Source organism: Methylobacterium sp. HJ2 (assembly GCF_056431005.1).
In genome coordinates this window covers 221,908-275,003 of record NZ_JBWJYM010000004.1, presented here as the reverse complement: position 1 = coordinate 275,003, position 53,096 = coordinate 221,908, and the positions used below count along the sequence as shown (strand labels likewise).

The following is a 53,096-nucleotide window of genomic DNA, read 5'->3' as shown; positions in this document are numbered from 1 at the left end:
ATCGATTGCCGGAATCCCTGCCTCATCGGCGACCCTCCCCGTTCGTTCGCAAGGCAATCGATGCGGTCTCTAGGCCGCGCCCGCGAAGGCCCCGGACAGCCACAGGCCGGTCGCGAGCGGCAGGGCGAGGCCTAGGACGAGGATCGTGGCGTGACTGAGCGTGCGTAGGGCGAAGACCCCGATGACCACTGCGACCATCACGGCGAAGCTGAGCAGCGTGCCGGTCGTCACCGCCTCGGCGCGGGTCATCGGCAGCACGCGAGCCAGGACGGCCGCCGTCAGCGCCGCGATCCCGTAGCCGCCACATCCGGCCAGAACCACCCGGCCCAGCACCGCCGCGCGGTAGCGCGGGCCCGTGCGGGCGGCGCTCACGCGGCCTCCGCCCGGCCGATACGGGTAGGCGGGCAGAGCGGTGGGTTCCGATCCCGAGGGGCGCTGGGCGAGGACATGGAGCGCGAGGTAGCAACGGCCCGGCGGGCCGCGCAACCGCTATGTTTCGGAATCATTCTATTGTACGTCCAAGGGCTTAGCGGCACTTCCGGCCGGGATGAAGCGGCGGTCGCGGACGTGGGGGAGCGGGCGCGACCCCATGGGTCCGCGCGGCATCCGGCGCGCCGCGCGCGCTCGGCCCCTCCGTCGTGCACCGGAGAGGCGCGGTGAACCGACCCGCGAGGATTGCCCTCACGCGCGCCCCGGCGCATGGACGGAGGCCGCGTTCCACCAGATCATCGACGCCCGTGACAGAGATCAGCGCCTCCCCGGCCCGGCCCCCGATCCGCTTCCGCGGCCGATCCTTCATGGCGACGGTGCTCGCCCCGGTGCCGCCGGTCGAGGATTGGCTCGCCGAGCTCGACGCGCTCGCGCGCCGCGCGCCGGCCTTCTTCTCCGGCCGTCCCGTGATCCTCGACCTGACGGGCCTGAGTCTCACGCGGGACGACCTCGACGCCCTGGTGGCCGACCTCACCCGGCGCGAGATCGCGATCTTCGGCGTCGAGGGCGCGCCGCCCGGCGTGCTCGGCCCCGGCCTGCCCCCGCCGCTCTCGGGCGGGCGTGCCGGGGGCGAGATCCCGGTGCCGGACGCCGAGGTGCCGGCCGCAGCCCCGAGCCCGGCGCCGTCAACGGCCCGCTCGCTGATCCTCGACGCGCCGGTGCGCTCGGGGCAGGCGATCCTGCATCTCGAGGGCGACGTCACCGTGATGGGCGCCGTGGCCTCGGGCGCCGAGGTGATCGCGGGCGGGTCGATCCACATCTACGGCGCCCTGCGCGGGCGCGCGGTGGCGGGCGTGTCCGGCAATCCGGGCGCGCGGATCTGGTGCCGCCGCTTCGAGCCGGAGCTGGTGGCGATCGACGGGCTCTACCGCGCGGCCGACGATCTCGACCCCGCCTTCCGGGGCGCCGCGGTCGAGGTGCGGCTGGTCGACGACGCGATCAAGCTGGCACTGCTGGATCGCGGCTGAGCAGGGCCGAACGGCGCCGGATCCGATGCGAAATACGCAGTTCGGGTCCTCGCAAGACTCCGGATCGACCCGCATCGACTGTGCGTCGACCGAGGATCCCAGGATCCGCCCATGAAATGCGCACAGGATCCGAAACCTTAACCCTTCGGTAACCATAACGGCCGTCAATGATCCGGTAAGGAATCGTTGAGCCGTGACCAGCCAGACACTTCCGGACGCTCCCTCTCCCCGCCCACCCGCCTTCCGCGGGCGCGCCTTCAAGGCGCTGGCGCTGACGCCCGAGATGCCGCTCGCCGACTGGTTTGCGGGGCTCGACGCGGCGCTCAAGCGGTCGCCGACCCTGTTCGACGGCCGCGCCGTGATCCTGGATCTCGCCGCGCTGAAACCGGAGCCGGAGGCGCTGCGCGCCCTCGTCGCCGACCTGACGCAACGCCGGATCCGCATCCTCGGTCTCGAGGGTGCCGACATCGCCGAGACCGGCCTGCCGCCGCTCCTGGCGAACGGCCGCCCGGTCAGGAACCTCGACCTCCCGGCGGTCCCCGCCGAGCCGGAAGAGCCCGTCACCACATCCCTCACCATCGAGGGGTCCGTCCGCTCCGGCCAGTCGATCGTCCATCCGACGGGCGACGTCACCGTGATGGGCTCGGTCTCCTCCGGGGCCGAGATCCTGGCCGGCGGCTCCATCCACATCTACGGCGCGCTGCGCGGACGGGCCATCGCCGGCGCCGCGCGCAACCCCCGCGCCCGAATCTGTTGCCGCAAGTTCGAGCCCGAGCTTCTCGGGATCGACCGCCTCGTCCGCACGGCCGAGGACATGGGAACCCACCTGCGCGGGCGTCCCGCGCAGATCTGGCTCGATGGTGGCGCTATCCGAATGGCAAGCTTGGATTGAGGAGGAACGAGAATGGCAAAGGTTCTCGTCGTGACATCGGGCAAGGGTGGCGTCGGTAAGACGACCACCACGGCGGCCCTCGGGGCCGCCATCGCGCAGGGCGGGCAGTCCGTCTGCGTCGTCGACTTCGACGTCGGCCTGCGCAACCTCGACCTCGTGATGGGCGCCGAGCGCCGGGTCGTCTACGACCTGATCAACGTGGTCAACGGCGACGCCAAGCTGCCGCAGGCGCTGATCAAGGACAAGCGCCTCGACACCCTGCACCTGCTCCCGGCCTCGCAGACCCGCGACAAGGATGCGCTCACCGACGAGGGCGTCACCCGCGTCATGGAGGAGCTCCGCGAGAAGTTCGACTGGGTGATCTGCGACAGCCCGGCCGGCATCGAGCGCGGCGCACAGCTGGCCATGCGCCATGCCGACCTCGCCGTGGTGGTGACGAATCCCGAGGTCTCCTCGGTGCGCGACTCCGACCGGATCATCGGCCTGCTCGACTCGAAGACCGTGAAGGCCGAGAAGGGCGAGTCGATCGACAAGCACCTCATCCTCACCCGCTACGACCCGGCGCGGGCCGATCGCGGCGACATGCTGAAGACCGAGGACGTGCTCGAGATCCTCTCGATCCCGCTGCTCGCGATCATCCCGGAGAGCCAGGAGGTGCTGCGCGCCTCGAACGTGGGCTGCCCGGTGACGCTCAACAACCCGCTCTGCGCGCCTGCCCGGGCCTACGCGGACGCGGCCCGGCGCCTGCGGGGCGAGACCGTTCCGATGACCACCCCGTCGGAGCGCAAGTCCTTCCTCGACAAGCTCTTCATGCGGAGGGCGGCATGAACCTGCGCGGCATCTTCAACAAGCGCAACTCCAGCACCGTCGCCCGCGAGCGGCTGCAACTGATCCTCGCGCATGAGCGCGCGGAGACCGGGCGCCCGGACCTCGTCATCACCCTCCGCGAGGAGATCCTCGCGGTGATCGCCAAGCACGTCACGGTCGAGCGCGACAAGGTGAAGATCACCCTCGACCGCGGCGAGGGTGTCTCGACCCTCGGCGTCGACATCGAGCTGCCCCTTATCTCCGGCGCGAAGTTCGCGGCGGAGGCGGAGAAGAAGGCCGCCTGAATGGCCCGGCAGGACACGGCCTAGAGCCCGCGGATCGGCGATCCGCGGGCGTCTTCGTATTCGGGCCCGGTCCCTGGGCCGGAGCCGCGCGAGCGCCCGGGGCTCAGCCCTCGCACGGGCGGGCCCGCCGCCGGCAGTTTTCGCACCCGCCCGGAGCCCTGATCCGCCTCGCCGCGGAGGTGGCCGGCGGGAGATGCGACCCGAGCATCGGAGCGGGCGGCGCGGACGGCCGATCGCCGTTGCGGAGGGCTTCCGGGATCGCGCCGTCGCGCCGCGGCATCTCGCGCTTTTCATGATCATCGGTCTTCCGGCGGCGACGGCCGAGCTTCGCGGCAAGATGTCGTGAGACGATTATCGGCCTAGATTGTCGGAGGGCAGGCGATGGCGTGTCGCGCGTCCGATCTCCGTCCGAGACGAGCGATGCCCGCCGAACCGCGGCGTCTGCGGGTCTCGGGCGCGTTCCTTCGCAGGGGCAAGCCTCTTGCTTGCCGGGACCGGCGATCGATGCGACCCAACACCGGCTCTACTGCGATGAGGCCGAATCATGGAAACGATTGGCCGGGACCTGCGCGAGATGCAGCGCGTGCCGCTCGCCCCCTCGCACGTCGCCGCGCTGCGGGTCGCGGGACTCGAACGGCACTACCCGGCCGGGACCTTCCTGGCACGGGCGGGCGAGCCGGCCGACCGCTTCGTCTATGTCGAGGCCGGCGAGATCGAGGTCGTGAACCCGTTCACGGACGAGCGCCACCTCCCCTCCACCCTCGGGCCGACGCAGTTCATGGGCGAGATCGCCTTCCTCAACGGCGGCAACTGGTCGATGCCCATGCGGGCCGTCATCGACACCACCGTCACCGAGGTGGCGCGGCCCGCGATGCTGCGCCTGATGTCCGAGATCCCCGAGATGTCGGACATCGTCATCACGGTCCTCGCGGCACGGCGGCGGCGGCAGCTCGACACGCGCGACGGCACGTTGGTGCTCATCGGCGAGGATGACGATCGGGCCGTCCGGCGGATCGCGGAGTTCGCGAGCCGCAACCGCTTCCCCTATCGGTCCTATGCCCTCAGCAGCCCGGAGGCGGCGGCCGTCGCGGTCAGCTGCGCGATCTCGGCCGACCGGCCGGCCGTCATCTTCGGCCGGGACGTCGTGGTGACGGACCCCACGCCCGACAAGGTCGCCCAACTGCTCGGCCTCAACTACAACCTCGTCGATGACGAGACCTTCGACGTGATCATCGTGGGCGGCGGGCCGGCCGGCGTGGCGGCGGGCGTCTATGCGGGGGCCGAAGGGCTGCGCGCGCTGGTGGTCGAGGACGTCGCGATCGGCGGACAGGCCGGCACGTCGAGTCGCATCGAGAACTACATGGGCTTCCCGACCGGGATCTCCGGCGCCGATCTTGTCTGGCGCGGCGAGGTGCAGGCGATGAAGTTCGGCACCCGGTTCGCGATGCCGCGGCGGGTGGTCAAGCTTGAGCGGCTCGCCGAGGGCGGGTTCTGCGCGACCTTCGACAACGACCGGCGCGTGCGCGGGCAGGCGGTCGTCGTCGCCACCGGCGTCCAGTACCGGCGCCTGCCGATCGAGCGCCTCGAGGCCTTCGAGGGAGCGGGCATCTACTACGCGGCGACGGAGATCGAGGCCCGCTACTGCAAGAACGCCGAGACCGTGATCATCGGCGGCGGCAATTCGGCCGGACAGGCGGCGATGTTCCTCAGCCGCTCCGCCGGCCATGTCCGCCTGCTGGTGCGCGGACGCTCGCTCGCGACCTCGATGTCGAGCTACCTGTCCAGCCGGCTCGAGGCGGACCCGGCGATCTCGATCGAGTACGGGGCCGAGATCAGCGCGCTCCACGGCGACGATCGCCTCGAGGCGGTGACGATCCGGGACGTCGACGACGGAACGACGCGCCGGATCGCGACCTGCGCGGTCTTCGTCATGGTGGGGGCCGCGCCCAATACCGGCTGGCTCTCGGGCCTCGTCGAGCTCGACCACAACGGCTTCGTGCTGACCGGGGACGCGATCGGCGCGACTTCGCCCTACGCCACGTCCCAGCCCGGCATCTTCGCGGTCGGCGACGTGCGCGCCGGCTCGGTCAAGCGCGTCGCCTCCGCGGTGGGCGAAGGATCGGTCGTGATCTCGAAGGTGTGGGACGCCGTCCACGTCTGACGGAGACTACCGAGCCGGCACCGCCCCGTTGCCACGCAGCCCGCGCTCGGCGCCCCGATCAGGCCGGGCGCAGGGTCAGTCGGAAGGCCGGGGCTTGCTCGGGCTGGGTCGTCACCACGGCGAGGGGCAGCACGGGCCCCGGATCGTCGAGGCTGATCCGGAACCGCGCGACGATGCGGGCCAGCGCCAGCACCGCCTCGGTCAGCGCGAACTGCGCACCGATGCACACGCGCGGGCCGACCCCGAAGGGCAGGTAGGCGTAGCGCGGCACCGGCTCGGCGCCCGGCAGGAAGCGCCCCGGGTCGAAGGCGTCCGGATCGCGCCAGAGCTGGCGGTGGCGGTGCAGGACCCAGGGCGGGATCATCACGATGTCGCCGGGCGCGACCGCGTGGCCGGCGATCGTATCGGCCGCGATGGCGCGCCGCACGATCAGGAACGCCGGCGGGTAGAGCCGCAGGGTCTCGTCGACGACGGCTCGGGTGAGCGGTAGGCGCCCGTCGCTGGCGCAGCCGGCCGGATCGGCGAGGTCGGCGCCGCGCGCTTCCGCTGCGAGCTGATCCTGGATGCCCGGGGCGATGGCCAGCAGGTAGAGGGCCCAGAACAGGGCCACCGCCGTGGTCTCGTGGCCGGCCAGGATCATCGTCGCGACCTGGTCGCGCAACTCCGCGTAGCTGAAGGCCGCACCGGTCTCCGGGTTGCGGACGCCCAGCAGCAGGTCGAGCAGGTCGCGCGCGTTTCGCGGCGCCGCCTCGGCCGCCCGGGCCTGGATGATGCGGTCGAGGAACGGCGTCCAGCGCCGCCGGAACAGGGCGCGGGGCAGGTCGAGGGGCGCCGGAAAGCGCAGCGGGATCAGGATGTCGAGCAGGTGCGGGCGCCCGAGCCGCTCGGAATACTGCGCGATGAAGCGGCGCAGCTCGGGCCCGTGGCGCTCCATGGCGACCGAGAACATGCTGCGGCCCGCAATCTCGAGGGCGAGCCGGTGCAGGAACGGGAACAGCTCGACCGGGCCGCGCGCCGCCTCCAGCTCCAGCTCCGCCATCCCGTCGGCGATCGCCGAGGCGAGATGCGGCGCGAGTCCGTCGATCGCCTTCGGGGTGAAGGCGGGGGCGAGCGCGCGGCGCTGGTGCCGCCAGGCCGAGCCCTCGCTGATCAGCAGCCCGTCGCCGAGGATGGGGCGCAGGATCCGCACCGAGCCCGCGGTGCGGGCATAGTTCGCCTGATTGTCGACGAGGACGCGCCGGATCGCCTCCGGATCGCTGACCGTGAAGCTGGTGCGGCCGAAGATCCGGCGCTGCGTCACCAGCTCCTCGTAGACCGGGCGGGGCCAGCCGAGCAGGGCGTTCGAGCGGATCGTGCCGATATAGGCAGCGAGCGTGGGCTGGCGCTCCGGTGGCTCCCGCCGTGGCGGCACCAGCCGCGGCGCGTCGAGGAGTGCCGTACGCGCGTCCATCGCCGTCTCCGGGATCGGCCCGGCCGTCATCGCCGGGACGGGCGCTTGATGCAGGAGGGCGGCGCGGGTGTAAACACGCACGGCGTCGGGGCAGACCCCGCCCGCGACGCGGAGGTGAGCGATGGTGTGGGCGGAAGCACACGGCCTGCCCTACGCGCCCGATCCGGCGGGCCTGCGGCTCGCCGTGCGGGTCACGCCGCGCGGCGGGGGCACGGCGATCGACGGCGTCCGCGCCGACGCGGACGGCCGCCCGCTCTTGGCCGTGCGCCTCGCCGCGGCTCCAGTCGACGGGGCCGCCAACGTTGCCCTGATCCATTTCCTCGCCGAGGTGCTCGGACTGCGCCGCTCGGATATCCGGATCCTGTCCGGGAGCACGGCCCGGGTGAAGATGCTCCGTCTCGCCGGGGATCCCGACGCGCTCGCAGGGCGGCTCGCGGACCTGATCGGGGCGGCTTCACGGTGAGCCGAACGCGTGCCCGCCGGCTCGGCTAGGGGCGACGGGCGGCCTCCGCCCAGTAACGCAGGCTCACCGGGTTCACGGGCGCGCCGGCTTCGGCGTTGCGCGCCGTTACGAAGGCGAGGAAGTCATCGGCTGGCGCCGCGCCCAGCAGATCCCGCACCGCCGACAGGATGCGGGTGATGCGCAGATGATTGTGGTCATGCGCGCAGAGCCAGAAATCGGTGTCCGCGTAGAAGCGGCGCATGCGGGCGAGCGCCGCCGCGAGGCCGTCGCGCGCCCGCGGGTCGGCCCGGATCGCCTCCGCCTCGGTGGCGGTCAGGACGGGAGCACCCGGAACGGCCCGGCTCGCCTCCGGCAGGGGAAAGCACCATTGGATGAAGTCGTGCATGCCCTCGATGCGGACGTCGTCGAAGGCGAGCACGTCGGCGAGGCGCCGCCCGGCGCCGTCCGGGCCCGCGCCCGCCAAAAATGCGTGGATGCGGCCGCTCACTCGGCTTCTCCTTTGAGCGGGCGGGCGAGGAGGCGCGCGACCACGTCCTCGACGCTCGCCGCCCCCGAGACGATGGCCGCGACCGACTCGGCGATCGGCATCTCGATGCCGCGGGCGTGGGCGAGGGCGACCAGGGCGGTGGCGGTGAAGGCGCCCTCGGCGAGCCTGCCGCCGGATGCGGCCTCCGGCGAGGCCCCCGCACCGAGGCGCTCGCCGAAGGCGAAGTTGCGCGATTGCGGCGAGGAGGCGGTCAGCACAAGGTCGCCGAGACCCGACAGGCCCATCAGGGTCTCGGGCCGGCCACCGAAGGCGCGGGCGAAGCGCATCAGCTCGGCGAAGGCGCGGGCGATTAGGGCGGCGCGCGCGCTTTCGCCCAGGCCCCGTCCCGCGACGATGCCGCAGGCGATGGCGAGCACGTTCTTGCCGGCGCCGCCGATCTCGACGCCGCGCACGTCGTCGGTGTGGTAGAGCCGCAGGCCCGGACTCGAGAGCCGCTGCGCGAGGCCCGCGGCCAGCGCCGCGTCCTGTGCAGCGAGCGTCACCGCCGTCGGCAGGTTGCGGGCGACATCCGCCGCGAAGCTCGGGCCGGACAGCACCGCCACGGGCGTGCCGGGTGCCAGAACCTCCGCCGCAACCTCGCTCATGAGCGCATCGGTGCCGCGCTCGATCCCCTTGGCACAGAGGACGACCGGTGCTCCCGCCGCGAGATGGGGCGCGAACTGCGTGAGCACGGCCCGCGCCGTCTGGGCCGGCGTGACGAGGAGGACGGCGTGCGCGGGCCGGATCGCCTCCGGGTCGGCCGTCGCGCGGATTCCCGGGTGCAGCGGCACGCCCGGGAGATAGCGGGCGTTCTCGCGGGTGGCCTCAATGCGGGCGGCGGCGGCCTCGTCCCGAAGCCAGAGCGTCACCGGGTGGCGCGCCGCGACCGCGTTGGCGAGCGCGGTGCCCCAGGCGCCGCCGCCGATCACCGCGACGGATTCGGCTTCGCTCATCCCTGCTCTCCCACGACGTCGTCCCCCGAGCGCTCCGTATCCAGACGATACAGCAGGTGCGGGGCGAGCGGATGCTCCGGCGGCAGGCCGGGATGGAGGAAGCGCCCGTCCGGCCGCATGCCCAGACGCTCCATGACCCGGCGCGAGGGGTCGTTGCCGAGCGCGGTGTAGGCGATCACCGCTGTGATCCCGCAGCGCTCGGCGAGATCGCGGATCGCGGCGCGCGCCGCCCGGGTGGCGATGCCGAGGCCCCAGGCCTCCCGCGCCAGCCGCCAGCCGATCTCGACCGATTCCCCCGGCCGTTCGCCGCCCGGAAACGGCATCGGCCGCATCAGCCGCAGCGCCCCGGTGAAGCCGACGAACCGGCCTGCCCGCTCCACCGCCCAGGGCCCGAACCCGTCCGCGTCGAAGCGCCGGTCGAGGGCGCGGGCCTCGCCCACGCTCTCGGTCCGGCTGCGCAGGGCGGGGAAATACGCCATCACGGCGGGATCGGCGTTGAGCGCGGAGAAGGGCGCGTCGTCACCGCGTTGCCAGCGCCGCAGGACGAGCTCCCCGGCTTGGATGCGCTCGGGTGCCGGGGTCGCCCGGCGCTTGCCGCGCCATTGCAGAGAACGCCGGTTCAGCAGCGCGAGATCGGCCCGCCCCGCGAGCACCGCCTCGCCGAGTTCCGTCGCCGCGGCGAGGCGGTCCGCAGGCATGTTGGCCCAGGCCGGCGGGCGCACGCTCTCGCGCCACGGCCCGCCGCAGGCATGGTCGAGCAGGATGCGGGCGAAGCAATGGTCGCGCTGCACCGGCCAGTCGGGCCTGTCGCGGGCGGCCTCCGGCAGGCGACGGTCGACCAGATCGCGCCAGCGCTCGCGCGGATCGGTGGGCGGGGCGATCGGCGCGACCCGAAGATCGAGAAGGTTGCCGCGCGGCAGGACGAGGCGGCCGGACGTCCTCAAGCCGCGGCGCCGGGCGTCTCGGACGGCGACCGTTCGGCCAGAGGCGGCTCGGCGAGGGGCCAGCGGGCACGGGCCGGCACCGTCAGGTCGTCGGTGAGCCCGAGGCGCAGACGCTCCAGGCCCGCCCAGGCGATCATCGCGCCGTTGTCCCCGCAGAGCGGTATCGGCGGCGCCACGAACCGGAGCCCGGCCTCCCCGGCGAGCGCGGCCAGCGCCCGGCGGATCGGACCGTTGGCCGAGACGCCTCCGGCGGCCACGAGCGCGGTCGGGTGACCGGCGACGGCGGAGAAGGCGCGCAACGCCACCCGGGTGCGATCGACCACCACGTCGGTGATCGCGGCCTGGAAGCCGGCGCAGAGATCGGCGACGTCGCGCTCGGCCAGCGGCGCGATCCGTTCGGCCTCGATGCGCAAAGCCGTCTTCAGGCCCGACAGCGAGAAATCCGCCGTGCGCCGGCCGAGCATCGGCCGCGGCAGGGCGAAGCGCTCCGGATCGCCGGCCTCCGCCGCGCGCTCCACCTCGGGGCCGCCCGGATAGCCGAGCCCGAGGAGCTTGGCCGCCTTGTCGAAAGCTTCGCCGATGGCGTCGTCGATCGTGCCCCCAAGGCGGACATATTGTCCGACGCCCTTCACGGCGACGAGCTGGGTGTGGCCGCCGGAGGCCAGGAGCAGCAGGTAGGGAAAGGCGAGGCCGTCCGTCAGCCGGGCGGTCAGGGCGTGCGCCTCGAGGTGGTTGACGGCTAGCAGCGGCTTGCGGGTCACCAGAGCCAGGGTCTTGGCGGTGACGAGCCCGATCAGGACGCCGCCGATCAGGCCGGGCCCCGCCGCCACCGCGATCCCGTCCAGCTCGCGCAAGCCGATCTGCGCCCGCTCGAGGGCGCGGGCGACCAGGCGGTCGAGCACCTCCACGTGGGCGCGTGCCGCGATCTCCGGCACCACGCCGCCATAGGCGGCGTGCTCGGCGATCTGGCTCAGCACCTCGTTGGCGCGGATGAGGCCGCTGCCGTCCTCGGCCGCGCCCACGATGGCGGCGGCGGTCTCGTCGCAGGTCGTCTCGATGCCGAGGATGTTCATGAGCGTGCGGGTCCGGGCGGGCGTCCCTTCTATCCGGGAGGCGCCCCGCACCGCAACGCGATCAGTCGACGGCGACCATCACATCGGAGGCCTTGACCACTGCGTAGGCGTCCCCGCCGGGCGCGAGCTTCAGGGCGTCCACGGCCTCGTTGGTGATCGCGGCGGTCACCACCTGCCCGGGCGCGATCTCGATCTTCACGTGGGCGGTGGTGGCGCCCTTGTCGACGGAGACGACCTTGCCCTTGAGGACGTTGCGCGCGCTGATCTTCATGGCGTCGGATCCCTATGCCCGCGGAGCTGCGGTCGCCGCGCTTCTACCAGGGGTTCGCGCGCGGAGCGGCTCACGCTTCGGGGAGCGCCGGGAAATCCTCGCCGGGGTCGGTCTCGGGAACCGGCTTGGCACCCCAGGATGCCAGCGCGTCGTTCAGGTCGTCGAGCACGAAATGCCGGGCGCTGTCGCGGTCGTATCCGTCCGCCAGCAGCGCGTCGTACTCGGTGAGGACATGCCGCGCGTAGCTCACCAGGGTGAGCCGTGCGGCGGTCTCCGGCGCGGCCTTGCGCAGGCCGGGACTGGCCAGGGCCCGGCTCAGGATCGCGTCGGCCTCGAAGCCCGGCAGGCGCGGAGCGAGCCGCCGCAGCGCGGCGGCCAGGGCTTCGCGACGGGTCGGCTGCGCGTCGGCGCCTGGGCGGTCGCCCCGATCTCCCTGGTGCAAATTCGCCTCCGGACCTTCCCCGCGCACCCGTCACGCTGTCATAATGCGTCCCTGCCCGCGCTGTAGGAAGCCGCGGAATCGCGGAACCCCGGGGAGATCCCAGCCGATGCGCTCGACGTTTATGCGCCACACCCTGATCGTCGTCGGGCTCGTCCTGGCCACCGGCCCGGCCCTCGCCCAGCCGGGGCCCGGAGCGCCCCGGACCCTCACGACCACCGGCCAGACCAAGCCGCCGGGCGGAAGCGGATCGCCGATGCGGTCGGTCAACGAGGCCGAGATGCAGAAGGCTCAGAAGGCGGCCGCGGCGCGCGACAAGGCCTGGGACACGAAGATGCGGACGACGATGGGCTCGATCTGCCGCGGCTGCTGAGCGGCCGGCCCGGCCTCAATCCTCGGCCGGCTCGGCCATGCCATTGATGCGCGCCTTGAGCACGTTCGAGGGCTTGAACACCATGACCTGCCGCGGCTCGATCGCGACCTCGACGCCGGTCTTGGGGTTGCGGCCGACGCGCTTGCCCTTGCTGCGCACGACGAAGGAGCCGAAGGACGAGAGCTTCACCGTCTCGCCCTCGGCGAGGCAGGTGCAGATCTCGGAAAGCACGGTCTCGACGAGGGCGGCGGATTCCGTCCGCGACAGGCCGACCTGCTGGTAGACGGCCTCGCTCAGGTCAGCGCGTGTGACCGTCTTGCTCGCCATGTTCCAACCCCTCGCTCGGCTTGTCGGGAAACTGTCCCTAGGACGTATCCCTATGATCCGGCACGCTAATCGGCGCCTGACGCAGGGTCAACCGCGGGCGGGTCGTTTTGAGGGCAGATTGTCGTTGACCGTGCCTACCACCGGATCAGGGCGGCACCCCAGCTGAAACCGCCGCCGATCGCCTCGATCATCACCAGGTCGTTCCGCTTGATCCGGCCGTCCTTGCGGGCGACGTCGAGGGCCAGGGGGATCGAGGCGGCGGAGGTGTTGCCGTGACGGTCCACGGTCAGCACGATCTTGTCCCGGGCGATGCCGATCTTGTCGGCCGACGCCTCGATGATCCGGCGGTTCGCCTGATGAGGCACGAACCAGTCGAGGTCCTGCGCCGTGGCGCCCGCGCGCTCGAGGGCATCCACGATCACGTCCGTGACGGAGCCGACGGCGAAGCGGAAGACCTCGCGGCCCTCCATGCGCAGGTGACCGGTGGTCCCGGTGGAGCCCGGTCCGCCGTCGACGTAGAGCTTCTCCCGGTGGCGCCCGTCGGAGCGCAGGCTCGCCGAGAGCACACCGCGGCCGCCGGCCTCGGCCTCTTCCTGCGCTTCGAGCACGATCGCGCCCGCGCCGTCGCCGAACAGCACGCAGGTGGTGCGGTCCTCCCAGTCCACGATGCGCGAGAAGGTTTCGGCGCCGACGACAAGAGCCCGCCGCGCCGCGCCGGTCGACAGGAACTTGTCGGCGGTGGAGACCGCGAAGACGAAGCCGGCGCAGACCGCCTGCAGGTCGAAGGCCGCCCCCTGCCGGATCTCGAGGCCGGCCTGGATCTGGGTGGCGGTCGACGGGAAGGTGTGATCCGGGGTCGAGGTGGCGCAGATCACGAGGTCGATATCCGCCCCCGTGAGGCCGGCGTCGTCGAGGGCCGCGCGCGCGGCGCGCGTGCCGAGCACCGAGGTGGTCTCGCTCGCATCCGCGAGGTAGCGCTGGGTGATGCCGGTGCGCTGAACGATCCAGGCGTCGGAGGTATCGACCCGCTCGGCAAGCTCCGCGTTCGTGACCACCCGGGCGGGCAGGCAGGAGCCGGTGCCGACGACGACGGAACGCAGGCTGGTCATCGCTTTCCTTCCCGGAATCCCGCTGTCCACTGGCGATCCCGGCCTCAGACGCGCGCCATCGTGGTGGGCGTCTCGTCCAGCATGTCGCGGATCGTGCGGATCAGGTCGTGACGGGCCATGTCGTGGGCGAGGTCGATCGCCGCCGCGAAGCCCTGGGCGTTCTCGGAGCCGTGGCTCTTGATGACGATGCCCTCGAGCCCGAGGAACACGCCGCCGTTGGCCCGGCTCGGATTCATCTTGTCCCGCAGCGCCCGGAAGGCCTGTCGGGCGAACAGCGCGCCGATCTTGGCCGCGAGGGTGCGGGTCATGGCGCTGCGCAGGTAGCTGCCGATCTGCTTGGCGGTGCCCTCGGCGGTCTTGAGGGCGATGTTGCCGGTGAAGCCCTCGGTCACGACCACGTCGACGGTCCCGCGCCCGAGATCGGTGCCCTCCACGAAGCCGTGATAGGCGAAGGTCGGCGTGTCGTGCTCGCGCAGGAGCCGTGCGGCCTCCTTCACGGCCTCGTTGCCCTTCATCTCCTCGGTGCCGACGTTGAGGAGGCCGACGGTGGGTCGATCGAGATCGAGGACGATGCGGGCCATCGCCGAGCCCATCACCGCCATCTCGACGAGATGCTCGGCATCCGTGCCGATGGTGGCGCCCACATCCAGCACCACGCTCTCGCCACGCAGCGTCGGCCACAGGCAGGCGATGGCCGGGCGCTCGATGCCCGTCATGGTCTTCAGGCAGATCTTCGACATCGCCATCAGCGCGCCGGTATTGCCGGCCGAGACGGCGGCGTCGGCGTGACCGTCGCGCACCGCCTGCACGGCCTGCCACATGGACGACTTGCCCCGCCCCTGGCGCACCGCCTGGCTCGGCTTGTCGTCCATCGCGATCGCCATCGTGGTGTGGCGGATCTCGACGGCGCCCTTCAGGCGCGGCTCGGCCTCGACCAGCGGCCCCACGACCGCCTCGTCGCCGAACATCAGGAAACGGGTCTCCGGATGTCGTTCGCGGGCGATCGCGGCCCCCGGCACGACGGTCGACGGCCCGTGGTCGCCGCCCATGGCGTCGAGCGAGATGCACACGCGTTCTGACATGATCCTGGGTGTCGCGGGCTCTGGGACGTCGTCGGAAGGGGGCGGGTGCCCCACCATTCTGGCGATACGAAGACGAGGGGAGCGGCAACGCCTGGCCGCGTCGTCGCTCCTGCGATGGATTCCGGCCGGTCCCGGCGCGGGCCGGCGCAGGGAGCGGTGCCCGGCGCGGCGGAAAATAGCGATCCCATCCGGGCGGGCAACGGATTTCTGACCGGCGCCGCGCAGTCGCCGGGTCGACCGGCGGCGGGCCGATGCGGCTCCGGCTGCCTCGCCCGTCTCTCCTCGCCCGTCTCTCCTCGCCCGTCAGCCCTCGCCGTCGCGCAGGCGGCGCAGCGCGTCGAAGGGCTTCACGTCGTCCCCGGCCTGGACCGGCTCGAAGGCGATGCCGGGCTTGCGCGGATAGGGATCGAGCCCGAGGGCGAGGAACTCCCCGGTGAGCGCCCCGAAATCGATGCGCCCGCCGACGATCGGATCGGGCACCTCGACATCCTCGGCATCCGTGCCGGCGAGTCGATCGGTGTCCGTGAACGCGATCTCCACCGGCTCGACGACCTTGGACTCGAAGGGCTCCAGGCTCACGGTGCAGATCTGCGTCACCGTCGCCTCGACCGTGCCGGTGACGAGCAGGCGGCTCGTCGGCCCCGCGAGGTCAAACCGCCCGACGAGATCGCGGATCCCCGGGATCTTGAAGTCGCGGGCGAGCGCGTCGCACTCGGCCTGCGTCGCCTCGACCACGACGCCGTCCCGCCCGCGCGGGATCCGATCGACGTTGACGACCCGCGAGAGCGGGCCGGGCTGGTCCGTGCGCGTCATGCGCGGTCTCCTTGCGTGATGGCCCCGGGCCCGGCGGCGAAACCGTCCGGGTCGGGGAAGTCGGGTCCCCGTCCGAGCAGGGCGTCGAGATCGTCGCCGTCGAGGGCGTCGGCCGCCGCGAGCACGTAGGCGGCGAGCCCCGCGGCCTCCGCGGCGTCGTGGGCGGCGCCGTCCTGCCCGAGGACGTTGCGGGCCAGCACCTCGCGCAGAGCCGCCGCGTCGCGCGCGTCCAGCGCGGCGTCGTAGCCGGCGGCGCGCCCGTAGAACGCGGCGCCGAGCTTCTTCATGCGCTTGGGGACGCCGAAATCGCCGACGCCGAGTTCGCGCACCGCCGCGTCGAGCTGCAGGAAGACCGCGTTGACGAGATCCTGCGCCACGTCCGCCGCAGGGGGCGGCAGCCGGTTGAGCCGGCGCAACACCAGGATGACGTGGAGGCTCAGGCACTCGAAGCGGCCCTCCACCGTGTCCGGCACGCCGAGCCGGGCGTAGAGGGGCGCGGCGCGCGAGGCGGTGTTGATGCGTCCGTGGAGCTGCGCGATCGAGCGACGCCGTGCGTCCTCGCGCCGGAAGAAGCGGGCGATCACGGCGTGGCTCTCCGCGATGGGCCGGGACGCCGGGGCGTCCCGCGCCGCGATCCGAGCCGAATGGTCTGTCCCCGGCGCTGTGGCCGAGCTTGCCTTGTCAAAGCCATAACCCCGCGGTACGGCAACCCCCGGTCAAGGTGCAAGCGCCGCGGGCGATGCCCGTGGAAAACAACAGCCGCGGGATACCGCCGTCACGCGCGGCCGGGGCGCAGGCACCGCAGGAACGACCGGTCACAATGTTTGTCCCTGGGGGGCCGATGCCGCGCCGTCTCGTCTCGTCTCTGGCGCGTGTCGCCCTCCTCGGCACCCTCGGTGTCGCCCTCTCGGGCTGCATCGGCGAGGAACTGCGTCACGGCTACCAGATCGACCAAGCCGCCCTCGCCACCATCAAGCCCGGCATGAGCGCCGAGCAGGTGCTGCAGACCCTGGGCTCGCCGTCCACGGTCTCCACGGTCGGCAACAAATCCTGGTACTACATCTCGCAGAACACCACCCGCACGGTGATGTTCCTCGGCGAGCGCGTCGAGGACCAGAAGGTCACGGCGGTGTACTTCACCCCGGCCTTCAAGGTCGAGCGCGTGGCCCTGTACGGGCTGCAGGATGGTCAGGTCTTCGACTTCATCCAGCGCACCACGCCGACGAGCGGCCAGGACCGGGCCTTCCTCAGCCAGCTCTTCCGCGGCCTGACCCGCTACGAGCCGTTCGGCAGCGGCGCGGGCTCCAGCGTCGTCCCGGGCGCCAACCGCGGTCTCTGATCGGGCTTGAGCGCGCGGACGATCTCCGCGGGCTCGCCGAACATCAGGTCCGGCTCGGCTGCGGCGAGCGCGTCGGGCCGGGTGTAGCCCCAGGCCACCGCCCCGAAGGCGCAGCCCGCCGCCCGGGCAGCCTCGAGGTCGCGCAGCTCGTCGCCGATACAGAGCGTCGCCGCGGCCGGGATTCCGGTCCGGTCGATCAGGGCCGTGAGCCGGCGCGCCTTGCCGAAGAGCGAGGCCCCGCAGGCGTAGTGGTCGATGAGGCCGGCGCGTTCCGGCCCGAGCACGCGCTCGACGTTCGAGCGGGTATTGGAGCTGAGGAGCGCCACGACCGGCCCCGCGGCCGCGAGATCCGCCAGCATCGCCGGGATGCCCGGAAACAGCCGCAGCGCATCGATGTCGCGGGCGGCGAGCCCGTGCATGTGCCGGGCGATGGCCGGCAGCTTCCAGCGCGGCACGCCGAGATGCCGGATGATCGCGGCGGCGCCCTGCCCGCGCAGGAAGTCGGTCTCCTCCGGAGCGACGCGGCGGAAGCCGTAGCGGTCGGCGACCCCGTTGAGGACGCCGCAGAACCACGCGAAGCTGTCGGCCAGCGTCCCGTCGAAGTCGAGGACGACGAGGCGATACCCGTCCGCCCGCACCGGATCAGGAGCGCAGGTTGGCGAGGGGCACGTCCAGGCGCATCACCAAGCCGTCCGGAGCCCAGTCGTGCTCGAGCACGCCGTCGAGCTGGCCCGCGACGCTGCGCTCGGCCAGCACCGTGCCGAAGCCCTTCCGCGTCGGCGACGCCGTCACGGCCGGTCCCCCGGCCTCGGTCCAGGTCAGGCGATAGCGCCCGTCCTCGCTGCGCCCGTCGAGGGTGACGGTTCCGGTCGTGGTCGAGAGCCCACCGTATTTCACCGCGTTGGTGGCCTGCTCGTGCATGATCAGCGCCAGCGAGGTCGCGCTGCGCTCGCCGATCGCGGCGTCGTCCCCGGTGATCGCCACACGGTCGCGGCCGCGGTCGCGATAGGCCGCCATGATCAGACGCATCAGCCCGAGCACGGTCTGGCCCGAGACGCTCGGCGCGCTCTCGGGCGAATGCGGGCGCACGTATTCGTGGGCCTGGGCGAGCGCCCCGAGACGCTCCCGGAAGGCGTCGGCGAAGCCGCGGGCGCTCGGGTCGCTCCGGCCGGTCAGCGCCGCGATGCCGCCGACGACGGCGAAGATGTTCTTGATGCGATGGGAGAGCTCGCGGATCAGGAGATCGCGCGCCTCCTCGGCCCGCTTGCTCTCGCGCAGGTCGCGCGTCACCGTCGCGTAGCCGGCTTCGGCACCCGTGGCGTCGCGCACGGTGAAGACCGTGTAGAGCACCGGAATCTCGGCGCCCGTCCCGGCATGCCGGAGCGCCAGCTCGCCCTCCCACCAGCCGTCGCGGCGGAGGGCCGGCAGTACCGTTTCCTCGAACAGCGCGCGCGCGCGTGGCGCGAAGCACTCGGGCATGGTCGGGGCGCCGGCCGGGTCGGCCAGCCCCAGGAGGGTGCGGGCGGCGCCGTTGAGGTGAACGATGCGGCCGTCGCGGTCGGTGAGGCCGATGAAGTCCTTCGAGGCCTCGACGATGGCCGCGAGCTGGCGCGCCTCGCTCTCGGCCCGCTTGAGATCGTCGATGTCGGTGCAGGTGCCGAACCAGCGCTCGATCCGCCCCTCCGCATCGCGGATCGGCATGGCGCGTCCGAGCGTCCAGCGATAGGCGCCCGTGTGGTGGCGCAGCCGGTACTCGATCTCGTAGGGCTCGCCGGTCGCCAGGGAGAGGCGCCAGCGCGCCCAGGCGCGCTCTTGATCCTCGGGGTGGAAGACCCCGTTCCAGCCCTCGCCATCGGTCGAGCCGTAGGGGACGCCGGTGAACGTGTACCAGCGGTCGTTGTAATAGTCGTGGAACCCGTCCGGCAGGGTGGTCCAGACCATCTGGGGCATCGCCTCGGTCATCACGCGGAAGCGGCGCTCGTTGGCGGCCAGTTCGGATTCCCGCGCCGCGATCTCCGAGAGCGAGCGCCGATGCTCGAGCAGCGTCGAGACCTGGTTGGCCAGGGTGCGCAGGGTCGCGATCTGGCCCTCGGTGAGGCCGTCGGGCCGCGTCACCGTGTCGAGCACGCAGAGCGCGCCGAGGGCGACGCCCCCCTTCGAGACGATGACCGCGCCCGCATAGAAGCGGAAATGCTCGGGGCCGGTGACGATCGGGTTCTCGGCGGTGCGGGGATCGGCCGTCAGGTCGGGAATAACCAGCACGTCGCCGGCCTGGATGGCATGGGCGCAGATCGAACGGTCGAGCGGCATGGTGCGGACGCCGAGCCCGACCTCGGCCTTGAACCATTGCCGGGTCAGCTCGACGAAGCTGACCAGCGCCACGGGGGCAGCGCAGGCGAAGGCCGCCACCTGGGCGAGGTCGTCGTAAGCAGGCTCGGGCGCGGTGTCGAGGATGCCAAGATCGACGAGCGCGTCCATCCGCTTCCGGTCGTCGGTGCCGCCAGACCGGCAGAGACCGGATACGGTCGCGGCGGGGCGCGCGGGATCAGGCACGGGAGGGGAGAGCGGCTCCGTCATCGTCAGACCACATAGGTGCGCGCGGGCACGCCGAACAGGGACGCGGCCCTGCACGCCGACATCCGGAGGATCGGCGTCCCGTTCATCACCAGTATTCGAGACTGAATGATGGCGAGACGATAGCCGGATCCGCGGCTGCCCACAGCCGCGGATCCGCCGTGTCGGTCAGGCCGCCTTCGACTGGGCGAGGGTGGGATAATCGACGTAGCCCTCCGGCCCCTGGCTGTACCAGGTCCGGAAATCGTCCTTGTTCAGGGGCGCGTCGGCGGCGATGCGCTCCGGCAGGTCCGGGTTGGCGATGTAGGTCCGCCCGAACGCGATGGCGTCGGCCTCGCCGGCATCGAGCGCCGCCTGGGCACTGCGGCCGTCGTAATCCGAGTTCAGGATCAGCGGACCGCGGAAGCGCTCGCGCATCACGGGTGCGACCGGAGGATGGTCGGCCTTGCCGAAGGTGCCGTTCGGGCCGGGCTCGCGCATCTCCAGGAAGGCGATGCCGATCGCATCGAGGGCAGCGGCGGCCGCGCCGAACAGCGCGTTCGGATCCGAATCGTTGACGCCCTGGATCTCCCCGTTCGGTGAGAGGCGCACGCCGGTGCGGTCCTTGCCCGCGACCGCGGCGACCGCCTCGGTGACCTCGCGCAGCAGGCGGACGCGGTTCTCGATCGAGCCGCCGTAGGCATCGGTGCGGAAGTTCGAATTGTCGCGCAGAAATTCGTCGATGAGGTAGCCGTTGGCCGCGTGGATCTGCACGCCGTCGAACCCGGCCGCCATCGCATTGCGGGTGGCGCGCTCGTAATCGGCGATCAGGCGCGGGATCTCGCCGGTCTCGAGCGCGCGCGCCTCGGCATAGGGCTTCTTGCCGGCGTAGGTGTGGGCCTGGTCCGGCGCGGTCGTGGCCGAGGCCGAGACCGGCTTCTCGCCGCCGAGGAAATCCGGATGGACGAGGCGTCCCATGTGCCAGATCTGGCAGACGATGCGACCGCCCGCGTCGTGCACCGCCTTCACCACCGGCTTCCAGGCCTCGACCTGCTCGTCCGACCAGATGCCGGGGGCGAAGGGCCAACCGAGACCCTCCTGGCTGATGCCGGTGGCTTCCGTAAGGATCAGGCCCGCGCCGGCGCGCTGGGCATAGTACTCGGCCATCATCGGCGTCGGCACGTGGTCCTTGGTGGCGCGTCCGCGCGTCAGCGGCGCCATGAAGATGCGGTTCGGCGCCTCGATGGCGCCGATGCGGATCGGATCGAACAGTGACGGCATGATTGTCCCGTGGTCGTGGCGATGGGCGGGCCGGATGCGGCCCGCGCGGTAACCCCGGGGCTTAGGTGGTCCGTGGATCCCGTCGCGCCAGCGCCGGTACCCGGGGGGCGCGGCCGAGGGTGTGCGCGGACGCACATCCGATCAGACGGGACGGGCCGGGATCTCGGAGGATCCCGGCCCGCGCGACGCGATGGTCCTGAGTCTTTGGCTTCGGTTCAGGTCTCAGACGTGGGCGAGCACGGCCAGCAGCAGCAGGGCGATGATGTTGGTGATCTTGATTGCCGGGTTCACGGCGGGGCCGGCCGTGTCCTTGTAGGGGTCGCCGACGGTGTCGCCGGTCACCGCCGCCTTGTGGGCGTCCGAGCCCTTGCCGCCGTGGTGGCCGTCCTCGATGTACTTCTTGGCGTTGTCCCAGGCGCCGCCCCCGGAGGTCATCGAGACCGCGACGTAGAGGCCGGTGATGATCACGCCGAGCAGCGAGGCGCCGACCGTGGCGAAGGCTTGGTTCTTCCCCGCGATCAGCTGGATCACGAAGAACAGCACGATCGGCGTCAGCACCGGCAGCAGCGAGGGCACGATCATCTCGCGGATCGCCGCACGGGTGAGCATGTCGACCGCCCGGCCGTAATCGGGCCGGTCGGTCCCCTTCATGATGCCGGGCTTCTCGCGGAACTGGCGCCGCACCTCCTCGACCACCGCGCCGGCCGCGCGCCCGACCGCCGTCATGGCGATGCCGGCGAAGAGGAACGGGATCAGGCCGCCGAGGAGCAGGCCGACCACGACGTAGGGGTTCGAGAGCGAGAAATCGACGGTGACGCCCTTGAAGAACCGGTACTGCGTGTCGCTGGCATTGGCGATGAAGTAGTTCAGGTCGGAGGTGTAGGCGGCAAACAGCACCAGGGCGCCGAGTCCGGCCGAGCCGATGGCGTAGCCCTTGGTCACCGCCTTCGTGGTGTTGCCCACCGCGTCCAGCGCGTCGGTCGACTTGCGCACGTCGGCGGGCAGGCCCGCCATCTCGGCGATGCCGCCCGCGTTGTCGGTGACCGGCCCGAAGGCGTCGAGGGCCACGACGAAGCCGGCGAGCGCCAGCATGGCGGTGACCGCGATGGCGATGCCGAACAGGCCGGCCAGGGCGTAGGTCGAGATGATGCCCGCCACGATCACGATCGCCGGGAGCGCCGTCGATTCGAGAGAGATCGCCAGCCCCTGGATCACGTTGGTGCCGTGGCCGGTGACCGAGGCGGTGGCGATCGACTTCACGGGGCGGAAGTTGGTGCCGGTGTAGTACTCGGTGATCACCACGATGAGCGCGGTGATCGCGAGCCCGATCACGGCGCAGCCGAACAGGCCGGCCGAGGTGAAGGTCAGGCCGGTCGCCGTCCGGAACTCGGCCGCGAAGCCGCCGAACACCGCGTAGTTCACCGCCGCGATCGCCCCGATCGAGAGCACGCCCGCCGTGAGCAGACCCTTGTAGAGCGCGCCCATGATCGACTGGTTGGCCCCGAGACGGACCGCGTAGGTGCCGGCGATCGAGGTGAGGATGCAGGCCGAGCCGATGGCCAGCGGGTAGATCATCATCGCTTCGAGGATGTTGCGGCCCCCGACGTCGGTCTGCCCGGCGAAGAAGATCGCCGCGAGCACCATCGTGGCCACAATGGTCACCGCGTAGGTCTCGAACAGGTCGGCCGCCATGCCGGCGCAGTCGCCGACGTTGTCGCCCACGTTGTCGGCGATGGTGGCGGGGTTGCGCGGATCGTCCTCGGGAATCCCGGCCTCGACCTTGCCGACGAGATCGCCGCCGACATCGGCGCCCTTGGTGAAGATGCCGCCGCCGAGGCGGGCGAAGATCGAGATCAGCGAGGCGCCGAAGCCGAGGGCCACCAGCGCGTCGATCACCTCGCGGCTCGCAGGCGCGAGGCCGGCATAGCGGGTGAGGTAGGCGTAGTAGAGGGCGACGCCGAGAAGCGCGAGGCCGGCCACCAGCATGCCGGTGACCGCGCCCGACTTGAAGGCCACCTCCAGGCCGCCGCCCAGCGAGGTCGAGGCCGCCTGCGCGGTGCGGACGTTGGCCCGGACCGAGACGTTCATGCCGATGAAGCCGGCCGCCCCCGAGAGCACCGCGCCGATCAGGAAGCCCACCGCCACCTTGAGGCCGAGGAAGTAGGCGAGCAGGGCGAACAGCACGATGCCGACGATGCCGATGGTCGCGTATTGCCGCCGCAGATAGGCTTGGGCTCCCTCGCTGATCGCGCCCGCGATCTCCTGCATCCGTTGTGTGCCGGCGTCGCGTTTCATGACGTCGTTGATCGTGACGATGCCGTAGGCGACGGCACAGAGCCCGCCCAGGATGATCAGCAGCAATGCGGTCATTCGTGCGTCCTTGGCTTTATTTGGCCTGGCGTTGGCTTTTCAGTGCCGAGCTTGACCCGCGCGGGGTCATGGGACGTCGCGCTCGGACAAGGGCATTTCCTCCCAGAAGTGCGGACCTTGCTTGCCAAACTTCGCGGTCAAGAGCAAACGGGACTTTGGGCTGGCAACACTTCGTTTTGCTGCGATGCAGCGAAGCCGGCCAAGCTTCGGCCCTCCCGCGATGCGGTTGCAGCGCCGCATGACTGTGCTCGCGCGGGCCGGTGCCGCTCAGAAGTGGCTGAACGAGCCGGCGGAGAAGCGGCGGCCCTGGCCCTCCGGCGTCAGGAAAAGCGGGGCGCCCGCGCCCGCCGCGACCGTGCCGATCGGGTGGAGCGGCACGCCCGCCGCCGCCGCGTCCTCCCGAAACGCCGCCAGCTCGGAGGCGGCGACCGTGCACAGGATCTCGTAATCGTCGCCGCCGGTCAGCGCCACGTCCAGAAGGCGGGGATCGGCGGCGATCGCGGCGGAGGCTGCGGGCGAGAGGGGCACGGCGCCGATCATCACCTCCGCCGAACGCGGCCCTTCCGGCCCCGATCCGTCCGCCAGCATCTTGGCCAGATCGCCCGCGAGCCCGTCCGACACGTCCATCGAGGCGGTGGCGTAGCGGCGCAGGACCGGCGCCAGGGCGAGGCGGGGCCGCGGGTGGAGATACCGGTCCGCCAGCACGGACCGGTGCGCCGGATCGAGGGCCCGCGCCCAGGCGGCCTCCGGTTCGAGCCGGAGCCGCAGCCCGAGCGCCGCGTCGCCGATCGTGCCGCTGACGCAGATGCGGTCGCCGATGCGGGCGCCGTGCCGCCGCACGATGCCGCCGGCGGGCAATTCGCCGAGCGCCGTGATGCTGATCAGGGTCGGTCCGGCGGCGCGCACGGTGTCGCCGCCCAGCAGCGGGCAGCCATGCTCGGCCGCCGCCCGCCCAAGCCCGCGCGCGAAGCCGGCGAGCCAATCCTCGGTCCAACCGTCGGCGAGGGCGAGGGTGAGCAGGAAGCCGCGGGGCCGGGCGCCCTTGGCGGCGATGTCGGAGAGGTTCACCCCGAGGGCCTTCACGGCGACGGATTCGGGTGGATCGTCGGGGAAGTAGTGGACGCCCGCCACCACCGCGTCGACCGTGAGGACGAGGTCGTGGCCGGGCGCGGGCGTCAGGGCGGCGGCGTCGTCCCGCAGGCCGTCCGCGCCCTCTCCCGCCAGCGGCGCGAAGTAGCGCGCGATCAGCCCCTCTTCCGAGAGGCGTGCGGATTCCGTCCCGCTCACCCGCGCTTCGAGGCGGCGAGCTCGTCCGCCCGGTTCTGGCGCGCAACCCGATCGAGGACGGCGTTGACGAGGCCCGGCTCGTCGCCGGTGTAGAAGCTGTGCGCCACGTCGACGTATTGCGAGATCGCCGCGCGCGCCGGCACGTCGCGCCGGAACATCAGCTCGTAGGTGCCCGCTCTCAGGATCGCCCGCAGGACGGTCTCGATCCGCCGCAGCGGCCAGCCCTGGGTCAGGGCTTGGTCGATCTGCGGATCGATGGCGCGCTGCTCCTCGACCACGCCGCGCAGGAGGTCCCGGAAGAAGGCCGGCTCGGCGGGGGGATGGGCGATGCCGTCGATCTCGCGGCCGATCCAGTGGGCCTCGAACTCGGCCACCGCGTCGAGGACGCCCTTGCCCGAGATGTCCATGTCGTAGAGGGCCTGCACCACGGCAAGCCGCGCGCCGCTGCGCGCCTCGAGTTTGCTCACGAGGATCAGTCTCCTTCGGCGGCGCGCTTGAGCGCGAGCACGGCGAGCGCCGCCTCGGCCGCGCCGCCGCCCTTGTTCATCTCGGAGACGCGGGCCCGGGCGAAGGCCTGGGCCTCGTTCTCCACGGTGAGGATGCCGTTGCCGAGGGGCAGCGCCCGATCGACCGAGAGGTCCATCAGGGCCCGCGCGCTCTCGCCCGCGACGATGTCGTAATGCCCGGTCTCGCCGCGGATGACGCAGCCGAGCGCCACCACGGCGTCGTAGGGACGGCCGTGCCGCTCGGCGGCGTCGAGCAGGATCGCGGCCGTGCCGGGAATCTCGAGGGCGCCCGGCACCGTCACCACGACCGCCTCGGCGCCGGCGGCCCGGATCGCGGCCTCGGCGCCGGCGAGGAGTTCATCGGCGAGGGCGTCGTAGAAACGCGCCTCGATCACGAGGATGCGGGCGCCTGGAATCTGGATGGGGGCTGATGCCGCCCGGCTGTGTGCGACCATGAAGCGTGACCCGAAACCGTTGTGGCAGGGGATCGTCCGCGCGCCGTCGCCGGCCGCTCGTCGCGGATGATGTGTTCGGGGCCGCGAGCGTTAGACCGAAGCGGGCGCCGCCACAAGCGCTCCGGGGGAACGGGAGCGCCGCGCTTCCGGCCACGCTCTCATCCGCGCTTGCGGCGACAGGCCCGAGGGATGCATGTACGGCGCCGGTACTCGGGCCATCCGGGCCCAGGGAGAGCAGCGTGCCCGAATTCGACCTCGCGATCCGGGGCGGCACCGTGGTGACCGCGAGCGATACGCTGCGCGCCGATATCGGCATCCGCGACGGGCGCATCGCCGCCGTCGCCGACGGGATCGCCGACGCGGCCCGCAGCATCGACGCGAGCGGACTCCTGGTGCTGCCGGGCGGCATCGACAGCCACGTCCATATCGCCCAGCCGTCCGGGCCCGGCATCGTGATGGCGGACGATTTCGCCTCCGCGACGCGGGCGGCGGCCGCAGGCGGCAACACCTGCGTGATGCCCTTCGCCCTCCAGCCCCGCGGCGAGAGCCTGCGCGCCACCGTGGACGCCTACCGGGCTCTGGCCGAGGGCCAGTGCCACGTCGACGCCGCGATCCACCTCATCGTCTCGGACCCGAGCGAGAGCGTGCTCGGCCAGGAACTCCCGGCGCTGGTGGCGGACGGCTACACCTCGTTCAAGGTCTTCATGACCTACGACGACCTCGTGCTGAACGACCGCCAGCTCCTCGACGTCTTCGGGGTGGCGCGGCGCGAGGGCGCCCGCGTGATGGTCCATGCCGAGGGCTACGACACCATCCGGTATCTCAGCGAGCGCCTGGAGCGGGCGGGCGAGACCCGGCCCTACGGCCACGCCCTGTCCCGCCCGCAGGTGGTGGAGCGCGAGGCGGCCCATCGCGCGATCAGCCATTCGGAGCTGATCGACGTGCCGATCGTGATCGTCCACGTGTCGGGCAACGAGGCGATGGAGCAGATCGCCTGGGCGCAGTCGCGCGGCCTCCGGATCCACGCCGAGACCTGCCCGCAATACCTGACGCTCACCGCCGAGGACATGAAGGGGATCGGTTTCGACGATCCGATGGCGGGCGCGAAATACGTCTGCTCGCCGCCGCCGCGCGATGTGGCGAGCCAGGAGGCGCTCTGGTCCGGGCTGCGGCGCGGGGTGTTCGACCTCGTCTCGTCCGACCATTGCCCGTTCCGCTACGACGATCCGGCCGGCAAGCTCAACCCGCGCGGGCGCACCTCCTTCCGCTGGATCCCGAACGGCATGCCGGGCATCGAGACGCGGCTGCCGGTGCTGTTCTCGGAGGGCGTCTCGAAGGGGCGGATCTCGCTGAACCAGTTCGTGGCGCTGACGGCCACCAACCACGCCAAGCTCTACGGTCTCTACCCGCACAAGGGCTCGATCGGGCCGGGCTTCGACGCCGACCTGACCCTCTGGGACCCCAACCGGCGCGAGACGATCCGGCAGGCCGAGCTCCATCACGGCTCCGACTACACGCCCTGGGAAGGCTTCGCGGTGACGGGCTGGCCGGTGATGACGATCGCGCGCGGGCGGGTGGTCGCCGAGGAGGGGCGGATCCTGTCGGAGCCGGGCTTCGGCCACATCGTCGACCGTGCCCCGAAGCCCGGCCTCGCCGCCGCGGGCTGAGCGGCGCCCGAGCGCGGGCGCCGGCCGGTTGGCCGATCGGGCGCGGAGATGCCATAAGGGGCAGGATCCCGCGCCGCACCGGACAGGCAGGATGCACTCGGCCCCGACGATCGTGAGCGCGCGCGCCGCAGCCCTGCGGGCACCGGCAGTGCCGCCGCTGTCGCCATGAACGCGCCCGTCAAGCCGCCGTCGGAGCCGGCAGCGTCGCCGCCATCCGTCCGCGGCCCGCTCGCGCGCACCCGCGCCGTCTGGAAGCGGATCGCGCGGGCCATCGGCGACATCCTGCCGAAGGGTCTCTACGCGCGCTCGCTGATCATCATCATCGCGCCCGTGGTGCTGCTCCAATCGGTAATCGCCTACACCTTCATGGAGCGGCACTGGCAGCTCGTGACCAAGCGGCTGTCCTCGGCGGTGACCTCGGACGTCGCGGCCCTGATCGACATCTACGAGAGCTACCCGCAGGACAAGGACGCCGAGATCCTGTCGCGGATCGCGGGCGAGCGCCTCAGCCTCGACCTCGACATCCTGAGGGGAGCCAAGCTTCCCACCTCCGGGCCGCGGCCGTTCTTCTCGATCCTCGACGAGGCGCTCTCCGACGAGATCAAGCGCCAGATCGGGCGCCCGTTCTGGATCGACACCGTCGGCCGCTCGAACCTGATCGAGATCCGGGTCGAGATCCCGGACGGGGTGATGCGGATCACCGCGCGGCGCAGCCAGGCCTACGCCTCGAACTCGCACATCTTCCTGGTTTGGATGACCGGCTCCTCGATGGTGCTGCTCGGCGTCGCGATCCTGTTCCTGCGCAATCAGATCAAGCCGATCCTGCGCCTCGCCGCCGTGGCCGAGGGGTTCGGCAAGGGCCGCGAGATCGAGTTCCGACCGCGCGGGGCCCGCGAGGTGCGCCAAGCCGGCCACGCCTTCATAGAGATGAAGCGGCGCATCGAGCGGGCGATGGAGCAGCGCACCACGATGCTCAACGGCGTGAGCCACGACCTGCGCACCATCATCACCCGCTTCCGGCTGTCCCTCGCGCTCGTCGACCAGACGCCGGAGATCGACGATCTCAGCCGGGACGTCGACGAGATGAGCCGCATGCTGGAGGGCTACCTCGCCTTCGCGCGGGGCGATTCGGCCGAGGCCGCCGCGCCCACGGACATGCGCGCCCTGCTGGAGGACCTGCGCACCGATGCGGAGCGCCTCGGCGCCCACGTGACCGATGTCGATCTCGCGGGGGCGCCGCAGGTGACCGTGCGCCCGGACGCCTTCCGGCGCTGCCTGTTCAACCTCGCGGCGAACGCCGCCCGCTACGGCGAGACGGTGGCGATCTCGGGCCGTCGCGAGGCGCGCAGCTTCCTGGTCTCGATCGACGACGACGGGCCCGGCATCCCGGCGGAAAGCCGCGAGGAGGTGTTCAAGCCCTTCGTGCGGCTCGACGACGCGCGCCAGGACGCGGGCGGCTCGGGGCTCGGCCTCGCCATCGCCCGCGACATCGCGCGGGCGCACGGAGGCGACGTCACGCTGCACGACAGCCCGCTCGGCGGCCTGCGGGCGACGGTGCGGGTGCCGGCCTGAGCGCCCGGGGCGACAGCGGCGTCGAAAATCGGTCCTGCAAAAACATGGCGTCGGGGGTGTCCCCTTGCCGCCGGGCCGATGCTATGCACAAGGCTGCCTATCCGCGACGGGCCCACGGGTCCCCGCCCCATCTGAGAGCCGTCATGAACCCGCTCGTCCCGCTCTTCATCCTGATCTGCCTGCCGCTGACCGCGATCGGCCTCGTGCTCTACACCGACACGGGCATCGAGCCGACGCTGGTCACCGCCTCGATCAAGACCTTCGTGATCCTCGGCGCCATCGCGGCCGCGCTCTCCTTCGGCGCGAGCCGTTTGGCCGAGCGCTCCAAGCACTGACGCCCCACCCCGGCGCAGGATGACGGCGGCCCGGTGCTTGCGCCCGGGCTGCGACGGGACCCGTGGGAGGACGCATGCTCCAGATCGTTCCGGCCTTCGGCCGCATCGGCGAGGAGAACGCCTTCGCGGTGCTCGCCCGCGCCAACGCCCTCGTGGCCGAGGGCCGCGACATCGTGAACCTCGGCATCGGCCAACCCGACATGCCGACGCCGCCCCACATCGTGGAGGCCGGCATCAAGGCCCTGCGCGACGGCCATCACGGCTACACCCCGGCGGTGGGCATCCCGCCGCTGCGCGAGGCCGTGGCCCGCGACATCCTGCGGCGCCACCGCGTCGAGGTCTCGCCCGATTCCGTTCTGGTCGTGCCGGGCGGCAAGGTCACCATGTTCATGGCGATCCTGATGTTCGGCGAGCCGGGTGCCGAGATCCTGTACCCGGACCCGGGATTTCCGATCTACCGCTCGATGATCGAGTTCACCGGTGCGACGCCGGTGCCGGTGCCGATCCGGGAGGAGAACGGCTTCGCCATCTCGGCGGAGGAGATCCTGGGGCTGATCACGCCGCGCACCCGCCTGCTCATCGTGAACTCGCCGGCCAATCCGACCGGCGGCGTGACGCCGAAGGCGGAGATCGACGCGCTGGTGGCGGGGCTTGCCCGCCACCCGGACGTCGCGCTGCTCTCCGACGAGATCTACGGCACGATGACGTATGACGGTGCGGCGCATCACTCGCTGCTGGCCTATCCGGAGATCCGCGACCGGCTGATCTACCTCGACGGTGCCTCGAAGACCTACGCCATGACGGGCTGGCGGCTCGGCTGGTCGGTCTGGCCGAAGCCGCTTTACGACGCGGCGCGCAAGCTCGCGGTGAACGCCCATTCCTGTGTCAACGCCGCGACCCAATATGCCGGCATCGCGGCGCTCGACGGCCCGCAGGATTGCGTGGCCGCGATGGTGGCCGAGTTCGACCGCCGCCGCGAGATCGTCGTGGCGGGGCTCAACGCCGTGCCGAACGTCACCTGCATGGCTCCGAAGGGCGCCTTCTACGCCTTCCCGAACATCGCCCGCACGGGCTGGAAGGCCAAGCCGTTGGCCGCCGCGCTCCTCGAGAAGGCGGGCGTCGCGGTGATCGGCGGCCCGGATTTCGGCGTGCACGGCGAGGGCTACATCCGCCTGTCCTACGCCAACTCCGCCGAGAACATCCGCCGCGCCCTGGAACGCATGCGCGTCTTCCTCGCCGAGACCGCGCCGGCCTGACGCGCCGTCAGGCCGGCGACCGCCGATCAGGCGGCGAGATCCCGCTCGACGCGGGCGGTTGCGTCCTCCGGCACGTCCAAAGCCTCGGCCAGCATCTTCAGGAACTGGCGCTCCTGCAGGGTGTCGGGATCGATGGCGAGACGGGCCGCGGCGTAGATCCGGGCGGCGGCGTCTGGGTCGTTCACCGCATCGGCGATCTCGTCGATCTCGGCGGGGCTTTCCAGCTCCCGCGCGAGCCAGGCGCGGCCGTCGCGGTCGATGCCGGCGCCGTCCACCGCGTCGTCCAGGCGCTTGCGCTCCCCGGCATCGATCGAGCCGTCGGCGAGCGTCGCCGCCACCATGACCCGCAGCATCAGCCGGGCCTCATCCTCCCCGATCGCGTGGAAGTCCGGCCCCGCCGCCTTGGCATCGGCCGCGAGCGGCGCCTCGCTTTCGCGCCGGGCCCGCAGGGCGAGGCTCGCGATGAGCGCCAAGCCGCCGAGGGCCGCGCCGGCCGCGAGACCGCCGCGCCGGGCGCCCACCAGGGCATCGACCATCCGTCTCGTATCCGCCATGACCTGTACGCTCCGTGTCGGGTTCGATTCCGACCGGCAACGGCGCTGGGGCGGCGACGGTTCAACCGGGATGCCCCCGTGCCGGACCGATTCGGATCCGGCCGGGGGCGGTCGCGGCGCTCAGGCCTCGACGTCCTCGTCGTCGTCCTCGTCGATATCGACCAGGAACACGATGTCGGCCTCGTCCTCTTCCTCGCCCTCTGTGGCGTCGGCGTGCTTCGGATCGTCCTCGAAGTCACCGCTGCCATCGTCCTCGGCCAGGGCGTCCTCGAAGATCTCGATCTCGTCCTCGGTGGCCGGACGGACCTTGAGCTCGGAGGTGCCGTTCCAGAGCGGCGTGCCGGCGGTCGTCATCTCGCGGATGTCCGACTTGAAGCCGTCGCAGGTGAAGAGATCGCGGGCGGTCTCCTCGTCGCCGTTGATGACCGCCACGGCTGTGCCGTCAATCTCGAGGGTGAACATGGCCGGCATCCTTCTGTGACCCGCTTCGCGGAGGCCCTGCTGCGAGGCGGCCTCCGCTGCGCCGATGCTGTAGGGGGTCGCGCGCGGGGCGCCAACCCCGCCCGGCCCCGCGATGGTGCGATGCGGGCAGATTCCGCGCCGGCCGCCCGGGCTGGGGCCGGGCGGCGCCGGCAGGCGCGGCTCAGACGCCGCCGCCGGCCCGCGAGATCGCGCGCTTGACCACGCCCTGGACCTCGCGATTCGACAGGAACAGGTCGTGGTTGATCAGGCCGCCGCCGTAATCGGAGGCGTCGGCGACGCGCACGCCCAGCGCCTCGAGCCGCCCCCGGTCCGCCGCGCCCGCCCGGACCACGCCGCCCGCGATCGTGCTCGAGAGTTCGAGCGCCCGGTCGTTGGTGGAGGAGATCACCGTGATCTTGCTGATGTCGGGGCCCAATCGCTGCACGCCGTTGGTGAACAGGTCGATGTCGATGTCGGGGGCGGCGAGCACCACGGCGCCGATGCGCGCCATCGCGGCCTCGCCGGCCTCGGCGCGCAGCATGCGCAGGGTCTCCAGCGTCAGAAGCGTGCCCATCGAGTGGGCCACGATGTTGATGCGGCCTCCGCTCGGCGTGGTGGTGAGCGTCTTCAGGAGATCCTCGAAGGCGTCGCGCGACCACAGGGCGCTCTCGCGGTCGTAGCCGTAATCGAAGGTCGCCGCGGCCGAGGGCCAGGTGAACAGGCCGGACACCCCGCGGAACCGGATCCCGTCCGAGAGCCGGGCCGCGCTCACCGCCGCCGATTCGAAGGTCTCGCGGTAGCCGTGCACGTAGATCAGCACGTCGCGCCCGAGGGCGGCCTGGGCGAAGGCGTCGGTGGCGCCCGCGCCGGTCTCGACCTTCGGCACCGCGCCGATGGTCCAGTCGCCGGTGATCACCGCCGAGACCTTGCCGATCAGCGACCGGTCGGGGGGCGACAGGCGCACTTCGGCGAAGCTCAGCCCGCGACCCCGGTCGGCGCTGAAATAGGGCGCGCGCGGCGGCGAGCCGACGGGCTTGCGGGTCGTCGCCACGAGGAGGACCGGCATCACGTCGAGGGCCGACTGCTTCTCGGGAAGCGCCGCGCCGTCCCCGACGAGGCCGTCGGCCACGCAGGCGCCGAGGGCGGGCGCCAGAGCGGCGACCCCGCCGAGCGCTCCGAGCCGGACCAACGAGCGTCGAGTGAGGGGCTGGCGCAGCATGATCCGGTATCGCGTCCGAGGCAGGTCCCGGGAGAGCATCCCCCGCCGACCCGTCAGGCTGTGGCCCAGGATCGTGACCGTGGCGGGGCACGAGCGTGGCCGTTCGGGTGTGGATTGCGGGATGCGCGGCTGCTGTGCCGCCGCGGGCACGGGCCGCGGCGCCCCTCGACGAACGCCGCCGGTCCGGTCATGAAAGGCGCATGGCGCCTCCCCCCATCGACATCGACGCACTCCGCGAGCGGCTGATCGCCGGCGAGCGGGCGGCCCTCGCCCGCGCCATCACGCTGGCGGAGTCGAAGCGACCGGACCACCGCGCCCTCGCCCGCGACCTGATCGACGCGGTGCTGCCCTGGACCGGCAAGGCGATCCGGGTCGGGATCACCGGCGTGCCGGGGGTCGGCAAGTCGACGACGATCGACGCGCTGGGGTCGAACCTCACGGCCGCGGGCCACAAGGTGGCGGTGCTCGCCGTCGATCCGTCTTCGACCCGCACCGGCGGCTCGATTCTCGGCGACAAGACCCGGATGGCGCGCCTCGCCCTCGATCCGGCCGCCTTCATCCGGCCCTCGCCCTCCTCCGGCACCCTCGGGGGCGTCGCCGCCAAGACCCGCGAGACCATGCTGCTCTGCGAGGCCGCGGGCTTCGATGTGATTCTGGTGGAGACGGTCGGCGTCGGCCAGTCCGAGACCGCGGTGGCCGACCTCACCGACTTCTTCCTCGTGCTGATGCTGCCCGGCGCCGGCGACGAGCTGCAGGGCATCAAGAAGGGCATTCTCGAACTCGCCGACATGATCGCGGTGAACAAGGCCGATTCCGGCGAGGCCGAGCAGCGCGCCAACGCGGCCGCCTCCGAGTACCGGGCGGCACTCCACATCCTCACCCCCGCCTCGGCCACTTGGACGCCGCCGGTCGTGACGATCTCGGGCTTCCACAACCTGCGCCTCGATGCGCTCTGGGAGAAGGTCGTCGACCATCGCGCCCGCCTCGGCGCCACGGGCGAGATCGCCGCCAAGCGCCGCGAGCAGGACGTGAAATGGATGTGGGCGCTGGTGCACGAGCGCCTGCACCAGCGCCTCGTCGGCTCGCCCGAGGTGCGCCGGGCGACGGCTGAGGCCGAGGCCGGCGTCGCGCGCGGCGAATCCTCGCCCGCTGCCGGGGCCGCGGCGATCGCGGAGCTGATCGGATTGTGAACCCGATCCTGGTGACGGGCTTCGGCCCCTTCCCGGGCATGCCCGCGAACCCGAGCGCGGCGCTCGCCCGCGCGGTCGGGCGAGCCTTGAAACGGCGCTACGGCGAGGCGGCGCGGGTGCTGGTGCTGCCGACCGCCTACAGGTCGATCCCCGAATTGCTCGTCCCGGCCCTCGAGTCGCGGCCCGCCGCAATCCTGCTGCTCGGCGTCGCCTCGCGCGCCGCGCGGATCCGGGTGGAGAGCCGGGCCCGCAACCGCGCCAGCCGGCTCTACCCGGATGCGACCGGGCGACCGGCCGCACGGCTCACTCTCGATCCCGACGCGCCGGCATCGCGCCGGAGCGCGCACGCCGGCGCAGCGCTCGCGGCCCTGCGCCGGCACGGCGTCGCCGCGCGCGCCTCGAACGAGGCCGGGCGCTATCTCTGCAACGCGAGCTACTTCGCCGCGCTGGGTAGCGACGTCCCGGCGCTGTTCGTCCACATCCCGCCAATCTCCCGCACCGAGCGGCCGCTGCGGGCCGGCCGCCGGGCCCCCCGGCAGGCGACGGCCGCAGCGCTCGCCGAGATCGCCCGGCGGATGGCCGTCGGCGCCAGAAGGCGGCAATCCTCATCGCAGTGACGGGGCCGCGACGCGCGAAAAGTCTCGGCCGCGCGGGGCCAAACCCGCTCTCGGGCGTTCTTGGGACGACGGACGGCGCCTGGACCTCCCTGTCGGATGCCGGCGCGCCGCCTCAAGGATGGGAGAGACCACCATGGTAGATACGGATCGCATCGTCGGCGGGGCCAAGGAACTCGGTGGCAAGGTCCAGGGCGCGGCGGGCGACTTCGTCGGCTCGAACCGCGACTCGGTCGAGGGCCGCTTCCGCGAGGCCCAGGGCACCGCCCAGAACCTCTACGGTCAGGCCAAGGACACCCTGCGCGACGTGGCCGACAACGCCGGCGACTACGCCCGCGACGCCTATGACCGCAGCGGCGACTACCTGCGCGACGGGCGGCACGCCGTCGGCTCGCGCGTCGAGGAGAATCCCCTGATCGCCCTCGTTCTGGCGGGCGCCGTGGGCTACGGCCTCGCCCTGCTCCTGCACGGCCGCCGCTGAGCCGGCCGCGGACGGACGCCCCCGCACGGGGCGTCCGTCGCGCGCGTCACTGCGCGGTCCAGCCGCCGTCCATCGACAGGTTGGAGCCGGTGATCTGGCTCGCGGCGTCCGAGCACAGGAACAACGCCAGCGCCGCGACCTGATCGACGGTGACGAATTCCTTGGTCGGCTGGGCCTTCAGCAGGACTTCGTCGATCACCTGCTCCTTGCTCATCCCCCGCGCCTTCATGGTGTCGGGGATCTGCGCCTCGACGAGGGGCGTCCAGACGTAGCCCGGCGAGATGCAGTTGACGGTGATCTTGTGGGGGGCGAGCTCGAGGGCCGCCGTCTTCGTCAGGCCGGCGATGCCGTGCTTGGCCGCCACGTAGGCGGATTTGTAGGGCGATGCGACCAGGGAATGCGCCGAGGCCGTGTTGAGGATCCGGCCCCAGCCGCGCTTCTTCATGCCGGGAATAGCCGCCTGCATGGCGTAGAAGGCCGAGGAGAGGTTGATCGCGATGATCTGCTCCCACTTCTCGCCCGGAAATTCCTCGATCGCCGAGACGTACTGGATCCCGGCATTGTTCACGAGCACGTCGACCGCGCCGAAGCGCTCCTCGGCCTGATGCACCATCGCGGCGATCGCGTCGGGCTTCGTCATGTCCGCGTCGGAATACTGCGCCTGCACGCCGAACTCGGTCTCGATCCCGCTGCGGGACCTCTCGATCTCCTTGGGCTTGCCGAAGCCGTTGAGCACGACGTTCGCCCCGTCGCGGGCGAAGGCCCGGGCGATCGCGAGGCCGATGCCGCTGGTGGAGCCGGTGACGAGGGCGGTCTTCTTGGCGAGGGTCATGGGGACTCCGGGGCGCGGTCTCGGTGGCTGCGGGGGACGGCCGATGGCGGCGCCGCAGCCCCCCTTACCTGCGTGGCGCGTGGCTGAGGGGCAAGCCGGCGGGCTGACGGGCTCACGTGGGCGTCACCGGGTCCGTCCCGGCCGTCGCGTCGAAGGCGCTCGCGAGGTAGGCCCGCACGAAGAGCGGCATCGCGGCGCCGTCGATCGCGTCCCGGCCCCGCGCGACGACGATCCCGGCGAGTTCCGGCTCGCTCTCGGCGGCCCGGTGCGCCTCCATCCGGGCGACGAGCGCGCCGGCATCCTCGCCGAACCGCACGGGGCGCAGGAAGGCGAGCTGCCCGTCGCCGCGCAGCAGCACCCATTCCTCGCCGGCCTCCGCGGGCAGGGCGAGCCCGGTCTCCTCGGTGAGTTCGCGGGCGGCACTGCCGGCGAGATCCACCCCGTCGCCGCGGACGTCGTCCCGATCCGGGGTCCCGCACGGAAAGTAGATCTGCCCCGCATTGGCGGTGTGGCCGCCCATGCGCCCGAGGATCACCGCGCCGTCCGCGCTCCAGGGCACGATGGCCGCGAAGGCGTTGGCGACGCGCCCGTCCGGCGAGCCGCCGTCGCGATAGGCGATGAAGGCGGCGTAGCGCGTCTCGAAGAAGTCGACCGTGCAGGTCTCCCCGACGACGGCGCAGCCGCAGGCGAGCAGCACCGGGCCGTCGAACAGGCCGGGCTGATCGACGAGGCGCCGCGCCCAGTTCGCGGCGATCCGCTCGGCATGGTCCTGCGCCCAGGCCCAGTCGTAGGCCACCAGCCGGGCCTCGATCCGGCTCAGGCGCACCACCTCGAAGCCGTAGGGACGTCCGTCAGACATGCAGCGCCCCCTCGGAGACCAGCACCGCCCCGCCGCCGATCTCGACGGAGCGAAGGGCGCCGCTCTCGATCACCATCTGGAGGGCGATCGTGCTCGGGCGCCCCATGGCGAGGCCCTGCCGGATCCTCACGTCGTGCGTGCCCTCCCCCAACGCCTCGAATTGCATCAGCACGCCCGCGAAGGCGGCCGCGGCCGCGCCCGTCGCCGGATCCTCGGCGATGCCGAGATGCGGGGCGAACATCCGGGTCCGGTAGCCGCGGCCGGGCGCCTCGGGATCCGGAGCGTAGAGGTAGAGCGCGTCGGCGATCCGGACGAGGGCGGCGGCTTCGGCGCGGGCCGCGTCGAGGCGGTCCGCCGAGGCCACCGGCACGAAGGTGAAGGCCGGGCCGGCGCCGTGGCGGCTCGGACGGTGGCGGGCGAAGCCGATCTCCTCCGGGGCGAGGCCGAGCGCCCGGGCGAGGTCGGCGGGCGCGGCCGCCTCGCCGAGGTAGCGCGGCAGCACCGGCAGCTTGAAGCGGGCGCGGCCGCACCCCTCCCGGGTCTCGACGACGCAGGGCACCACCCCGATCTCCTCCTCCAGGCCGAAGGCCACGGCATCCGTGCGGTGTCCGTCCTGCAGGGCCAGCAGCACCGCACTGCCCACGGTCGGATGCCCGGCGAAGGGCAATTCATGGGCCGGTGTGAAGATGCGCAGGCGCGCCCGATGGCGGGCCTCGTCCGGCGGCAGCACGAACACCGTTTCCGACAGATTGAATTCCCGCGCGATCGCCTGCATCGCCGCCGTGTCGAGGCCCTCGGCCTCGAGGACGACGGCGAGCGGGTTCCCGGCGAGCGCCGTCTCGGTGAACACGTCGAGGGTGGCGAAGCGTCGGCTCATGGGCGGTCCCGAACTCGCGCGGAGGAAGGCTGGATTGCCGTCCGCCGGATTGGATGAAGGTCCGGCGCGGGAAAGCACCGCGCGACACGGCTCCGGCGCCGCGCCGACCCTTTCAGACCGGCTCCACCGGGAAAGTCTCGCTCGGCGCCACGAACTCGTCCTGGGCGGCGACCGTGAGGATCTCGCGGGCCCCGGCCTCGGCGGTGCGCCGGAGCAGACCGTAGACCGATGCGCCCGCGATGCCGAGGGCCAGGGCCGCCGATCCGGTCCGGGCGTAGTGCACGAAGAACAGGGCGGCGATGCAATCGCCCGCGCCGTTGACCGAGAGGGTGAGCCGCGGCGTGCGCAGGCGCCAGAATTGGCCGCCCTCCCCAGCGAGCAGGTCGACCGCGTCGGCGGGCGTCTCGGCGGTGATCAGGGAGGTGACGAGGACGACGCGGGGGCCGCGCGCGTGAAGCGCCAGGACGGCGGCCTTCGCGCCCGCCAGCGTGTCCGTCGCCAGCCCGGTGAGGGCGTCGAGCTCGAACTGGTTCGGAGTCACGATGTCGGCCGCGGGCACCGCTTGGTCGCGCATGAATTCGGGGATGCCGGGGCGCACGTAGACGCCGCGGTCGGTGTCACCCATCACCGGGTCGCAGCAATAGAGGGCCCGCGGGTTCTGCGCCCGGACCGCCGCGACGGCGCCGAGGATCGCCGTGCCGATATCGGCCGAGCCCATATAGCCGGAGAGGACGCCGTCGCAGCGGCCGAGGACCCCGCGCTCTGCGATGCCCGCCACGAGATCCTCGATCGAGGGTCCGTCGAAGACCCGTCCCCGCCACGCGCCGTAGCCGGTGTGGTTGGAGAACTGCACCGTGTGGATCGGCCAGACCTCGACCCCGAGGCGCTGCATCGGGAACACCGCCGACGCGTTGCCGACATGGCCGTAGGCGACGTGCGACTGGATCGACAGGACGTTCAACACAGGGGCTCCCGAGCAAGGCGCCGCGACAGGCGCGACTGTTAGAGCGCCGCCCGCCGGAGGGAAAGACGGTGGCGCGATTCCGACCGCACACGCCACGGGATCGGCGGCATGGGATCAGAGGCATGGGATCGGCCCCATGGGATCGCAGGGCGTTCCCGGGCGTTGCGTCGGGGCCGCGTCCGTCGCGGCCGGAGCGAGCCGGGCCTGTCGTCGGTCCCGGTTCCGGAGCGTGGGAGCGGCACAGGCATGGATCTCGAAGCCCTGCGGACCACGGCCCTCGGCTTCGTGGAGGCGCACAAGGCCTGGACACCGCTGATCGCGGGCACCCTCGCCTTCTGCGAGTCCATCGCGTTCCTGTCGCTCCTCGTGCCCGCCACGGTGATCCTCATCGGGATCGGGGCGATGATCGGCGCAGCCGACATCCCGTTCTGGCCCGTGGTGATCGCGTCGGGGATCGGCGCGGCGCTCGGCGACTGGCTCTCCTACGAGTTCGGCCGGCACTACGGCGACGGCGCCAAGCGGATGTGGCCGATGCGCAAGTATCCGGAGATGGTCGCCCGCGGCGAGACCTTCCTCGGGCGCTGGGGCGCGGCGTCGGTCGCGCTCGGCCGGTTCTTCGGGCCTGCGCGGGCCGTGGTGCCGCTGATCGCCGGCATGTTCGGGGTGGCGCGCCTGCCCTTCCAGGCCGCCAATCTCGGCTCGGCCTTCGTCTGGGCCTTCGTGCTGCTGGCGCCTGGCGCCGGGCTGCTCACGTGGTTTCAGGACTAGCGTAGGTCTCGCCGACGTAGTTGCCGGTTCGGCCGAGACGGCACGCCCCGGCAAACGGAGAGAGCCCCCGCCCGTCGTCGCACGGTCGGGAACGACTCCGAGCCGGCCAGCACGCCCGGCCGATCCTCCGGTCGCCCGCGGGTGCCCGGAGCGTCAGGCGAAGAGCTTCAGCAAGGCCTGCGGGGCCTGATTGGCGAGGCCGTAGCCCGGCGATCCGACCGGGTGTCGGACGACAGCATTCTGAAGGTTTGCCGCCTCGCCGGCGAGGTCGGCGCTCTTGATGGCACCGAGGGCGCCGCCGCCGCCGGCCGGACGTGAGCCTCTCGGCGCGGTATCGGTCGCGCCGGAGGACGGGAGCGTCTGGCCCGAGGCGTCCTGCGGCTTCTCCGTCGCCGCCGCCGTCTGCAGAGCCAGGATTCCGCCGAGGGAGACGCGACCGCCCAGCGGCGTCGACGGCACGGCGGTCGTCGATGCAGGCGGGGCCTGCTCGCGCGGTGCCGACGGGCTCCCCGACCCCGGAGCCGCCGGAACGCCGACCTCCGCAGGCTTGGAGCCGCTTATCGCGGGCGGGGCGAGTCTCGCGAGGGGCGTGGCGGTGAGGGCGGAACCGATCGACGGCATGGTGGGCAGATCCTGAACGGCGTGGGGCTGGCCGACGCTCGGCCTTGGGCCCTGCTGCGGTCATGGGCAGATTATGGGCGGCCTCCATTGTTTGTTGATGCGGAGAATGCATCGATTTTTAGAGATCGACATCTTTCTCCGCGTCGCTGTCACTGTCCATTCGCGACGCAAGGGATGCGACGGCCGCGAAAGTTCTGTCTTCGTGCGCGGCGAGGCGACCGCCTCGGTGGTGCCGCCGCGACCGCGGGGGGCACCGATGCCGGCCTGAACGTCGATCCGGTCGAGCGCCGTGGTCGAGGGTGCGCTCGCGCCGCAGGTGACAAGGGGGTGCGCGGCTTGGCAAGGTGTGCCGAAACGGAACGCGCCCCTCGCCTCAGATGCCCCCTGCCCTCGCCTCCGCCGACGAATCCCTGCTTCCGCCCGACCGGCGCCAGTCGCCGACCGCGCTTCGGCTCCAGCGCGGGGTCCGCCGCCTGTTCTCCGAGATGGGCTGCGTCACGCTGCCGGAATTCTCGCTGGTGAACGGGCGCCGCGCCGACGTGATCGCGCTGTGCGGGGCGGGCAAGCTGACGATCATCGAGATCAAGTCGAGCGTCGCCGATTTTCGTGCCGACCGGAAATGGCCCGACTACCGGGATTTCTGCGATCGCTTCTACTTCGCGATCCCCGATACCCTGCCGGAGAGCCTGATCCCCGAGGAATGCGGCCTGATCGTCGCCGACGCCTTCGGCGCTGCCATCCTGCGGGACGCGCCCGAGCATGCGCTGAGCGGCCCCCGCCGCAAGGCGGTGACGCTGCGCTTCGCCCACAGCGCCGCGCGCCTGCTGCACGCGCTCGCCGATCCCGGGGCGGTGCGCGAGGGCGCGCTCTAATCCGTCAGCCGCCCGCTGCGCCGCTGCGAGACCCGCGCCAGGGCGGCGAGGTCCTTGTCGGCGTCGCCGTTGGCCATCGCCTCGATCAGGCCGTCGCGCAGCACGCTGGCGAAGGGCATCGGCACACCGACCGCCTCCGCGGCCTGGAGGGCGAGGCGCACGTCCTTGGCGCCGAGCTTCAGGTTGAAGCCGGGGGGCTCGTAGCGGTTGGCCGCGATCGAGGCGCCGTAGCCTTTATAGACCGGCGAGGCGAACAGCGTGTTGGTCAGGAGGTCGAGAAGGTCGGCACCCGCGACTCCGTGGCCCTCCGCGAAGGCACAGGCCTCGCCCATCGCCTCGATCGCCGAAACCAGCATGAAGTTGCCGGCGAGCTTCACGGCGTTGGCGCGCGTCGGATCCTGGCCGAAGGGCCAGGTCTTGGCTCCCATCGCCTCGAGCAGCGGCCCGGCCTTCGCGATCGCGTCCTCAGGGCCGGCGCAGACGATGTTGAGGGCGCCCTTCTCGGCGACGTCCGGACGGCCGAAGACTGGGGCCGCGACGTAGGCCACCCCCGCCCGGTCGTGGATCGCCGCGAGGTCGCGCGCCAGCGCCACGGAGATCGTGCTCATGGAGAGGTGCAGGGCCGGTCGCTCGGCGCCGTCGAGCAGGCCGCCCTCGACGATCACCGCGCGCAGCGCCGGGTCGTCCGCCAGCATGGTGATCGCCGCCTCGCCCCGGAAGGCCTCGGCCGCGCTCCCGACCACCGTCGCCCCGTCCAGGCCGTCCGCCGAGCCCGGCGTGCGGTTCCAGACCCGGACCGTATGGCCCGCCCGCAGCAGGCTCGCGACCATGCCGCGGCCCATGCGCCCGAGCCCGATGAAACCGACATCCATAATAGGCCTCTCCTGAACGGCCGCGGGGCCGCGCAGCGACAACGCGGAACCGGGCGGAAAGCTCAAGCCGCCTGATCGACCGGCGGCACCGGGACAGGGGGCGTCTCCGGGCGGCGCCCGGCGAGCGGCAGCTCGATCGTCGCGCTGAAGCCGCCCTCGGGCCGGTTCTCCAGGAGGAGCCGCCCACCGTGCGCCTCGACGATGGCCTGCACGATCGAGAGGCCGAGGCCGAAGCCCGTCGCTTCGTTGAGGTTCCGCGCCCGGTCGCCGCGCACGAAGGGCTGCAGCATCGCCTCGCGCTCGGCCTCGGCGATGCCGGCACCGGAATCCCGCACCTCCACGCACACCCCGCGCGGCGTCGCGTCCATGAACAGGTCGGCGTGGCCGCCGTACTTCACCGCGTTGTCGACGAGGTTGGTGATCGCCCGCTGCAGGTCGTCCGCACGGCCGTTGACCAGCACGTGCCGGCTGCGGCGCACGGCGACGGCCGAGCCGACATCCGCGAAGGCGTCGCTGACCGTCTGGACCACGGAGGCGAGATCGACCAGCGCATGGGTTCCGGCATCGCGGGACTGGCCGTCCCGGACGAAGGAGAGCGCTGCCTCGACCAGCGCGTTCATCTGGTCGAGGTCGCGCAACGTCATGGTGCGGGCGTGCTCGTCCTCGATGAACTCGGCGCGCAGCCGCAGGCGGGTGATCGGCGTGCGCAGGTCGTGGCTGATCGCCGCGAGCATCTGGGTGCGGTCGTCGATCAGGCGGCGGACGCGGGCGCGCATGCGGTCGAGGGCGCGGGAGACCTGAAGCACCTCGCGCGGGCCGACCTGCGGAAGGGCTGCGTGGTCGTCGCGGGTGCCGAAGGCTTCCGCGGCTCCGGCGAGGCGCGCGAGGGGCGCCGTCAGTGCCCGGGTCGCCCAGACCGAGACCAGGGCGAGGGTCAGCCCGAGGAACACGAGGGTGAAGATGATCGCGCCCTGGCGCGGCGGGCGCAGCGGATCGTCCGGCAGGCTCGCCTGGAGGCGGGCGCCGCGCTGGGTCGCGATCCCGAGGCGCAGCGTCGCGCCGTCCCGCCAGGTCCGGCCGGGCTTCGATGCGGCGGGAGATTTGGGCGCTGGGAGGTCCATGATGGTCAGCGGAGTGCCGAAGCTGTCGCGCAGGCGACGCGCCACCGGGTGATCCGAGGCGGTGCCGCCCGCCCCGTCCCAGGGGGCGAGGTCGAGGATCGGCAGGGTCTCGACGGCGCTGGCGAGGATCTGCGGGCGCAGCTCGGCCGGGGCGGCATCCATCAGGCGCGAGACCGTGGCGAGGCGCCCAACCAGCACGCCGGGTCGGTCCTCCGCGCGCCAGGGCTCCTGCAGGAACAGGAAGGTCAGGGTCGCGACCACGTGCGCCACGGCGATCGCCGCCACGATGAGCACCGCGATCTGGCCCCCGATGCTGCGCGGGCGCAGGCGCTGGCGCAGGCCGGCGAGGCTCATGAGCGGGTGACCTCCGGTGTGAAGAGGTAGCCGCCCGAGCGGATGGTGCGGATGATCTCAGGATTGCGCGAATCGCGCTCGATCTTCTGGCGGATCCGGCTGATCAGCACGTCGATGCTGCGCTCGAACGGGCCGGCGGCGCGACCCTGCGTCAGGTCGAGGAGCTGGTCGCGCGAGAGCACGCGCCCCGGCCGCAGGCAGAGCGCGTGCAGCAGGTCGAACTCGGCCCCCGTGATGGCGACGCGGGCGCCCTCGGGGCTCAGCACCTGGCGCAGCGATACGTCGAGGGTCCAGCCCGAGAAATGCAGGCGGCGCACCCCATCGTCGTCGGGCGCGCTCGCGGTGGAGCGGCGCAGGATCGCCCGGATCCGGGCCAGCAGCTCGCGCGGATTGAAGGGTTTGGCGAGGTAATCGTCGGCCCCGATCTCCAGGCCGATGATCCGGTCGATCTCCTCGGTCTTGGCGGTCAGCATCAGGATCGGGATCGACGAGGCCGCGCGCAGGCGCCGGCACAGGGTCAGGCCGTCCTCGCCCGGCAGCATCACGTCGAGGACGATCAGGTCGACCCGGGCGTCGCCGAGCGCCCGGTCCATCTCGCGGCCGTCGCCGGCGAGCGTCACCCGGCAATCGTTTCCGCGCAGGTAGCGGGCGACGAGGCTGGAGATCTCGCGGTCGTCCTCGACGACGAGGATGTGCGGCGTGGCGGTGGCTGACATGGTCTGGCGTTCGGCGAGCATCATGCCGGATGTTATGCAGCGCGCGGGCCCGCCTCCGAAACGGTCGCGCCGGAGCAAATTTGTAACGGCACGTTTCGCGGCGCCGCGCGGACATATCCCGTAACAGGCGCACCGGGAAAAATCTCCTCGGACTCGACCGGGCGCCTGCCCGGGAGCGCCGGATGCGGGCCAGCCCGGCGCCCGCCGGCCCTTCCGCCTCGGCCCGCGCGCGCCACATGAGGGAGCAGAACCCCCGCTCCGAGAGGACCCGCGCAACGATGTCGAAGCTCGTCCACGCCATGATCCGTGTCCGCGACGAGGCCCGGTCCCTGGATTATTACGGGCGCGCCTTCGGCCTCGCCGTCGCCGACCGGTTCGACTTCCCGGATTTCACCCTGATCTACCTGCGCGACCCGGCCTCTCCGTTCGAGCTCGAGCTCACGGTCAACAAGGACCGCACCGAGCCCTACGCGCTCGGGGACGGCTACGGCCATATCGCCGTCACGGTGGAGGACGTCGAGGCCGAGCACGCCCGCTTCGTGCGCGAGGGCCTGCCGGCGACCGACCTGAAGGCGCTCAAGCACGGCGACAGCCTGCTCGCCCGCTTCTTCTTCGCCACCGATCCGGACGGCTACAAGATCGAGGTGATCCAGCGCGGCGGCCGCTTCGTCTGACTCGGACGTTCCTCCCCTCCTCACCACAGCCAAGGACCCGATGACCAGCCCGACCCGCATCGTCTGCCTCCGCCACGGCGAATCCACCTTCAACGCCGCCCATCGCGCCACCGGCCGGGACCCCGGCCATCGCGACGCCCGGCTCACCGAGCGCGGGCGCGCCCAGGCGGCCGCGGCCCGCGAGCGCCTGCGCGGCACCGAGTTCGATCTCGTGGTGACGTCGCCGCTGACCCGGGCGATCGAGACCAGCGCCATCGTGTTCGGCGAGCACCCGAGCCGGCCGCGGCTGCTCGTCGAGGTGCTGCACCGCGAATGCCAGGAGAGCAGCTGCGATGTCGGGCGCGCGGCCTCCGAGATCGCCGCGGAGTTTCCGCATCTCGAGGTCGGGCACCTGCCGGAGATCTGGTGGCACGCGGAGGCGGGCTCCGAGGTCGGCGGCTACCCGGTCGAGCCGCGGGCAATCTTCGACCGGCGCGTCTCGGGGTTTCGCGATTGGCTGCGGGCGCGGCCCGAGCGGACCATCGCGGTCGTCGGCCACGGGACCTTCTTCTTCCATCTCACGGGAATCTGGCTCGACAACTGCGAGACCACGGAACTCGACCTCGCGGCCCGGACCGAGGCCGCCTGAATCAGGCCGGCGCGAGCGACCGGGCCTCGTCGAGGCGCCGGCCCGCGGCGATCAGATCGATGTCCGGGGCCTGCCGCCCGATGGCGAGGGCCTCCTCCAGGATCGCGCAGGCTTCCGCCCAGGTGCCGGGCAGGAAGGGTGCGGCGCCCTCGGCGACCTCCGCGGCGCAGCGCGGATCTGCCTCGGATCGGATCGCCGCGGTCGCCGTCCGGGCAACAGCGGCGGCCCGCGCGCCCTCGGCCCAGCGCCGGCCGGCACCGGCCGCCTGTGCCAGCGCACCCCCGCGCCACTCCGCGCCGCGGGCTGCCGAGACGGCCGCCGCGAGATCCGCGGCCTCCCGGCAGAGCGCGGCGAGGTCGGCCATGTCGGCCCTGGCGCAGAGCGGCGCCAGGATCCGCCGAATGCTCTGGTGGGCGAGGAAGGCGCTGCGCGCGGCCTCGACCGACGGCTCGTCCGCCGAGCCCGAGAGCCGCAGCACGAAGGCCATGAGGCGGTGGCGCTCGCCATCCGGCATCGCGTCGTTGAGCACGAGGGCGTAGGCCGAGAGCGGACGGGAAAAGCAGGGCGGGCAATCGGCGCTGGAGCGGATCGCCCGGTAGGGCAGGCCCGCCGCCACGAGCGCCGCCTCGTTGATGCAGGTGCCGCCGTCCGGCCCCGGGAACGGATGCGATCCTGCGAGCAAGCGCCAGTTCAGGATGTGCCGAAAGCCGTCCGCCGGACTGCCCGTCATGCCGCTCGCCCCGGTCCGCTGGTTCCGCGAAGCTCAGCCTGCCACGACGCCGGAGCTTTGGCGAGGGGCGCTCAGGCGCCGCCCGGCGCCAGCCAGAGACCGCCGAACATGGCGGCGCCCAGCACCAGCACGAAGGCGGCGGCCAGCAATTCCAGGGTGCCGACGAGGATCGTGCCGGCCCGGCCGCGTCCGCCCGCGAGGCGAAGCGCCGCGCCCTTGGCGAAGACCGCGAGGCTCGCGAGCGCGGCCGTGGTGAGCGCGGTTCCGAGGGCCATCGCCAGGACGGCGAGGATGCCGGCCTCGAGGAGCCCCTGGGACAGTGCGAAGACCAGGAGGAGCACCGCCCCGGCACAGGGGCGCGAGCCCGCGGCGAGCACCACTCCGGCCCGCTCCCGCCAGCTCTCGCGGTCGGCGGCCCGCGCATCGAGGGTGGCATGGCTGCAACTCGGGCCGCAGCCGGGCACGCCGATCCGCGCGAGGCGTCCGGCCTTGCGCCACGTCACGGCGAGCCCGATCAGGGCGACCAGGGCGAAGCTCGCGCTCTCCACGAGGCTGCCGGCCCGCGACAGGGTGGCGGCGGTGACCCCGAGCAGCAGGCTGCCGACGCCCACGATGGCGATGGCCACCGCGGCCTGGAGCAGGGCGGCGGCGAGGCTCATCGCGCAGCCGCGCCGCAGCGTGCGCTCGCCCGCCACGATGTAGCCGGCGATCACCGCCTTGCCGTGGCCGGGTCCCGCGGCGTGGAAGACGCCGTAGGCGAAGCCGAGCCCGATCAGCGGACCCCAGGCCCCGTCCGTGCGCAGCGCCGACACGGCCGATTGCAGGCTGCGCGAGAAGCTCGACTGAACCGCGAGCACCCAGCCGCCGAGGCCCGTCGCCGCGGGCGCGGCCTCGCGGAAGCCGATGCCGAAGGGCGAGCGCGGCGGCGGTGCGGCCAGTCCCGGCGCGATCAGCCAGGACAGGGCCGCAACGCCGAGGCAGGCGAGTGCCACCCCGCCCAGGGCGAGGGCGAGCCGGAGCGACAGCCGCCCGCCTCCGGCCTCGGCGGGCAGGCCGATCCCTACGGACATGCGACGAGGATCCGCTGGGCGTATTGCACGCCGTAATTCGAGGCCGCCGTCAGCGCCTCGAAGAAGGCTTCCGTCATGCCGGGCTTGCCGGCCTCGGTGGTGCGGGTCTCGGGCGCCTTGGGCCGGGTCACGGTGGCGGCGCAGCCGGCGGGCGCGCCCGCGAGCCGGGCCGCATCCGCCGCCTCGGAGAGCGAGAAGGCCACGAAATAGGTCGGATCGTAGACCTCGAGCGCAACCACCCCCCGCCCCTGCGCCGCCGGCGCCTTGAGAGGCAGCAGGAAGCTCATGGTCAGGGCGTCGCCCTCCATCGCCATCCGCGGCTCGACCGGCTCGGAGAAGCCCTGCTCCTTGCCGCCGACCTTGAGCTTGGTGAAGTAGCCGAATTCGGCCAGACCCTTGGTGTTCTCGGCCGCGAGGTCGGCGAGTTCGTCCGGCGAGAGCTTGCCGTCGCCGTTCTTGTCGAGCCCCTGGGTGACGAAGGCCGAGTAGGCCGCGTCGAAGGTCCAGCTGTGCCGGATGCCGGTCACCTGGCCGGCGGCGTAGGCCACCTCCGCCTTGGCGGTCACCCAGACATGGGGATGGGCGAAGGCCGCGCCCGTCCAGAGCAGGCCGGCAGCGAGGACGAGCGGGCGGAGGAACGGCGCGGCGGTCTGCATCGGGAACGGACGCTCGCGGCTCAGGGTGAAGGACCGGTTAACCCGGCCCTGTTGCCGCTTGCGTGAGGCGAAAGCGAGGCGCCTCCGGCCCCGTCCGGTCGCCGGTCAGTGCTGCAGGATCTTCGAGAGGAACTGCTGCGCCCGCTCGGAGCGGGGCTTGCCGAAGAAATCGTCCTTGTGCGCGTCCTCGACGATCTCGCCGCGATCCATGAAGATCACCCGGTCGGCCACCTTGCGGGCGAAGCCCATCTCGTGGGTCACGACCATCATGGTCATGCCCTCCTTGGCGAGCTCCACCATCACGTCGAGCACCTCGCCGACCATCTCGGGATCGAGCGCCGAGGTCGGCTCGTCGAACAGCATCACCACCGGGTTCATGGCGAGCGCGCGGGCGATCGCGACGCGCTGCTGCTGGCCGCCCGAGAGCTGGCCCGGATACTTGTGGGCATGGGCCGAGAGGCCGACGCGGGCGAGCAGGTCGAGGCCGCGCTTCTTGGCATCCTCGGCGTCGCGGCCGAGCACCTTGCGCTGGGCGATCGTCAGATTCTCGGTGATCGAGAGGTGCGGGAACAGCTCGAAATGCTGGAACACCATGCCGACGCGCGAGCGGAGCTTGGGCAGGTTGGTGGATTTGTCGACCACCTTGGTGCCCGCCACCGTGATCTGGCCCTTCTGGAACGGCTCCAGGGCGTTGACGCATTTGATCAGCGTCGACTTGCCTGAGCCCGAAGGGCCGCAGACCACGACCACCTCGCCCTTGGCGACGCTGGTGGAGCAGTTGGTCAGCACCTGGAAGTCGCCGTACCATTTGCTGATGGCGTCGATGGCGATCATCGTCTCGCCGGTCCGTGCGCCCGGCTGGACCAGCGGGCCGGCCTGGAGGCCGGCATCGCCCGGGGCCTGGGCGCCCGGGGCCACGGGGGTCGACGGCGTCGGGGCCGGCATCGGCGTGGAGGTCATGGCACGATCCTCGTGGGGATGCTGACGATCAGCGGATGATGGCGACGCGGGCCTGCAGGCGCCGCACCAGGAACGAGGCCGAGAAGCAGACCGCGAAGTAGACGATCGCCGCGAAGATATACATTTCGACGAGGCGCCCGTCGCGCTGCGCGACTTTCGAGGCCGCTCCCATGAAGTCCGTCAGCGAGAGCACGTAGACGAGCGAGGTGTCCTGGAACAGCACGATCGTCTGGGTGAGCAGCAGCGGCAGCATGTTGCGGAAGGCTTGCGGCAGGACGACGTTGGTCATCGTCTGCCAGTAGTTCATCCCGAGCGCGGAGGCCGCCGCCGTCTGTCCCTTGGGGATCGACTGGATGCCCGCACGCATGATCTCGGAGAAGTAGGCGGCCTCGAAGAGCGTGAAGGTGATGAGCGCCGACGGGAAGGCGCCGACCTGGATCGGATTCGAGGAGCCCGTGACGTAGGCGCCGATATACGGCACCAGGAAGTAGAACCAGAAGATCACCAGCACCAGCGGCAGCGAGCGCATCAACTCGACATAGACCTTGGCGATGTGCTTCAGGCCTGGCACCCCCGACAGGCGCATCATGGCGAGCAGGGTGCCGAGCACGACGCCCATGCCGGCCGCGAGCGCGGTGAGCGTCACGGTGAAGACCATGCCCGTCCCGAACAGGTAGGGCAGCGACGACGTGATGACGCTGAAATCGAAATTGCCCAGCATCAGCGTTGTCCCGGAACCGCCACGGAGCGCTCGAGGAACGAGGCCGCCGTGATCACCACGATGTTGATGAGGACGTACAGGATCGTGGCCGCCGTGAAGGCCTCGAACACCTGGAAGGAGAATTCCTGCATCGAGCGCGCCCGCGCGGTGAGTTCGAGCAGGCCGATGGTGAGCGCCACGGACGTGTTCTTGAGGTTGTTCAGGAACTCGGACGTCATCGGCGGCAGGATGATGCGGTAGGCGTTCGGCAGCAGCACGTAGCGGTAGGTCTGCGCGACCGTGAAGCCCATCGCGGTCCCGGCGAGGCGCTGGCCGCGGGGCAGCGCCTGGATGCCGGCGCGGACCTGCTCGGCGACGCGGGAGGCGGTGAAGAAGCCGAGGCAGACGACGCCGGTGTAGAAGGGCGCGTTCGGCAATTGCTTCAGCCAGTTGCCGATGGATTGCGGCACCACTTCGGGCAGGACGAAGTACCAGAGGAACATCTGCACCAGCAGCGGGATGTTCCGGAAGAGCTCGACATAGGCGGTGCCGATGGCGTTCGCCGCCTTCGAGGGCAGCGTGCGCAGGACGCCGATGAGCGAGCCGAGGAAGAAGGCGATCACCCAGGAGCACAGGGCCGTGGCGATCGTCCAGAGCAGGCCCGACAGCAGCATGTCGGCGTAGGTGCCGACGCCCTCCGGCGAGGGCTCGAGGAAGATGCCCCAGTTCCAGTTATAGTTCATCGATCTCAGACTTTGCCGCCGTGGAACCGGATGATCGGCGCAATCGAGCAGATCCGGCGGCCCGAGGCGCGCGGAAACGGCCCGATCGACCGGCTTCTGCACAGGAACCTCGCGCGCCGATGCTCAGGCGCGCGAGGCGAACGCTGTCCGTGCTCAGTAGACGGCCGGGTCCGGGCTGTCGCTCGGGGTCTTGAACTGCTTCTCCATCGCCTCGGTCATCGGCAGCTTGAGGTTGATGCCGTGCGGCGGGATCGGCTTGGTGAACCACTTCTCGTAGAGCGCCTTGCCCTCGGGGCTGGTGTAGAGGGCCTTGGTCGCGGCATCCGCCACCGCCTTGAAGGGGGCGTCGTCCTTGCGCATCATGATGCCGTAGGGCTCCGGCTTCGAGAGCGCCTCGGTCGAGATGGCGTAGGCGTCCGGCGTCTTCGAGCTGGCGGCGAGCGAGGCGAGCAGCACGTCGTCCATGACGAAGGCGACGGCGCGGCCGGTCTCGACCATCAGGAAGGCCTCGGCGTGGTCCTTGGCCGGCAGGATGGTCAGGCCGAGCTTGCGCTCGGTGTTGGCCTCGTTGATCTGCCGGATGTTGGTGGTGCCCGAGGTCGAGACCACGGTCTTGCCCTTCAGGTCGTCGATCTTGGTGAGGTTGGCGTCCTTCTTGGCGATGTAGCGCGTCGCCGTGAGGAAGTGCGAGTTGGTGAAGGTCGCCTGCTTCTGGCGATCGGCGTTGTTCGTGGTCGAGCCGCACTCGAGGTCGATCGTGCCGTTGGCGATCAGGGGGATGCGGGTCGCGGAGGTGACGGGGTTGAGCTTCACCTCCATCTTGTCGAGCTTGAGATGCGCCTTCACCGCGTCGGCGATCTTGTAGCAGATGTCCATCGCGTAGCCGACGGGCTTCTGGTTGCCGTCGAGATAGGAGAACGGCACCGAGGAATCGCGGTAGCCGATCGTGATCGCCCCGTTGTCCTTGATCTTCTTGAGGGTGCCGGTGAGTTCCTCGGCCTGGACCGGGGCCGCGGCCAGCGATGCGCCCAGCGCGAGAGCCAGCCCGTAGCGGGCGAAACCAAACTGCATCAGAACGAAACTCCTAATCTGGCCGGACAAGCGCCGGCGCATCCCCACGAGCCGGCCCGGCTTACCGCCGCGCCTTTGCAATGATGGTGCCGCTTCGAACCGTGGCTGCGAACGATGCCGGCGTCTCGGGTCGACCGAACCGGCGCCGTCGGCGCAAGCGTGGCGTCAAGGCCGGTCCCGCACCGGCGCGCACCGCGTCGCCGCGCGGCGGATCTGCCTAAGATTTCCACCTGATCGTCCGCATTCCGGCCGAGGTCGGGCTTGTTCGCCCTGACCTCGCGCATCATGCACATTTTGTGTGCTGGCGCACCGCAATTCCGGCAACCCGCGGGAAACGTTCGAGGATGGATGTAGCGGCTCGGCTTGCGGCCGGACTACGCAAGGCCATCCCGCACCGGATGCGGGACGGCCCTGCGGGCCGAGTGTGGCGACCCGCCCCGAGGGCGGGTGAGATCACTGGGTGATTTCGTTGCCGGTGTAGTCGACCGTCCCGGCCGCGTTCTTCTTCCACTCGTACATCACGTAGTCGGGCTTCGTGATGTCGCCCTTCTTGTCGTACGAGATCGGGCCGAGCACGGTCTGGAACGGCTTGCCTTGGCGCATGAAGTCCGCGACCTTCTTGCCGTCCGTCGAGCCGGCACCCTCGACGGCCTGCTTGTAGATCTGCACGGCCGCGTAGGCGTAGAGGGTGTAGGCCTCGGGATCGATGTTCTTGGCCTTGAAGGCCGCGACAGCGTCCTTGGCCGCCGGGTTCTTGCGGGCGTCCGGCGGGAAGGTGGTGAGGGTGCCGGCTGCACCCGGCCCGGCGATCGCCACCAGCTCCTTGTCGACCATGCCGTCGCCGCCCATCAGCGGAGCCTTCAGGCCCTGATCGCGCATCTGGCGGATGATCAGCCCGGCCTCGGTGTAGTAGCCGCCGAAATACACCACGTCGACGTTGTTCTGCTTCAGCTTCGAGACCAGCGCCGAATAGTCCTTCTCGCCCGGGTTGATGCCCTCGTAGAGCGCTTCCTTGCCGCCCTTGGCCTTGAAGGCCTTCAGGGTCTCGTCGGCGAGACCCTTGCCGTAGGGCGTCTTGTCGTGGACGAAGGCGACCTTCTTGCCCTTGAACTTGTCGACGAGGTAGGCGCCCGCGACCGCCCCCTGCTGGTCGTCGCGCCCGCAGGTGCGGAAGGTGTTCCACAGCCCGCGCTCGGTGAACTTCACGTTGGTGGAGGCCGGCGTCACCTCGACGATGCCCGCATCGGCGTAGACGTCGGAGGCCGGGATCGAGACGCCCGAATTGAAGTGGCCGACGACGAACTTCACCCCGTCCGAGGCGAACTTGTTGGCGACCGAGACGCCCTGCTTCGGATCCGAGGCGTCGTCGCCCGAAACCAGCTCAAGCTTCTGGCCCTTGATGCCGCCGGCCTTGTTGATGTCCTCCACCGCCTGGGTGGTGCCGTTCTTGAGCTGGGCGCCGAAGGCCGCGCTGTTGCCGGTGATCGGCGCGCCGACGGCGATCTTCAGCTGTGCCTGGGCGGAGCCCGAGGCGAGGAGGCCGAACGCGAGGCCTGCCAGAAGTACTGCTCTCATCCCGGTGTTCTCCCTGTCACGTGATCTGCCGCCGTGCCGATGCCGACCCGGCGAACCCTGATTCCACCCACCCTCGGAGCGGAGCCGTTCCGGCGGGCGGGCGCAAGCGTCGCGTCACGGCGCGGTTCCGGCCGATTCCGGATCGCGGGCCCGCCACGTCCACGGCGAGGTCTTCTCATAGAGCCAGCGGTACTGGGTGGTCATCTGCCGGGTCCGGGTGACGCGAAAGCCCGCGGCTCCGGCGATCATCACCACGACGGCGTCCACGAGATAGTATTGCGCCGACAGCAGCGTGCCGTCGAACAGCGCGAAATGGATGAAGCGCACCGCCGCCGCCACCGCGAGCAGGGCGGGGACGCAGTGCCAGAACGGGCGCCAGCCCCGGGCGATGGCGCGGGCCGCCATCCAGCCGGCCCAGCCGCCCATCACCACCGTGACGAGCAGGAACAGCCAGATCGAGCCTTCCTCGTGGAGGATCCCCTGCAGCATCGGGCTCACGCCTTGTCCGGGGCGGCGTGGCCGCCCTCGAGATAGGCGGCCTTCACCGCCGGGTCGTCGAGGAGGGCGCGCCCCGTGCCGCTCATGGTGACGCGGCCGTTGACCAGCACGTAGCCGCGATGCGCCAGCTTCAGCGCGTGGTAGGCGTTCTGCTCGACGAGGAAGATCGTCATGCCGTCCTGCCGGTTGAGGTCGCGGATCGCGTCGAAGATGCCCTTCACCACGAGCGGCGCGAGGCCGAGCGAGGGCTCGTCCAGCAGGAGCAGCCTGGGGCGGCTCATCAGAGCGCGGCCGATGGCGAGCATCTGCTGCTCGCCGCCCGACATCGTGCCCGCCCGCTGCTGCAGCC

61 protein-coding genes (2 of these 61 only partly in view) are annotated in these 53,096 nt (G+C 71.7%); 19 read left to right on the top strand and 42 right to left on the bottom strand.

Annotation, left to right across the window (positions count from 1 at the left end):
• Both ACS5RC_RS12495 and ACS5RC_RS12490 read right to left on the bottom strand, forming a co-directional pair.
• Positions 1–26, bottom strand: partial view of a PepSY-associated TM helix domain-containing protein gene (locus ACS5RC_RS12495; protein WP_478344182.1) — the 5' end (the start) only. It extends 1,513 nt beyond the left edge of the window; the window shows 26 of its 1,539 coding nt (coding positions 1–26); its start codon is at positions 24–26; its stop codon lies beyond the left edge, outside the window.
• A 43-nt stretch (positions 27–69) separates the two neighbouring features.
• Positions 70–372 (bottom strand): iron transporter, encoded by a 303-nt coding sequence (locus ACS5RC_RS12490; RefSeq protein ID WP_478344181.1) that lies wholly within the window; start codon positions 370–372, stop codon positions 70–72.
• 365 nt (positions 373–737) lie between these two features.
• On the opposite strand from ACS5RC_RS12490, the gene minC (ACS5RC_RS12485) reads away from it, so the two are divergent.
• The 5 genes from minC (ACS5RC_RS12485) to ACS5RC_RS12465 all read left to right on the top strand — a co-directional run bounded on the left by minC (ACS5RC_RS12485) (position 738) and on the right by ACS5RC_RS12465 (position 5,622).
• Positions 738–1,457 carry a septum site-determining protein MinC gene (gene minC / locus ACS5RC_RS12485; RefSeq protein WP_478344180.1) on the top strand — a complete coding sequence of 240 codons (720 nt, stop codon included), beginning with the start codon at positions 738–740 and terminating at the stop codon, positions 1,455–1,457.
• Between the two features lie 283 nt (positions 1,458–1,740).
• Positions 1,741–2,349: a septum site-determining protein MinC gene (gene minC, locus ACS5RC_RS12480; RefSeq protein ID WP_478344357.1), complete on the top strand. Its 609-nt coding sequence runs from the start codon at positions 1,741–1,743 to the stop codon at positions 2,347–2,349.
• 12 nt (positions 2,350–2,361) lie between these two features.
• Positions 2,362–3,177, top strand: a complete 816-nt coding sequence (minD, locus tag ACS5RC_RS12475) for a septum site-determining protein MinD (RefSeq protein WP_478344179.1) — start codon at positions 2,362–2,364, stop codon at positions 3,175–3,177.
• Entirely contained in the window at positions 3,174–3,461 is a 288-nt protein-coding gene (gene minE, locus ACS5RC_RS12470) for a cell division topological specificity factor MinE (protein ID WP_478344178.1), read from the top strand. Before minD ends, minE begins: the two co-directional genes overlap by 4 nt.
• A gap of 544 nt (positions 3,462–4,005) precedes the next feature.
• Complete coding sequence (locus tag ACS5RC_RS12465; protein WP_478344177.1) at positions 4,006–5,622, top strand: FAD-dependent oxidoreductase; 1,617 nt, start codon at positions 4,006–4,008, stop codon at positions 5,620–5,622.
• A gap of 58 nt (positions 5,623–5,680) precedes the next feature.
• Here ACS5RC_RS12465 and ACS5RC_RS12460 read toward each other — a convergent pair whose 3' ends face one another.
• Positions 5,681–7,072 carry a cytochrome P450 gene (locus ACS5RC_RS12460; protein ID WP_478344176.1) on the bottom strand — a complete coding sequence of 464 codons (1,392 nt, stop codon included), beginning with the start codon at positions 7,070–7,072 and terminating at the stop codon, positions 5,681–5,683.
• A gap of 121 nt (positions 7,073–7,193) precedes the next feature.
• Between ACS5RC_RS12460 and ACS5RC_RS12455 the strand changes: the two genes are divergently transcribed.
• Positions 7,194–7,535 carry a DUF167 family protein gene (locus ACS5RC_RS12455; RefSeq protein ID WP_478344175.1) on the top strand — a complete coding sequence of 114 codons (342 nt, stop codon included), beginning with the start codon at positions 7,194–7,196 and terminating at the stop codon, positions 7,533–7,535.
• Between the two features lie 25 nt (positions 7,536–7,560).
• On the opposite strand, the gene ACS5RC_RS12450 is transcribed toward ACS5RC_RS12455, so the two are convergent.
• The 6 genes from ACS5RC_RS12450 to ACS5RC_RS12425 all read right to left on the bottom strand — a co-directional run bounded on the left by ACS5RC_RS12450 (position 7,561) and on the right by ACS5RC_RS12425 (position 11,744).
• The gene (locus tag ACS5RC_RS12450) at positions 7,561–8,022 is read right to left on the bottom strand and encodes an opioid growth factor receptor-related protein (protein ID WP_478344174.1); all 462 of its coding nucleotides are present in this window, start codon (positions 8,020–8,022) and stop codon (positions 7,561–7,563) included.
• A complete protein-coding gene (locus ACS5RC_RS12445) occupies positions 8,019–9,014 on the bottom strand; it encodes an NAD(P)H-dependent glycerol-3-phosphate dehydrogenase (protein ID WP_478344173.1) in 996 nt (331 codons plus the stop codon). The genes ACS5RC_RS12450 and ACS5RC_RS12445 overlap by 4 nt, the downstream gene beginning before the upstream one ends.
• Positions 9,011–9,895: a GNAT family N-acetyltransferase gene (locus ACS5RC_RS12440; protein WP_478344356.1), complete on the bottom strand. Its 885-nt coding sequence runs from the start codon at positions 9,893–9,895 to the stop codon at positions 9,011–9,013. Before ACS5RC_RS12440 ends, ACS5RC_RS12445 begins: the two co-directional genes overlap by 4 nt.
• Before the next feature lie 59 nt (positions 9,896–9,954).
• Positions 9,955–11,031, bottom strand: coding sequence for a tRNA (adenosine(37)-N6)-threonylcarbamoyltransferase complex transferase subunit TsaD (gene tsaD, locus ACS5RC_RS12435; RefSeq protein ID WP_478344172.1), 1,077 nt, complete (start codon positions 11,029–11,031; stop codon positions 9,955–9,957).
• Between the two features lie 61 nt (positions 11,032–11,092).
• Positions 11,093–11,302 carry a TOBE domain-containing protein gene (locus tag ACS5RC_RS12430; RefSeq protein WP_478344171.1) on the bottom strand — a complete coding sequence of 70 codons (210 nt, stop codon included), beginning with the start codon at positions 11,300–11,302 and terminating at the stop codon, positions 11,093–11,095.
• Between the two features lie 70 nt (positions 11,303–11,372).
• Positions 11,373–11,744 carry a DUF2293 domain-containing protein gene (locus tag ACS5RC_RS12425; RefSeq protein ID WP_478344170.1) on the bottom strand — a complete coding sequence of 124 codons (372 nt, stop codon included), beginning with the start codon at positions 11,742–11,744 and terminating at the stop codon, positions 11,373–11,375.
• 106 nt (positions 11,745–11,850) lie between these two features.
• Between ACS5RC_RS12425 and ACS5RC_RS12420 the strand changes: the two genes are divergently transcribed.
• Entirely contained in the window at positions 11,851–12,114 is a 264-nt protein-coding gene (locus tag ACS5RC_RS12420; RefSeq protein ID WP_478344169.1) for a hypothetical protein, read from the top strand.
• Positions 12,115–12,129: 15 nt separating this feature from the next.
• Here the strand turns inward: ACS5RC_RS12420 and ACS5RC_RS12415 are convergent, their stop codons facing one another.
• From ACS5RC_RS12415 to ACS5RC_RS12395, 5 genes are all read right to left on the bottom strand, one after another.
• Complete coding sequence (locus tag ACS5RC_RS12415; RefSeq protein ID WP_478344168.1) at positions 12,130–12,441, bottom strand: integration host factor subunit alpha; 312 nt, start codon at positions 12,439–12,441, stop codon at positions 12,130–12,132.
• Positions 12,442–12,575: 134 nt separating this feature from the next.
• Positions 12,576–13,550, bottom strand: a complete 975-nt coding sequence (locus tag ACS5RC_RS12410) for a beta-ketoacyl-ACP synthase III (RefSeq protein WP_478344167.1) — start codon at positions 13,548–13,550, stop codon at positions 12,576–12,578.
• A gap of 44 nt (positions 13,551–13,594) precedes the next feature.
• Entirely contained in the window at positions 13,595–14,632 is a 1,038-nt protein-coding gene (plsX, locus tag ACS5RC_RS12405; RefSeq protein WP_478344166.1) for a phosphate acyltransferase PlsX, read from the bottom strand.
• Positions 14,633–14,935: 303 nt separating this feature from the next.
• Complete coding sequence (locus ACS5RC_RS12400; protein WP_478344165.1) at positions 14,936–15,445, bottom strand: YceD family protein; 510 nt, start codon at positions 15,443–15,445, stop codon at positions 14,936–14,938.
• A complete protein-coding gene (locus ACS5RC_RS12395; protein ID WP_478344164.1) occupies positions 15,442–16,029 on the bottom strand; it encodes a ubiquinol-cytochrome C chaperone family protein in 588 nt (195 codons plus the stop codon). Before ACS5RC_RS12395 ends, ACS5RC_RS12400 begins: the two co-directional genes overlap by 4 nt.
• Positions 16,030–16,286: 257 nt before the next feature.
• Between ACS5RC_RS12395 and ACS5RC_RS12390 the strand changes: the two genes are divergently transcribed.
• Positions 16,287–16,784, top strand: coding sequence for an outer membrane protein assembly factor BamE (locus ACS5RC_RS12390; protein WP_478344163.1), 498 nt, complete (start codon positions 16,287–16,289; stop codon positions 16,782–16,784).
• Here ACS5RC_RS12390 and ACS5RC_RS12385 read toward each other — a convergent pair.
• The 7 genes from ACS5RC_RS12385 to ribH all read right to left on the bottom strand — a co-directional run bounded on the left by ACS5RC_RS12385 (position 16,721) and on the right by ribH (position 25,236).
• The gene (locus ACS5RC_RS12385; protein ID WP_478344162.1) at positions 16,721–17,422 is read right to left on the bottom strand and encodes an HAD hydrolase-like protein; all 702 of its coding nucleotides are present in this window, start codon (positions 17,420–17,422) and stop codon (positions 16,721–16,723) included. The two genes, ACS5RC_RS12390 and ACS5RC_RS12385, sit on opposite strands and share 64 nt — an antisense overlap.
• Before the next feature lie 4 nt (positions 17,423–17,426).
• Positions 17,427–19,262, bottom strand: coding sequence for a PAS domain S-box protein (locus ACS5RC_RS12380; RefSeq protein WP_478344161.1), 1,836 nt, complete (start codon positions 19,260–19,262; stop codon positions 17,427–17,429).
• Positions 19,263–19,526: 264 nt separating this feature from the next.
• Positions 19,527–20,618: an alkene reductase gene (locus ACS5RC_RS12375; protein WP_478344160.1), complete on the bottom strand. Its 1,092-nt coding sequence runs from the start codon at positions 20,616–20,618 to the stop codon at positions 19,527–19,529.
• 222 nt (positions 20,619–20,840) lie between these two features.
• A complete protein-coding gene (locus ACS5RC_RS12370; protein WP_478344159.1) occupies positions 20,841–22,988 on the bottom strand; it encodes a sodium-translocating pyrophosphatase in 2,148 nt (715 codons plus the stop codon).
• Between the two features lie 267 nt (positions 22,989–23,255).
• On the bottom strand, positions 23,256–24,275 hold the full coding sequence (gene thiL / locus ACS5RC_RS12365; RefSeq protein ID WP_478344158.1) for a thiamine-phosphate kinase: 1,020 nt from the start codon (positions 24,273–24,275) through the stop codon (positions 23,256–23,258).
• Positions 24,272–24,682 carry a transcription antitermination factor NusB gene (nusB, locus tag ACS5RC_RS12360; RefSeq protein WP_478344355.1) on the bottom strand — a complete coding sequence of 137 codons (411 nt, stop codon included), beginning with the start codon at positions 24,680–24,682 and terminating at the stop codon, positions 24,272–24,274. The genes thiL and nusB overlap by 4 nt, the downstream gene beginning before the upstream one ends.
• Positions 24,683–24,747: 65 nt before the next feature.
• Positions 24,748–25,236 carry a 6,7-dimethyl-8-ribityllumazine synthase gene (ribH, locus tag ACS5RC_RS12355; protein ID WP_478344157.1) on the bottom strand — a complete coding sequence of 163 codons (489 nt, stop codon included), beginning with the start codon at positions 25,234–25,236 and terminating at the stop codon, positions 24,748–24,750.
• A 239-nt stretch (positions 25,237–25,475) separates the two neighbouring features.
• On the opposite strand from ribH, the gene hydA reads away from it, so the two are divergent.
• The 4 genes from hydA (at position 25,476) to ACS5RC_RS12335 (ending at position 30,066) form a co-directional block, all read left to right on the top strand.
• Positions 25,476–26,903, top strand: coding sequence for a dihydropyrimidinase (gene hydA / locus ACS5RC_RS12350; RefSeq protein ID WP_478344156.1), 1,428 nt, complete (start codon positions 25,476–25,478; stop codon positions 26,901–26,903).
• A 165-nt stretch (positions 26,904–27,068) separates the two neighbouring features.
• Positions 27,069–28,475, top strand: a complete 1,407-nt coding sequence (locus tag ACS5RC_RS12345; RefSeq protein ID WP_478344155.1) for an ATP-binding protein — start codon at positions 27,069–27,071, stop codon at positions 28,473–28,475.
• Positions 28,476–28,618: 143 nt separating this feature from the next.
• On the top strand, positions 28,619–28,810 hold the full coding sequence (locus tag ACS5RC_RS12340) for a hypothetical protein (protein WP_478344154.1): 192 nt from the start codon (positions 28,619–28,621) through the stop codon (positions 28,808–28,810).
• 74 nt (positions 28,811–28,884) lie between these two features.
• The gene (locus tag ACS5RC_RS12335) at positions 28,885–30,066 is read left to right on the top strand and encodes a pyridoxal phosphate-dependent aminotransferase (RefSeq protein ID WP_478344153.1); all 1,182 of its coding nucleotides are present in this window, start codon (positions 28,885–28,887) and stop codon (positions 30,064–30,066) included.
• A gap of 26 nt (positions 30,067–30,092) precedes the next feature.
• On the opposite strand, the gene ACS5RC_RS12330 is transcribed toward ACS5RC_RS12335, so the two are convergent.
• The 3 genes from ACS5RC_RS12330 to ACS5RC_RS12320 all read right to left on the bottom strand — a co-directional run bounded on the left by ACS5RC_RS12330 (position 30,093) and on the right by ACS5RC_RS12320 (position 32,301).
• A complete protein-coding gene (locus tag ACS5RC_RS12330) occupies positions 30,093–30,620 on the bottom strand; it encodes a DUF533 domain-containing protein (RefSeq protein WP_478344152.1) in 528 nt (175 codons plus the stop codon).
• Between the two features lie 120 nt (positions 30,621–30,740).
• The gene (locus tag ACS5RC_RS12325; RefSeq protein ID WP_478344151.1) at positions 30,741–31,082 is read right to left on the bottom strand and encodes a hypothetical protein; all 342 of its coding nucleotides are present in this window, start codon (positions 31,080–31,082) and stop codon (positions 30,741–30,743) included.
• A gap of 181 nt (positions 31,083–31,263) precedes the next feature.
• The gene (locus ACS5RC_RS12320; RefSeq protein ID WP_478344150.1) at positions 31,264–32,301 is read right to left on the bottom strand and encodes an alpha/beta hydrolase; all 1,038 of its coding nucleotides are present in this window, start codon (positions 32,299–32,301) and stop codon (positions 31,264–31,266) included.
• A 200-nt stretch (positions 32,302–32,501) separates the two neighbouring features.
• Here ACS5RC_RS12320 and meaB point away from each other — a divergent pair, with 200 nt between their 5' ends.
• The 3 genes from meaB (at position 32,502) to ACS5RC_RS12305 (ending at position 34,586) form a co-directional block, all read left to right on the top strand.
• Entirely contained in the window at positions 32,502–33,491 is a 990-nt protein-coding gene (gene meaB / locus ACS5RC_RS12315; protein WP_478344149.1) for a methylmalonyl Co-A mutase-associated GTPase MeaB, read from the top strand.
• On the top strand, positions 33,488–34,108 hold the full coding sequence (locus tag ACS5RC_RS12310) for a pyroglutamyl-peptidase I (RefSeq protein ID WP_478344148.1): 621 nt from the start codon (positions 33,488–33,490) through the stop codon (positions 34,106–34,108). Before meaB ends, ACS5RC_RS12310 begins: the two co-directional genes overlap by 4 nt.
• Positions 34,109–34,241: 133 nt before the next feature.
• Positions 34,242–34,586: a CsbD family protein gene (locus ACS5RC_RS12305; protein WP_478344147.1), complete on the top strand. Its 345-nt coding sequence runs from the start codon at positions 34,242–34,244 to the stop codon at positions 34,584–34,586.
• A 46-nt stretch (positions 34,587–34,632) separates the two neighbouring features.
• On the opposite strand, the gene ACS5RC_RS12300 is transcribed toward ACS5RC_RS12305, so the two are convergent.
• The 4 genes from ACS5RC_RS12300 to pdxY form a co-directional block, all read right to left on the bottom strand.
• On the bottom strand, positions 34,633–35,418 hold the full coding sequence (locus ACS5RC_RS12300) for a 3-hydroxybutyrate dehydrogenase (RefSeq protein ID WP_478344146.1): 786 nt from the start codon (positions 35,416–35,418) through the stop codon (positions 34,633–34,635).
• A gap of 112 nt (positions 35,419–35,530) precedes the next feature.
• Positions 35,531–36,277, bottom strand: a complete 747-nt coding sequence (locus ACS5RC_RS12295; RefSeq protein ID WP_478344145.1) for an NUDIX hydrolase — start codon at positions 36,275–36,277, stop codon at positions 35,531–35,533.
• Positions 36,270–37,154 carry a PhzF family phenazine biosynthesis protein gene (locus ACS5RC_RS12290; RefSeq protein ID WP_478344144.1) on the bottom strand — a complete coding sequence of 295 codons (885 nt, stop codon included), beginning with the start codon at positions 37,152–37,154 and terminating at the stop codon, positions 36,270–36,272. The genes ACS5RC_RS12295 and ACS5RC_RS12290 overlap by 8 nt, the downstream gene beginning before the upstream one ends.
• A 112-nt stretch (positions 37,155–37,266) precedes the next feature.
• Complete coding sequence (gene pdxY / locus ACS5RC_RS12285; RefSeq protein ID WP_478344143.1) at positions 37,267–38,115, bottom strand: pyridoxal kinase PdxY; 849 nt, start codon at positions 38,113–38,115, stop codon at positions 37,267–37,269.
• 249 nt (positions 38,116–38,364) lie between these two features.
• Between pdxY and ACS5RC_RS12280 the strand changes: the two genes are divergently transcribed.
• Complete coding sequence (locus ACS5RC_RS12280) at positions 38,365–38,886, top strand: DedA family protein (RefSeq protein ID WP_478344142.1); 522 nt, start codon at positions 38,365–38,367, stop codon at positions 38,884–38,886.
• A 153-nt stretch (positions 38,887–39,039) separates the two neighbouring features.
• On the opposite strand, the gene ACS5RC_RS12275 is transcribed toward ACS5RC_RS12280, so the two are convergent.
• Positions 39,040–39,345, bottom strand: coding sequence for a hypothetical protein (locus ACS5RC_RS12275; protein WP_478344141.1), 306 nt, complete (start codon positions 39,343–39,345; stop codon positions 39,040–39,042).
• A 539-nt stretch (positions 39,346–39,884) separates the two neighbouring features.
• Here ACS5RC_RS12275 and ACS5RC_RS12270 point away from each other — a divergent pair.
• A complete protein-coding gene (locus tag ACS5RC_RS12270) occupies positions 39,885–40,379 on the top strand; it encodes an MmcB family DNA repair protein (RefSeq protein WP_478344140.1) in 495 nt (164 codons plus the stop codon).
• Here ACS5RC_RS12270 and ACS5RC_RS12265 read toward each other — a convergent pair.
• The 3 genes from ACS5RC_RS12265 to ACS5RC_RS12255 all read right to left on the bottom strand — a co-directional run bounded on the left by ACS5RC_RS12265 (position 40,376) and on the right by ACS5RC_RS12255 (position 43,442).
• Positions 40,376–41,251: an NAD(P)-dependent oxidoreductase gene (locus ACS5RC_RS12265; RefSeq protein WP_478344139.1), complete on the bottom strand. Its 876-nt coding sequence runs from the start codon at positions 41,249–41,251 to the stop codon at positions 40,376–40,378. The genes ACS5RC_RS12270 and ACS5RC_RS12265 overlap by 4 nt on opposite strands.
• A 62-nt stretch (positions 41,252–41,313) precedes the next feature.
• On the bottom strand, positions 41,314–42,726 hold the full coding sequence (locus tag ACS5RC_RS12260; protein ID WP_478344138.1) for an ATP-binding protein: 1,413 nt from the start codon (positions 42,724–42,726) through the stop codon (positions 41,314–41,316).
• On the bottom strand, positions 42,723–43,442 hold the full coding sequence (locus tag ACS5RC_RS12255) for a response regulator (protein WP_478344137.1): 720 nt from the start codon (positions 43,440–43,442) through the stop codon (positions 42,723–42,725). The genes ACS5RC_RS12260 and ACS5RC_RS12255 overlap by 4 nt, the downstream gene beginning before the upstream one ends.
• 278 nt (positions 43,443–43,720) lie before the next feature.
• Between ACS5RC_RS12255 and ACS5RC_RS12250 the strand changes: the two genes are divergently transcribed.
• Both ACS5RC_RS12250 and ACS5RC_RS12245 read left to right on the top strand, forming a co-directional pair.
• A complete protein-coding gene (locus ACS5RC_RS12250; RefSeq protein WP_478344136.1) occupies positions 43,721–44,116 on the top strand; it encodes a VOC family protein in 396 nt (131 codons plus the stop codon).
• A gap of 40 nt (positions 44,117–44,156) precedes the next feature.
• Positions 44,157–44,744 (top strand): histidine phosphatase family protein, encoded by a 588-nt coding sequence (locus tag ACS5RC_RS12245; RefSeq protein WP_478344135.1) that lies wholly within the window; start codon positions 44,157–44,159, stop codon positions 44,742–44,744.
• A gap of 1 nt (position 44,745) precedes the next feature.
• Here the strand turns inward: ACS5RC_RS12245 and ACS5RC_RS12240 are convergent, their stop codons facing one another.
• The 10 genes from ACS5RC_RS12240 to ACS5RC_RS12195 form a co-directional block, all read right to left on the bottom strand.
• The gene (locus ACS5RC_RS12240) at positions 44,746–45,474 is read right to left on the bottom strand and encodes a hypothetical protein (protein ID WP_478344134.1); all 729 of its coding nucleotides are present in this window, start codon (positions 45,472–45,474) and stop codon (positions 44,746–44,748) included.
• Between the two features lie 71 nt (positions 45,475–45,545).
• Positions 45,546–46,544 carry a nickel/cobalt transporter gene (locus ACS5RC_RS12235; RefSeq protein WP_478344133.1) on the bottom strand — a complete coding sequence of 333 codons (999 nt, stop codon included), beginning with the start codon at positions 46,542–46,544 and terminating at the stop codon, positions 45,546–45,548.
• The gene (locus ACS5RC_RS12230) at positions 46,535–47,200 is read right to left on the bottom strand and encodes a DUF1007 family protein (RefSeq protein ID WP_478344132.1); all 666 of its coding nucleotides are present in this window, start codon (positions 47,198–47,200) and stop codon (positions 46,535–46,537) included. The genes ACS5RC_RS12235 and ACS5RC_RS12230 overlap by 10 nt, the downstream gene beginning before the upstream one ends.
• Positions 47,201–47,305: 105 nt before the next feature.
• Entirely contained in the window at positions 47,306–48,034 is a 729-nt protein-coding gene (locus ACS5RC_RS12225) for an amino acid ABC transporter ATP-binding protein (RefSeq protein ID WP_478344354.1), read from the bottom strand.
• A gap of 154 nt (positions 48,035–48,188) precedes the next feature.
• A complete protein-coding gene (locus tag ACS5RC_RS12220) occupies positions 48,189–48,881 on the bottom strand; it encodes an amino acid ABC transporter permease (protein ID WP_478344131.1) in 693 nt (230 codons plus the stop codon).
• Entirely contained in the window at positions 48,881–49,603 is a 723-nt protein-coding gene (locus ACS5RC_RS12215; RefSeq protein WP_478344130.1) for an amino acid ABC transporter permease, read from the bottom strand. The genes ACS5RC_RS12220 and ACS5RC_RS12215 overlap by 1 nt, the downstream gene beginning before the upstream one ends.
• 153 nt (positions 49,604–49,756) lie before the next feature.
• Positions 49,757–50,674 carry an amino acid ABC transporter substrate-binding protein gene (locus ACS5RC_RS12210; protein WP_478344129.1) on the bottom strand — a complete coding sequence of 306 codons (918 nt, stop codon included), beginning with the start codon at positions 50,672–50,674 and terminating at the stop codon, positions 49,757–49,759.
• A gap of 453 nt (positions 50,675–51,127) precedes the next feature.
• A complete protein-coding gene (locus ACS5RC_RS12205) occupies positions 51,128–52,249 on the bottom strand; it encodes a branched-chain amino acid ABC transporter substrate-binding protein (RefSeq protein ID WP_478344128.1) in 1,122 nt (373 codons plus the stop codon).
• Between the two features lie 114 nt (positions 52,250–52,363).
• On the bottom strand, positions 52,364–52,735 hold the full coding sequence (locus tag ACS5RC_RS12200; RefSeq protein ID WP_478344353.1) for a DUF6867 family protein: 372 nt from the start codon (positions 52,733–52,735) through the stop codon (positions 52,364–52,366).
• Positions 52,736–52,743: 8 nt separating this feature from the next.
• Positions 52,744–53,096, bottom strand: the end of a protein-coding gene (locus ACS5RC_RS12195) for an ABC transporter ATP-binding protein (protein ID WP_478344127.1). It continues 445 nt past the right edge of the window; only the last 353 of its 798 coding nucleotides appear in the window; the start codon falls outside the window, past its right edge; its stop codon occupies positions 52,744–52,746.

Bases quoted from the DNA above. Each gene is read 5' to 3' on its own strand.
- plsX (WP_478344166.1), bottom strand. From the start codon at position 14,632: ATGTCAGAACGCGTGTGCATCTCGCTCGACGCCATGGGCGGCGACCAC.
- ACS5RC_RS12305 (WP_478344147.1), top strand. From the start codon at position 34,242: ATGGTAGATACGGATCGCATCGTCGGCGGGGCCAAGGAACTCGGTGGC.
- ACS5RC_RS12340 (WP_478344154.1), top strand. From the start codon at position 28,619: ATGAACCCGCTCGTCCCGCTCTTCATCCTGATCTGCCTGCCGCTGACC.
- ACS5RC_RS12455 (WP_478344175.1), top strand. From the start codon at position 7,194: ATGGTGTGGGCGGAAGCACACGGCCTGCCCTACGCGCCCGATCCGGCG.
- ACS5RC_RS12265 (WP_478344139.1), bottom strand. From the start codon at position 41,251: ATGGATGTCGGTTTCATCGGGCTCGGGCGCATGGGCCGCGGCATGGTC.
- ACS5RC_RS12415 (WP_478344168.1), bottom strand. From the start codon at position 12,441: ATGGCGAGCAAGACGGTCACACGCGCTGACCTGAGCGAGGCCGTCTAC.
- ACS5RC_RS12205 (WP_478344128.1), bottom strand. From the start codon at position 52,249: ATGAGAGCAGTACTTCTGGCAGGCCTCGCGTTCGGCCTCCTCGCCTCG.
- ACS5RC_RS12325 (WP_478344151.1), bottom strand. From the start codon at position 31,082: ATGTTCACCCTCGAGATTGACGGCACAGCCGTGGCGGTCATCAACGGC.
- ACS5RC_RS12335 (WP_478344153.1), top strand. From the start codon at position 28,885: ATGCTCCAGATCGTTCCGGCCTTCGGCCGCATCGGCGAGGAGAACGCC.
- ACS5RC_RS12290 (WP_478344144.1), bottom strand. From the start codon at position 37,154: ATGAGCCGACGCTTCGCCACCCTCGACGTGTTCACCGAGACGGCGCTC.
- ACS5RC_RS12235 (WP_478344133.1), bottom strand. From the start codon at position 46,544: ATGTCCGTAGGGATCGGCCTGCCCGCCGAGGCCGGAGGCGGGCGGCTG.
- ACS5RC_RS12280 (WP_478344142.1), top strand. From the start codon at position 38,365: ATGGATCTCGAAGCCCTGCGGACCACGGCCCTCGGCTTCGTGGAGGCG.
- nusB (WP_478344355.1), bottom strand. From the start codon at position 24,682: ATGGACATCTCGGGCAAGGGCGTCCTCGACGCGGTGGCCGAGTTCGAG.
- ACS5RC_RS12240 (WP_478344134.1), bottom strand. From the start codon at position 45,474: ATGACGGGCAGTCCGGCGGACGGCTTTCGGCACATCCTGAACTGGCGC.
- ACS5RC_RS12370 (WP_478344159.1), bottom strand. From the start codon at position 22,988: ATGACCGCATTGCTGCTGATCATCCTGGGCGGGCTCTGTGCCGTCGCC.
- ACS5RC_RS12460 (WP_478344176.1), bottom strand. From the start codon at position 7,072: ATGGACGCGCGTACGGCACTCCTCGACGCGCCGCGGCTGGTGCCGCCA.
- ACS5RC_RS12410 (WP_478344167.1), bottom strand. From the start codon at position 13,550: ATGACCAGCCTGCGTTCCGTCGTCGTCGGCACCGGCTCCTGCCTGCCC.
- ACS5RC_RS12220 (WP_478344131.1), bottom strand. From the start codon at position 48,881: ATGCTGGGCAATTTCGATTTCAGCGTCATCACGTCGTCGCTGCCCTAC.
- ACS5RC_RS12255 (WP_478344137.1), bottom strand. From the start codon at position 43,442: ATGTCAGCCACCGCCACGCCGCACATCCTCGTCGTCGAGGACGACCGC.
- ACS5RC_RS12320 (WP_478344150.1), bottom strand. From the start codon at position 32,301: ATGCTGCGCCAGCCCCTCACTCGACGCTCGTTGGTCCGGCTCGGAGCG.
- ACS5RC_RS12295 (WP_478344145.1), bottom strand. From the start codon at position 36,277: ATGTCTGACGGACGTCCCTACGGCTTCGAGGTGGTGCGCCTGAGCCGG.
- ACS5RC_RS12300 (WP_478344146.1), bottom strand. From the start codon at position 35,418: ATGACCCTCGCCAAGAAGACCGCCCTCGTCACCGGCTCCACCAGCGGC.
- ACS5RC_RS12345 (WP_478344155.1), top strand. From the start codon at position 27,069: ATGAACGCGCCCGTCAAGCCGCCGTCGGAGCCGGCAGCGTCGCCGCCA.
- minD (WP_478344179.1), top strand. From the start codon at position 2,362: ATGGCAAAGGTTCTCGTCGTGACATCGGGCAAGGGTGGCGTCGGTAAG.
- tsaD (WP_478344172.1), bottom strand. From the start codon at position 11,031: ATGAACATCCTCGGCATCGAGACGACCTGCGACGAGACCGCCGCCGCC.
- ACS5RC_RS12270 (WP_478344140.1), top strand. From the start codon at position 39,885: ATGCCCCCTGCCCTCGCCTCCGCCGACGAATCCCTGCTTCCGCCCGAC.
- minE (WP_478344178.1), top strand. From the start codon at position 3,174: ATGAACCTGCGCGGCATCTTCAACAAGCGCAACTCCAGCACCGTCGCC.
- ACS5RC_RS12225 (WP_478344354.1), bottom strand. From the start codon at position 48,034: ATGATCGCCATCGACGCCATCAGCAAATGGTACGGCGACTTCCAGGTG.
- ACS5RC_RS12380 (WP_478344161.1), bottom strand. From the start codon at position 19,262: ATGGACGCGCTCGTCGATCTTGGCATCCTCGACACCGCGCCCGAGCCT.
- meaB (WP_478344149.1), top strand. From the start codon at position 32,502: ATGGCGCCTCCCCCCATCGACATCGACGCACTCCGCGAGCGGCTGATC.
- ACS5RC_RS12210 (WP_478344129.1), bottom strand. From the start codon at position 50,674: ATGCAGTTTGGTTTCGCCCGCTACGGGCTGGCTCTCGCGCTGGGCGCA.
- minC (WP_478344357.1), top strand. From the start codon at position 1,741: ATGCCGCTCGCCGACTGGTTTGCGGGGCTCGACGCGGCGCTCAAGCGG.
- ACS5RC_RS12215 (WP_478344130.1), bottom strand. From the start codon at position 49,603: ATGAACTATAACTGGAACTGGGGCATCTTCCTCGAGCCCTCGCCGGAG.
- ACS5RC_RS12375 (WP_478344160.1), bottom strand. From the start codon at position 20,618: ATGCCGTCACTGTTCGATCCGATCCGCATCGGCGCCATCGAGGCGCCG.
- ACS5RC_RS12445 (WP_478344173.1), bottom strand. From the start codon at position 9,014: ATGAGCGAAGCCGAATCCGTCGCGGTGATCGGCGGCGGCGCCTGGGGC.
- ACS5RC_RS12330 (WP_478344152.1), bottom strand. From the start codon at position 30,620: ATGGCGGATACGAGACGGATGGTCGATGCCCTGGTGGGCGCCCGGCGC.
- ribH (WP_478344157.1), bottom strand. From the start codon at position 25,236: ATGGTCGCACACAGCCGGGCGGCATCAGCCCCCATCCAGATTCCAGGC.
- ACS5RC_RS12390 (WP_478344163.1), top strand. From the start codon at position 16,287: ATGCCGCGCCGTCTCGTCTCGTCTCTGGCGCGTGTCGCCCTCCTCGGC.
- ACS5RC_RS12465 (WP_478344177.1), top strand. From the start codon at position 4,006: ATGGAAACGATTGGCCGGGACCTGCGCGAGATGCAGCGCGTGCCGCTC.
- ACS5RC_RS12260 (WP_478344138.1), bottom strand. From the start codon at position 42,726: ATGAGCCTCGCCGGCCTGCGCCAGCGCCTGCGCCCGCGCAGCATCGGG.
- ACS5RC_RS12400 (WP_478344165.1), bottom strand. From the start codon at position 15,445: ATGACGCGCACGGACCAGCCCGGCCCGCTCTCGCGGGTCGTCAACGTC.
- ACS5RC_RS12420 (WP_478344169.1), top strand. From the start codon at position 11,851: ATGCGCTCGACGTTTATGCGCCACACCCTGATCGTCGTCGGGCTCGTC.
- ACS5RC_RS12245 (WP_478344135.1), top strand. From the start codon at position 44,157: ATGACCAGCCCGACCCGCATCGTCTGCCTCCGCCACGGCGAATCCACC.
- ACS5RC_RS12230 (WP_478344132.1), bottom strand. From the start codon at position 47,200: ATGCAGACCGCCGCGCCGTTCCTCCGCCCGCTCGTCCTCGCTGCCGGC.
- ACS5RC_RS12250 (WP_478344136.1), top strand. From the start codon at position 43,721: ATGTCGAAGCTCGTCCACGCCATGATCCGTGTCCGCGACGAGGCCCGG.
- ACS5RC_RS12430 (WP_478344171.1), bottom strand. From the start codon at position 11,302: ATGAAGATCAGCGCGCGCAACGTCCTCAAGGGCAAGGTCGTCTCCGTC.